General features: G+C 65.2%; 51 protein-coding genes, 1 tRNA gene and 2 pseudogenes (1 of these 54 running past the window's edge). 32 read left to right on the forward strand and 22 right to left on the reverse strand.

Annotated elements, in window-relative coordinates:
- The 7 genes from CH306_RS20400 to hisI form a co-directional block, all read left to right on the forward strand.
- On the forward strand, window positions 1–621 hold a 621-nt coding region (locus tag CH306_RS20400; protein WP_143546922.1), incomplete at its 5' end, for an MFS transporter.
- Window positions 618–1,247: an imidazole glycerol phosphate synthase subunit HisH gene (gene hisH, locus CH306_RS20405; protein ID WP_032394339.1), complete on the forward strand. Its 630-nt coding sequence runs from the start codon at window positions 618–620 to the stop codon at window positions 1,245–1,247. The genes CH306_RS20400 and hisH, both read left to right, overlap by 4 nt.
- Window positions 1,244–1,450 (forward strand): hypothetical protein, encoded by a 207-nt coding sequence (locus CH306_RS20410; RefSeq protein WP_032394338.1) that lies wholly within the window; start codon window positions 1,244–1,246, stop codon window positions 1,448–1,450. The genes hisH and CH306_RS20410 overlap by 4 nt, the downstream gene beginning before the upstream one ends.
- Window positions 1,451–1,506: 56 nt before the next feature.
- Window positions 1,507–2,241, forward strand: coding sequence for a bifunctional 1-(5-phosphoribosyl)-5-((5-phosphoribosylamino)methylideneamino)imidazole-4-carboxamide isomerase/phosphoribosylanthranilate isomerase PriA (gene priA, locus CH306_RS20415; RefSeq protein ID WP_032394337.1), 735 nt, complete (start codon window positions 1,507–1,509; stop codon window positions 2,239–2,241).
- A 7-nt stretch (window positions 2,242–2,248) separates the two neighbouring features.
- Window positions 2,249–3,079 (forward strand): inositol monophosphatase family protein, encoded by an 831-nt coding sequence (locus CH306_RS20420; RefSeq protein WP_094647830.1) that lies wholly within the window; start codon window positions 2,249–2,251, stop codon window positions 3,077–3,079.
- A complete protein-coding gene (gene hisF, locus CH306_RS20425; protein WP_032394335.1) occupies window positions 3,076–3,849 on the forward strand; it encodes an imidazole glycerol phosphate synthase subunit HisF in 774 nt (257 codons plus the stop codon). Before CH306_RS20420 ends, hisF begins: the two co-directional genes overlap by 4 nt.
- Window positions 3,850–3,864: 15 nt before the next feature.
- Window positions 3,865–4,218 (forward strand): phosphoribosyl-AMP cyclohydrolase, encoded by a 354-nt coding sequence (hisI, locus tag CH306_RS20430; RefSeq protein ID WP_032394334.1) that lies wholly within the window; start codon window positions 3,865–3,867, stop codon window positions 4,216–4,218.
- Here the strand turns inward: hisI and CH306_RS20435 are convergent.
- Together CH306_RS20435 and CH306_RS20440 are read right to left on the reverse strand one after the other, a co-directional pair.
- The gene (locus tag CH306_RS20435) at window positions 4,209–4,715 is read right to left on the reverse strand and encodes a MarR family winged helix-turn-helix transcriptional regulator (RefSeq protein WP_094629250.1); all 507 of its coding nucleotides are present in this window, start codon (window positions 4,713–4,715) and stop codon (window positions 4,209–4,211) included. The genes hisI and CH306_RS20435 overlap by 10 nt on opposite strands.
- Before the next feature lie 183 nt (window positions 4,716–4,898).
- Window positions 4,899–5,360, reverse strand: coding sequence for a peroxiredoxin (locus CH306_RS20440; protein WP_094629251.1), 462 nt, complete (start codon window positions 5,358–5,360; stop codon window positions 4,899–4,901).
- 56 nt (window positions 5,361–5,416) lie between these two features.
- Between CH306_RS20440 and CH306_RS20445 the strand changes: the two genes are divergently transcribed.
- The 13 genes and pseudogenes from CH306_RS20445 to CH306_RS20500 all read left to right on the forward strand — a co-directional run bounded on the left by CH306_RS20445 (window position 5,417) and on the right by CH306_RS20500 (window position 22,131).
- Complete coding sequence (locus CH306_RS20445) at window positions 5,417–6,985, forward strand: anthranilate synthase component I (RefSeq protein WP_094647831.1); 1,569 nt, start codon at window positions 5,417–5,419, stop codon at window positions 6,983–6,985.
- Entirely contained in the window at window positions 6,982–7,647 is a 666-nt protein-coding gene (locus CH306_RS20450; protein ID WP_094629252.1) for a TIGR02234 family membrane protein, read from the forward strand. The genes CH306_RS20445 and CH306_RS20450 overlap by 4 nt, the downstream gene beginning before the upstream one ends.
- 79 nt (window positions 7,648–7,726) lie before the next feature.
- A complete protein-coding gene (gene trpC / locus CH306_RS20455) occupies window positions 7,727–8,536 on the forward strand; it encodes an indole-3-glycerol phosphate synthase TrpC (protein ID WP_032394329.1) in 810 nt (269 codons plus the stop codon).
- Between the two features lie 134 nt (window positions 8,537–8,670).
- Window positions 8,671–9,942 (forward strand): tryptophan synthase subunit beta, encoded by a 1,272-nt coding sequence (gene trpB / locus CH306_RS20460; RefSeq protein WP_045199662.1) that lies wholly within the window; start codon window positions 8,671–8,673, stop codon window positions 9,940–9,942.
- Window positions 9,939–10,742, forward strand: coding sequence for a tryptophan synthase subunit alpha (gene trpA / locus CH306_RS20465; RefSeq protein WP_032394328.1), 804 nt, complete (start codon window positions 9,939–9,941; stop codon window positions 10,740–10,742). Before trpB ends, trpA begins: the two co-directional genes overlap by 4 nt.
- Complete coding sequence (lgt, locus tag CH306_RS20470; protein WP_094629253.1) at window positions 10,739–11,761, forward strand: prolipoprotein diacylglyceryl transferase; 1,023 nt, start codon at window positions 10,739–10,741, stop codon at window positions 11,759–11,761. The genes trpA and lgt overlap by 4 nt, the downstream gene beginning before the upstream one ends.
- Window positions 11,762–11,953: 192 nt before the next feature.
- A pseudogene (locus CH306_RS29945) lies at window positions 11,954–12,244 on the forward strand (hypothetical protein); the annotation flags it as partial.
- A gap of 142 nt (window positions 12,245–12,386) precedes the next feature.
- A complete protein-coding gene (locus tag CH306_RS29950) occupies window positions 12,387–12,650 on the forward strand; it encodes a TM2 domain-containing protein (protein WP_235387202.1) in 264 nt (87 codons plus the stop codon).
- 49 nt (window positions 12,651–12,699) lie between these two features.
- A pseudogene (locus CH306_RS29850) lies at window positions 12,700–13,311 on the forward strand (NINE protein); the annotation flags it as partial.
- Between the two features lie 267 nt (window positions 13,312–13,578).
- The gene (gltB, locus tag CH306_RS20485) at window positions 13,579–18,162 is read left to right on the forward strand and encodes a glutamate synthase large subunit (RefSeq protein ID WP_094647849.1); all 4,584 of its coding nucleotides are present in this window, start codon (window positions 13,579–13,581) and stop codon (window positions 18,160–18,162) included.
- Window positions 18,155–19,660 carry a glutamate synthase subunit beta gene (locus CH306_RS20490; protein ID WP_094647832.1) on the forward strand — a complete coding sequence of 502 codons (1,506 nt, stop codon included), beginning with the start codon at window positions 18,155–18,157 and terminating at the stop codon, window positions 19,658–19,660. The genes gltB and CH306_RS20490 overlap by 8 nt, the downstream gene beginning before the upstream one ends.
- 122 nt (window positions 19,661–19,782) lie before the next feature.
- Window positions 19,783–21,201, forward strand: a complete 1,419-nt coding sequence (pyk, locus tag CH306_RS20495; RefSeq protein ID WP_082073683.1) for a pyruvate kinase — start codon at window positions 19,783–19,785, stop codon at window positions 21,199–21,201.
- A complete protein-coding gene (locus CH306_RS20500) occupies window positions 21,202–22,131 on the forward strand; it encodes an acyl-CoA thioesterase (RefSeq protein WP_094647833.1) in 930 nt (309 codons plus the stop codon).
- On the opposite strand, the gene CH306_RS20505 is transcribed toward CH306_RS20500, so the two are convergent.
- The gene (locus tag CH306_RS20505; protein WP_045194985.1) at window positions 22,097–22,615 is read right to left on the reverse strand and encodes a DNA-deoxyinosine glycosylase; all 519 of its coding nucleotides are present in this window, start codon (window positions 22,613–22,615) and stop codon (window positions 22,097–22,099) included. The genes CH306_RS20500 and CH306_RS20505 overlap by 35 nt on opposite strands.
- Before the next feature lie 56 nt (window positions 22,616–22,671).
- Here CH306_RS20505 and CH306_RS20510 point away from each other — a divergent pair, with 56 nt between their 5' ends.
- Window positions 22,672–22,875 carry a hypothetical protein gene (locus tag CH306_RS20510; RefSeq protein ID WP_141214795.1) on the forward strand — a complete coding sequence of 68 codons (204 nt, stop codon included), beginning with the start codon at window positions 22,672–22,674 and terminating at the stop codon, window positions 22,873–22,875.
- Here CH306_RS20510 and CH306_RS20515 read toward each other — a convergent pair.
- Window positions 22,851–23,471 (reverse strand): anthrone oxygenase family protein, encoded by a 621-nt coding sequence (locus CH306_RS20515; protein ID WP_256981223.1) that lies wholly within the window; start codon window positions 23,469–23,471, stop codon window positions 22,851–22,853. The genes CH306_RS20510 and CH306_RS20515 overlap by 25 nt on opposite strands.
- Before the next feature lie 19 nt (window positions 23,472–23,490).
- On the opposite strand from CH306_RS20515, the gene CH306_RS20520 reads away from it, so the two are divergent.
- Complete coding sequence (locus CH306_RS20520) at window positions 23,491–24,480, forward strand: AraC family transcriptional regulator (protein WP_094629267.1); 990 nt, start codon at window positions 23,491–23,493, stop codon at window positions 24,478–24,480.
- On the opposite strand, the gene CH306_RS20525 is transcribed toward CH306_RS20520, so the two are convergent.
- The 3 genes from CH306_RS20525 to CH306_RS20535 form a co-directional block, all read right to left on the reverse strand.
- On the reverse strand, window positions 24,465–25,196 hold the full coding sequence (locus CH306_RS20525) for an AAA family ATPase (protein ID WP_094647834.1): 732 nt from the start codon (window positions 25,194–25,196) through the stop codon (window positions 24,465–24,467). The two genes, CH306_RS20520 and CH306_RS20525, sit on opposite strands and share 16 nt — an antisense overlap.
- A 3-nt stretch (window positions 25,197–25,199) precedes the next feature.
- Window positions 25,200–25,439 (reverse strand): hypothetical protein, encoded by a 240-nt coding sequence (locus CH306_RS20530; protein ID WP_032394318.1) that lies wholly within the window; start codon window positions 25,437–25,439, stop codon window positions 25,200–25,202.
- 1 nt (window position 25,440) lies between these two features.
- Window positions 25,441–25,517 (reverse strand) — tRNA-Leu (locus tag CH306_RS20535).
- A 120-nt stretch (window positions 25,518–25,637) separates the two neighbouring features.
- Between CH306_RS20535 and CH306_RS20540 the strand changes: the two genes are divergently transcribed.
- Together CH306_RS20540 and CH306_RS20545 are read left to right on the forward strand one after the other, a co-directional pair.
- A complete protein-coding gene (locus tag CH306_RS20540) occupies window positions 25,638–26,270 on the forward strand; it encodes an ANTAR domain-containing response regulator (RefSeq protein WP_032394317.1) in 633 nt (210 codons plus the stop codon).
- 173 nt (window positions 26,271–26,443) lie between these two features.
- Window positions 26,444–27,778, forward strand: coding sequence for an ABC transporter substrate-binding protein (locus tag CH306_RS20545; RefSeq protein ID WP_032394316.1), 1,335 nt, complete (start codon window positions 26,444–26,446; stop codon window positions 27,776–27,778).
- A 144-nt stretch (window positions 27,779–27,922) separates the two neighbouring features.
- Here the strand turns inward: CH306_RS20545 and CH306_RS20550 are convergent, their stop codons facing one another.
- Genes CH306_RS20550 through CH306_RS20565 form a run of 4 tightly spaced genes read right to left on the reverse strand, consistent with a single transcriptional unit; the run spans window position 27,923 to window position 32,147 of the window.
- Window positions 27,923–28,723: an ABC transporter ATP-binding protein gene (locus CH306_RS20550; protein ID WP_032394315.1), complete on the reverse strand. Its 801-nt coding sequence runs from the start codon at window positions 28,721–28,723 to the stop codon at window positions 27,923–27,925.
- On the reverse strand, window positions 28,720–29,817 hold the full coding sequence (locus CH306_RS20555; RefSeq protein ID WP_094629258.1) for an ABC transporter ATP-binding protein: 1,098 nt from the start codon (window positions 29,815–29,817) through the stop codon (window positions 28,720–28,722). Before CH306_RS20555 ends, CH306_RS20550 begins: the two co-directional genes overlap by 4 nt.
- On the reverse strand, window positions 29,810–30,799 hold the full coding sequence (locus CH306_RS20560; protein WP_032394313.1) for a branched-chain amino acid ABC transporter permease: 990 nt from the start codon (window positions 30,797–30,799) through the stop codon (window positions 29,810–29,812). The genes CH306_RS20555 and CH306_RS20560 overlap by 8 nt, the downstream gene beginning before the upstream one ends.
- Window positions 30,800–30,806: 7 nt before the next feature.
- A complete protein-coding gene (locus CH306_RS20565; protein ID WP_052049316.1) occupies window positions 30,807–32,147 on the reverse strand; it encodes a branched-chain amino acid ABC transporter permease in 1,341 nt (446 codons plus the stop codon).
- 261 nt (window positions 32,148–32,408) lie between these two features.
- Between CH306_RS20565 and polA the strand changes: the two genes are divergently transcribed.
- The gene (gene polA / locus CH306_RS20570) at window positions 32,409–35,150 is read left to right on the forward strand and encodes a DNA polymerase I (RefSeq protein ID WP_094647835.1); all 2,742 of its coding nucleotides are present in this window, start codon (window positions 32,409–32,411) and stop codon (window positions 35,148–35,150) included.
- Between the two features lie 77 nt (window positions 35,151–35,227).
- On the opposite strand, the gene trxA is transcribed toward polA, so the two are convergent.
- The 3 genes from trxA to CH306_RS20585 form a co-directional block, all read right to left on the reverse strand.
- Window positions 35,228–35,599: a thioredoxin gene (gene trxA / locus CH306_RS20575; RefSeq protein ID WP_032394311.1), complete on the reverse strand. Its 372-nt coding sequence runs from the start codon at window positions 35,597–35,599 to the stop codon at window positions 35,228–35,230.
- Window positions 35,600–35,686: 87 nt separating this feature from the next.
- Complete coding sequence (locus CH306_RS20580) at window positions 35,687–36,685, reverse strand: helix-turn-helix domain-containing protein (RefSeq protein ID WP_094647836.1); 999 nt, start codon at window positions 36,683–36,685, stop codon at window positions 35,687–35,689.
- A 209-nt stretch (window positions 36,686–36,894) separates the two neighbouring features.
- Window positions 36,895–37,401 carry a 2'-5' RNA ligase family protein gene (locus CH306_RS20585; RefSeq protein ID WP_094647837.1) on the reverse strand — a complete coding sequence of 169 codons (507 nt, stop codon included), beginning with the start codon at window positions 37,399–37,401 and terminating at the stop codon, window positions 36,895–36,897.
- A gap of 10 nt (window positions 37,402–37,411) precedes the next feature.
- Here CH306_RS20585 and CH306_RS20590 point away from each other — a divergent pair, with 10 nt between their 5' ends.
- The gene (locus CH306_RS20590) at window positions 37,412–38,509 is read left to right on the forward strand and encodes an isocitrate/isopropylmalate dehydrogenase family protein (protein ID WP_094647850.1); all 1,098 of its coding nucleotides are present in this window, start codon (window positions 37,412–37,414) and stop codon (window positions 38,507–38,509) included.
- 12 nt (window positions 38,510–38,521) lie between these two features.
- Here CH306_RS20590 and CH306_RS20595 read toward each other — a convergent pair whose 3' ends face one another.
- Entirely contained in the window at window positions 38,522–39,352 is an 831-nt protein-coding gene (locus tag CH306_RS20595) for a class I SAM-dependent methyltransferase (protein ID WP_094629260.1), read from the reverse strand.
- Between the two features lie 215 nt (window positions 39,353–39,567).
- Between CH306_RS20595 and rpsA the strand changes: the two genes are divergently transcribed.
- Window positions 39,568–41,046: a 30S ribosomal protein S1 gene (gene rpsA / locus CH306_RS20600; protein WP_027497255.1), complete on the forward strand. Its 1,479-nt coding sequence runs from the start codon at window positions 39,568–39,570 to the stop codon at window positions 41,044–41,046.
- A gap of 156 nt (window positions 41,047–41,202) precedes the next feature.
- Here rpsA and CH306_RS20605 read toward each other — a convergent pair whose 3' ends face one another.
- On the reverse strand, window positions 41,203–41,412 hold the full coding sequence (locus CH306_RS20605) for a hypothetical protein (RefSeq protein WP_032394307.1): 210 nt from the start codon (window positions 41,410–41,412) through the stop codon (window positions 41,203–41,205).
- Between the two features lie 129 nt (window positions 41,413–41,541).
- Here CH306_RS20605 and coaE point away from each other — a divergent pair, with 129 nt between their 5' ends.
- Window positions 41,542–42,759, forward strand: coding sequence for a dephospho-CoA kinase (gene coaE, locus CH306_RS20610; RefSeq protein WP_032394306.1), 1,218 nt, complete (start codon window positions 41,542–41,544; stop codon window positions 42,757–42,759).
- A gap of 31 nt (window positions 42,760–42,790) precedes the next feature.
- On the opposite strand, the gene CH306_RS20615 is transcribed toward coaE, so the two are convergent.
- Entirely contained in the window at window positions 42,791–43,336 is a 546-nt protein-coding gene (locus CH306_RS20615) for a DUF402 domain-containing protein (protein ID WP_032394305.1), read from the reverse strand.
- A gap of 77 nt (window positions 43,337–43,413) precedes the next feature.
- Between CH306_RS20615 and uvrB the strand changes: the two genes are divergently transcribed.
- Together uvrB and CH306_RS20625 are read left to right on the forward strand one after the other, a co-directional pair.
- Window positions 43,414–45,576, forward strand: a complete 2,163-nt coding sequence (gene uvrB / locus CH306_RS20620; protein ID WP_032394304.1) for an excinuclease ABC subunit UvrB — start codon at window positions 43,414–43,416, stop codon at window positions 45,574–45,576.
- Between the two features lie 97 nt (window positions 45,577–45,673).
- Window positions 45,674–46,540, forward strand: a complete 867-nt coding sequence (locus CH306_RS20625) for an SCO6745 family protein (RefSeq protein ID WP_094647838.1) — start codon at window positions 45,674–45,676, stop codon at window positions 46,538–46,540.
- 6 nt (window positions 46,541–46,546) lie between these two features.
- Here CH306_RS20625 and CH306_RS20630 read toward each other — a convergent pair whose 3' ends face one another.
- Window positions 46,547–47,404, reverse strand: a complete 858-nt coding sequence (locus tag CH306_RS20630; protein ID WP_032394302.1) for an ABC transporter permease — start codon at window positions 47,402–47,404, stop codon at window positions 46,547–46,549.
- Complete coding sequence (locus CH306_RS20635; RefSeq protein ID WP_094647839.1) at window positions 47,401–50,250, reverse strand: alpha/beta fold hydrolase; 2,850 nt, start codon at window positions 50,248–50,250, stop codon at window positions 47,401–47,403. Before CH306_RS20635 ends, CH306_RS20630 begins: the two co-directional genes overlap by 4 nt.
- A 182-nt stretch (window positions 50,251–50,432) precedes the next feature.
- On the opposite strand from CH306_RS20635, the gene CH306_RS20640 reads away from it, so the two are divergent.
- Window positions 50,433–50,885, forward strand: a complete 453-nt coding sequence (locus tag CH306_RS20640) for a universal stress protein (RefSeq protein ID WP_032378962.1) — start codon at window positions 50,433–50,435, stop codon at window positions 50,883–50,885.
- A gap of 69 nt (window positions 50,886–50,954) precedes the next feature.
- On the opposite strand, the gene CH306_RS20645 is transcribed toward CH306_RS20640, so the two are convergent.
- The 3 genes from CH306_RS20645 to CH306_RS20655 form a co-directional block, all read right to left on the reverse strand.
- A complete protein-coding gene (locus CH306_RS20645; protein WP_094647840.1) occupies window positions 50,955–53,276 on the reverse strand; it encodes a HelD family protein in 2,322 nt (773 codons plus the stop codon).
- A 141-nt stretch (window positions 53,277–53,417) separates the two neighbouring features.
- Window positions 53,418–54,608 (reverse strand): DoxX family protein, encoded by a 1,191-nt coding sequence (locus CH306_RS20650; RefSeq protein ID WP_094647841.1) that lies wholly within the window; start codon window positions 54,606–54,608, stop codon window positions 53,418–53,420.
- Between the two features lie 136 nt (window positions 54,609–54,744).
- Entirely contained in the window at window positions 54,745–55,434 is a 690-nt protein-coding gene (locus tag CH306_RS20655) for an MBL fold metallo-hydrolase (RefSeq protein WP_032394298.1), read from the reverse strand.
- Between the two features lie 258 nt (window positions 55,435–55,692).
- Between CH306_RS20655 and uvrA the strand changes: the two genes are divergently transcribed.
- Window positions 55,693–57,671 carry the 5' portion of an excinuclease ABC subunit UvrA gene (uvrA, locus tag CH306_RS20660; RefSeq protein ID WP_094632464.1) on the forward strand. 952 nt of this gene lie beyond the right edge of the window, so 1,979 of the gene's 2,931 nt are visible here — the first part of the coding sequence; it begins with the start codon at window positions 55,693–55,695; its stop codon lies off the right edge, out of view.

A 57,671-nucleotide genomic window follows, 5' to 3' on the forward strand; every position in this document is an offset into this window, starting at 1 on the left:
CTCCTGCCGCCCACCCGACCCGCCCCGCAGCCGCCCAGAATCGAGCGAGTTCGCCTCGACAAGCGCCGATTCCTGGTGCCCTGTCTCGTCGTGGCCTCGGTGTCGGCGGCCTACGGGGGAATCACCAGTCTGTTGCCGATCGCCGAATCGAACCGAGCTGCGATGATCGGACTCGCACTGGCCGTCGTCAGTGCCTCGATGCTCGTCGGGCGTTACGCCGCGGGGTCGGTGGCCGACCGCATCGGAATAGGACGCTCGGTGTTTCCGGCGTTGGTGTCGGCGGCAATCGGTATCGCTCTGTTCGCGATCGCCGCGCTCGGCGGCATGCCCGCTGCGCTGTTCTTCGTCGCAGCCGTCCTGTTCGGAATCGGGTACGGCGCGTGCCAGAACGACAGTCTCGTGATGGCGTTCGACGCAGCCGGTCCGGCCCGATACAGCAGCGCGAGCGCCGTCTGGAACATCAGTTTCGACGCGGGTACCGGGGCGGGCGCACTCGCCCTCGGTGTCCTGGCGACGAGTGTGGGTTACACCGCGGGATTCACCGCAGCAGCAACGGCGGTGGTCGCAGTCGCGGCGGTGGCGCTCGTCGCGAGACCACGCCCCGATAGACTTCCCGCATGACTTCTGTGGTGTTGCTCGATTACGGCTCGGGCAATCTGCACTCGGCGAAGCGGGCTCTCGCCCGAGTCGGTGCCGATGTGACCGTGACCTCGGACTTCGACGAGGCACTGAATGCAGAAGCGCTGGTCGTTCCTGGTGTCGGCGCATTCGCCGCCTGCATGGAAGGGCTGCTGGCGGTGAAAGGCGAGCGCATCATCGGGCGACGCCTGGCGGGCGGACGCCCCGTCCTCGGCATCTGTGTCGGAATGCAGATCCTCTTCGACCGCGGGGTCGAGTTCGGGGTCGAGGCCGACGGGTGCGGGGAGTGGCCGGGAACGGTCGAGCGCTTGCAGGCCGAGGTGCTGCCCCACATGGGATGGAACACCGTCGAGGCACCGGAGAAGAGCGTGCTGTTCGACGGCATCGATCCCCAGACCCGGTTCTACTTCGTGCACTCCTACGCCGCGCAACAGTGGGAGCTCGAACCCAGCGACACCATCGCCGCCCCGTTGCTCACCTGGGCCGATCACGGCGGCCGGTTCCTCGCCGCGGTCGAGAACGGCGCTCTCTCGGCCACCCAGTTCCACCCGGAGAAGTCCGGCGACGCCGGGGCCGCGCTGCTCGAGAACTGGGTCCGATCGGTGTGAGCGATCGCGAGTTCTCACTCGGGCGCTTGGCGGTTCGCGCACTCGGTGCGGCTGTGGCCGTGCTGGCCATCGCGACGGCACTGATCGCTGTGCTGCAGCCGAGTGCCGGGGTGGGCTTGGTCATCGCATTGGCCGGTGTGGTCGGCGCGATCGCGGCGATGGGTGTGGTGTCCACGCGCATGACGCGCAAGGAACTCCGGTAGGACCACAGGCGACCCGTTTTGAGTTCACGGACGCTCGGCCCGTAGCATAACCGCACGTGAGCCTGGTCTTATTGCCTGCTGTCGATGTCGCAGGCGGCGAAGCTGTCCGTCTCGTTCAAGGAGAAGCCGGAAGCGAAACGAAGTACGGGTCGCCCCGTGACGCGGCCCTCGCGTGGCAGAACGACGGTGCCGAGTGGGTCCATCTGGTGGATCTCGACGCTGCGTTCGGACGCGGATCCAACCGCGAGCTGCTGGCGTCGGTCGTCGGCGAGCTCGACGTCCAGGTGGAGCTGTCCGGCGGAATTCGCGACGACGAGTCGCTGCGCGCGGCGCTGGCGACCGGTTGTGCGCGAGTCAATCTCGGCACCGCAGCGCTCGAGGATCCGCAGTGGTGCTCCCGCGCGATCGGCGAGTTCGGTGATCGCGTCGCCGTCGGTCTGGACGTGCTGATCGTCGACGGCGCACCGCGGTTGCGCGGCCGCGGCTGGGTGAGCGACGGCGGCGATCTGTGGGAGGTTCTGGAGCGGCTCGAGCGCGACGGGTGCTCGCGCTACGTCGTCACCGACGTGACCAAGGACGGCACGTTGACCGGGCCCAACCTCGAACTGCTAGCCGACGTGTGCGCCAAGACCGACAAGCCGGTCATCGCATCGGGCGGCGTGTCCACGATTGCCGACCTGGAAGCGATCGCCGGACTGGTCGACCGCGGTGTCGAAGGTTCCATCGTCGGAAAGGCTCTGTACGCCGGACGTTTCACGCTTCCGGACGCTCTCGCTGCGGTGTCTCGGTAACGCAGGAATGACCCTTCCCGAGGAACCGACTCGTCTGCTCGAGATCGCCGGAGGTCTGCTCGACGGCATCCACGATCGGTTCGTAGCCGGCGTCGGCGCACCGAGTGCAGTGCAGAAGGGCCCCGACGACTTCGCCACCGCAGTGGATCTGGAGCTCGAGCGGCGGCTCGGTGCGGAATTGCACGAAGCCACCGGAATCGCTGTTCACGGTGAGGAGTTCGGGGGACCGGATCTGAACTCGGGACTCGTCTGGGTGCTGGACCCGATCGACGGCACCTTCAACTATTCGTCGGGATTGCCGTCGGCCGGAACGTTGTTGGCGTTGCTCGACGATGGCGAGCCGATCCTCGGGCTCACCTGGCTGCCGTTGGTGGATCAGCGTTTCGCCGCTGTGGCAGGCGGCCCCCTGTTGCTCAACGGTGCCGCACTTCCGCCGCTGCAGCCGAAAGCGTTGCGCGAGTCCATGATCGGGTTCGGTGCGTTCAACGTGGCCAGCCGCGGTTCGCTGCCGGGTCGGTTCCGATTCCGCATCCTCGAAGAGCTGTCGATGCATTCCTCGCGACTGCGGATGCACGGTGCCACCGGAGTCGATCTCGCCTACACCGCCAGCGGAGTTCTCGGCGGCGCGGTGGTCTTCGGGCACCGGGCCTGGGACAACGCAGCCGGCGCACTGCTGGTACGCGCGGCAGGCGGAATCGTCACCGACCTCGCGGGCGAAGCCTGGACGGTCGACTCGGCGTCGGTGCTCGCAGCCGGACCGGGAGTGCACGAAGAATTGCTGAAGGTGATCACCGAACTCGGTGATCCCGTCGACTACCTGAAAGGACCGGTGCGATGAGCGTCGCGGTCAGAGTGATCCCGTGCCTCGACGTCGACGCCGGACGCGTCGTCAAGGGAGTGAACTTCGAGAACCTCCGCGACGCAGGCGATCCCGTCGAGCTCGCGGCCGCCTACGACGCGCAGGGGGCCGACGAGCTGACCTTCCTCGACGTCACCGCGTCGACGTCGGACCGAGGCACGATGCTCGACGTCGTGAGCCGCACTGCCGAGCAGGTGTTCATCCCGCTCACCGTCGGCGGGGGAGTGCGCACCGTCGCCGACGTGGATCGACTGCTGCGAGCCGGGGCGGACAAGGTCAGTGTCAACACCGCAGCGATCGCGCGGCCGGAACTGCTGCGTGAACTGAGCGAACGATTCGGTTCGCAGTGCATCGTGCTCTCGGTCGATGCCCGAACCGTTCCGGACGGTCAGCAGGACACCCCGTCGGGCTGGGAGGTCACCACCCACGGCGGCAAACGCGGCACCGGCATCGATGCCGTCGAATGGGCAGTACGGGGAGCGGAATTGGGCGTCGGTGAGATCCTGCTCAATTCGATGGACGCCGACGGAACCAAAGCCGGATTCGATCTGCCGATGATCGCCGCCGTCCGGAGCGCGGTGCACGTGCCGGTGATCGCCAGTGGCGGAGCAGGCGCCGTGGAACACTTTTCGCCGGCAGTGCACGCCGGCGCGGACGCGGTTCTCGCCGCGAGCGTGTTCCATTTCGGTGATCTCACCATCGGCCAGGTCAAGGATGCGATGCGTGCCGAACGCATCGTCGTCCGATAGCGAAGAGGATTTCCGATGACACTCGACCCGAGTCTGTCCGCGCGGCTCAAGCGCAACGAGGCCGGACTGTTCAGCGCCGTCGTGCAGGAACGGTCGACCGGTCAGGTACTCATGGTGGCCTGGATGGACGACGAGGCGCTGGCACGAACCCTCGAAACCCGCAAGGGCACTTACTATTCCAGGTCCAGGCAGCAGTACTGGGTCAAGGGTGAGACGTCGGGTCACACGCAGTACGTGCACGAGGTTCGACTCGACTGCGACGGTGACACCGTGCTCCTGGTCGTCGACCAGGTCGGCGCGGCGTGCCACACCGGCACGCACACCTGCTTCGATGCCGACGTCCTGTTGGGCCCCGACCCTCAGGCGTGACCGGTTCCGGCCGCGATTCCCTTGTCCAACTGCGTCAGCAGAGTCGAGCTCAGGGTCGCGAGCTGCTCGACCTCCGCGTCGGAGAGCCCCTCGAACACCAGTGACTGCACCGTGCCGACGTGCCCCGGTGCCGATTCCACGACCTTCGCCATGCCTGCGTCGGTCAGCACCGCATAGGACCCGCGGCTACCCGGGATCGACTCGCGCCGCACCCAACCGGCCTTCTCGAGCTTGGTCACCACGTGCGAGAGGCGCGAGAGCGACGCGTTCGCGTACTCGGCGAGGTCGCGGAGCTGGATCCGTCGCTGCGGATTCTCGCTGACCGTCGCGAGGACGAAGTAGTCGAAGTGGGTCAGCTGCGAATCGCGCTGCAGCTGAGCATCCAACGCTGCTGGAAGTCGAGTGACCAGGGCGACGAGCGACCGCCAGGCCTCCTGTTGACTCTCGGTGAGCCAACGGGGATCCACCGTGTGTTGCGGTGTCGCCGACGTGTCCATCCCAGGGAACCTCTCGATCTCTCGGTCGTTGCTGCAGGCTCCGATGATCTGTCTCGGTCGTTCCTGCAGGCTCCACTCCTATCCGTGGGTCGTTGCTGCAGGCTCCACTCCTGCCCAGATAGTTGTGGTCTGCACATGATGCCTCGAGGTTCCCCCACCCGAGGCATCGCGTCGGACAGTGCTCTAGGTGCGATGTGCCCGCAGGTAGTCGAGAGCCTTGTCTGCGTGGGCCTCGAACCGGACCTCGCTCGAGAAGGTCTCGAGGACCTTCCTGTCGGTGCCGATGACGAACGTCGCACGCTTGACCGGGGAGAGCTTGGCCAGCAGACCACGCTTGACGCCGAACGCGGTGGCGACGGTGCCGTCCTCGTCGGACAGCAGCGGGTAGTCGAAGGACTTGGCGGCGGCGAACTCTGCCTGCTTCGCGACCGCATCGGCGCTGATGCCGACCCGGGTGGCACCGACCTCGGCGAACTCGGACGCCAGGTCCCGGAAATGGCACGCCTCGGCGGTGCAGCCGGGGGTGAAGGCAGCGGGGTAGAAGAACAGCACCACCGGACCGTCCGCCAGCAATTCGGTCAGCGTTCGGGTCTCTCCGGTCTGGTCCGGCAGGGAAAAATCGGGAACGAGCTCGCCTGGTTTCATGCTCGGCAGGTTACCGCGAGCGCCGACGCTCGTGCCGAACCTGGGAGGATGGTGGCATGCACGGCGAGACGACCACCGACCCCAGCCCCACTCCCGACACCGAGAACTCGGACTCGACGACCTCGCGTGGGGTGTTCCGGCATCTCGCCGCCGAGCACCGCGTGGTGCCGGTGACGCGAAAAGTGCTCGCCGACTCCGAGACCCCGCTGTCGGCGTACCGCAAGCTCGGTGCCGACCGACCCGGAACCTTCCTGCTCGAGTCCGCACAGAACGGCAGTTCGTGGTCCAGGTGGTCGTTCATCGGTGCAGGCTCTCCGGCGTCGCTCACCGTCATCGACGGTGAGGCCGCATGGCGCGGCAACGTTCCTGCAGGGGTGCCGAGCGGCGGCGATCCTCTCGAAGTGCTGGCGCGGACTCTGGAGCTGTTGCACTCGGAGCGGCTGCCAGGTCTGCCTCCGTTGACCGGCGGCATGGTCGGTTACCTCGGATACGACTCGGTGCGGCGCATCGAGAAGCTGCCCGAGCATGCGCAGGACGATCTCGGTGTTCCGGAGTTGGTCATGCTGCTCGCGACCGATCTCGCGGCCGTCGACCATCACGAGGGCGCGATCACCTTGATCGCGAACGCGGTCAACTGGAACGGCACCGACGAGCATGTGGACGAGGCGTACGACGACGCGGTGCGCAGATTGGATCGCATGTGCGCAGACCTGTCGAAGCCCGCCGCCTCCACGGTCTCCACCGTGTCCAGGCCGAAGCCGCAGTTCCGGAGGCAGCGCACGTCCGAGGGCTTCGGTGCCGACGTCGCTCGCCTGGTGGAGGAGATCGAAGCAGGTGAGGCGTTCCAGGTGGTTCTCTCCCAACGTTTCGAGATGGACACCGATGCGTCACCGCTGGACGTCTACCGGATGCTGCGGGCCTCGAATCCGAGCCCGTACATGTACCTGATGCACGTACCGGGGGAGAACGATGAGACGGCCTTCTCCATCGTCGGATCGAGCCCCGAGGCATTGGTGACGGTGGTCGACGGTCTCGCCACCACGCATCCGATCGCGGGCACGCGGTGGCGAGGCACCTCCGAGGAGGAGGATGTGCTGCTCGAGAAGGATCTGCTGGCCGACGAGAAGGAGAACGCCGAGCACCTGATGCTCGTCGATCTGGGCCGCAACGATCTCGGGCGAGTCTGCGCTCCCGGCACCGTGCGAGTGAGCGATTACCGCCACATCGAGCGATACAGCCACGTCATGCACCTGGTGTCGACGGTCACCGGACGGTTGGCCGAGGGCAAGCGTGCCCTCGACGCGGTCAAGGCCTGCTTCCCGGCAGGCACCCTGTCCGGGGCACCGAAGGTGCGCGCGATGGAACTGATCGACGAACTGGAACCGACCCGACGCGGCATCTACGGCGGCATCGTCGGCTACCTCGATTTCGCGGGAGACGCCGACACGGCGATCTCGATTCGCACCGCACTGATCAAGGACGGCACCGCCTACGTTCAGGCCGGGGCAGGCGTCGTGGCCGACTCGGTTGCGGAGTACGAGGACGACGAGGCGCGGAACAAGGCGATGGCGGTGCTGGGAGCCGTCGCCGCTGCGGAGTCGCTCCGTGAGGTCGGCGGCCGATGACCGAGCGATCCAATCGCCGCGGGTCGGCCGCTCTGCCCGTCGCCCTTCTGGTCGTTGCTGCCGTGTGCCTGTGGGGCGCGTCGAGGATGACGTGGGTTCGGGTGACGTCGTTCGACGGGCTGGGGGAGAGCCGAACCGACGACCTGCTCGGCAGCACCTGGGCCGCTGCCACGACCCCGCTGGCACTGGTGTTGGTGGCGGCGATCGCCGCGTCGTTCGCCGTGCGGGGGTGGGCATCGCGTGTGCTCGCCCTGCTGATCGCTGTGGTGGCCGTGGCGGCCGCGATTCCGGCAGTTCGATTGCTCACTGCCGGGGCGTCCGATTCGGAGTCCGCGGCGCTGGCTGAGCTTCCGGCCCGCGCCCAGGTGTCGATGACGGACGTGTCGGTTCTGCCCGCGATCGTCACCCTCGTCGGTGCACTCTGCGCCTTCGCTGCGGCTGTGGTGTCGATTCGGAAAACGTTTGCCACGCAGGTACTCTCGTCCAAGTACGACGCCCCGGCGGTGCGTCGTGACGAGGTTGCTCGTCGTGCGCGCAGCAGTGCCTCCGGTGCCGGTGTGCAGGACGAGGGCGAGGACCTCACCGAACGCATGATGTGGGACGCGCTCGACGCCGGCGAAGACCCTACCGACGAGTCCGGTACCCGGCGTTCGTCGGATTGAATCGGCCCTCTACGCTAGATCCGACCCCGATGAGATTCCTCACATCGGACGTCGACGCTCAGAAAGGACTGGGGGCACCATGACTGTTCTCGACTCGATTCTCGACGGTGTGCGAGCCGACGTGGCCGCGCGTGAATCGGTGGTCGATTTCGCCGCCGTGAAAGCAGCAGCGAAGGCAGCACCGGCCCCCCTCGACGCGGCAGCTGCCCTCCGTGAGGACGGCATCGGCGTCATCGCCGAGGTGAAACGAGCGAGCCCGTCCAAGGGGGCGTTGGCCGACATCGGTGATCCGGCCGTTCTGGCCCGCGCGTACGAGCAGGGCGGCGCGCGCATCATCAGTGTTCTCACCGAGGAACGTCGCTTCCACGGGTCTCTGGCAGACCTCGATGCCGTGCGTGCCGCGGTGTCGATTCCCGTGCTGCGCAAGGACTTCATCGTCGGCCCCTATCAGATCCACGAGGCTCGGGCCCACGGTGCCGACGTCATCCTGCTGATCGTCGCGGCGCTGGAGCAGGATGCGTTGGCGTCCTTGCTCGACCGCACCGAGTCGCTGGGCATGACGGCGCTGGTCGAGGTGCACACCGAGGCCGAGGCGGACCGCGCCCTCGAGGCCGGTGCCAGCGTGATCGGCATCAATGCCCGCAATCTGAAGACGCTCGAGATCGATCGTGACAGCTTCGGCCGTATCGCTCCCGGGTTGCCCAGCGAGGTCATTCGTATCGCGGAGTCCGGAGTGCGTGGCACGGCGGATCTGCTCGCCTACGCCGGTGCAGGTGCCGACGCGGTACTCGTCGGCGAGGGCTTGGTCACCGCAGGAGATCCGCGTACGGCCGTCTCGGACCTGGTGACGGCGGGCACGCATCCGTCGTGCCCCAAGCCCGCACGCTGACCCTGCACCGCTGACCCGGCACCCGACCCGAACGCGGCGGCGGTCCGCCGTTGGGGCACACTGGACCGGTGAGCACCAGCAATTCTTCTTCCATCACGGACGCCCCGCAGGCAGTCCGTTTCAAGGGCGCTGATCTGCCGCAGAGCAGCATCGGCCTCACCGATCGCAGCGCGCACGAGCCCGATGTGGGCGGCCATTTCGGTGTCTACGGCGGCAGATTCGTGCCCGAGGCACTGATGGGCGTGATCGAGGAAGTCACCGCCGAGTACGAGAAGGTACGCAGCGACAACGAGTTCCTCGGTGAACTCGACCGACTGCAGCGCGATTACACCGGTCGCCCCTCGCCGGTCTTCGAGGCGACGCGGTTGTCCGAGCACGCAGGCGGCGCTCGGATTCTCCTCAAGCGAGAAGACCTCAACCACACCGGTTCTCACAAGATCAACAACGTGCTCGGACAGGTGCTCCTGGCCAAGCGTATGGGCAAGACACGGATCATCGCCGAGACCGGCGCGGGCCAGCACGGAGTGGCCACCGCCACGGCGTGCGCGCTCCTCGGGCTCGAGTGTGTCGTGTACATGGGCGAGGTCGACACCGAACGGCAGGCCCTCAACGTCGCTCGGATGCGTCTGCTCGGATCCAGTGTCGTGGCCGTGAAGTCCGGATCGCGCACCCTCAAGGACGCCATCAACGAGGCGCTGCGCGACTGGGTCACCAACGCGGACAACACGTACTACTGCTTCGGCACCGTCGCCGGGCCACACCCCTTCCCGGTCATGGTGCGCGATTTCCAGCGCATCATCGGCCTCGAAGCGCGGCAGCAGGTGCTCGCGTCCACGGGCCGGTTGCCCGACGCCATCGCCGCCTGCGTCGGCGGTGGCTCCAACGCAATCGGCATCTTCCACGCCTTCATCGACGACGCCGATGTTCGGCTGATCGGCTTCGAGGCGGCGGGTGACGGTGTCGAGACCGGCCGCCACGCTGCGACGATCAGTGGTGGAACTCCGGGAGCCCTGCACGGTGCGTACTCCTACCTGCTGCAGGACGAGGACGGTCAGACCGTCGAATCTCATTCCATCTCAGCGGGATTGGACTACCCGGGCGTCGGTCCCGAGCACTCGTACCTGCACGACATCGGTCGGGCCGAGTACCGCGGCATCACCGATACCGAAGCCATGAACGCCTTCAAGCTGCTGTGCCGCACCGAAGGCATCATCCCGGCCATCGAGTCCTCGCACGCCATCGCAGGCGCGCTCACCCTCGGCAAGGAGTTGGGCAAGGACGCGATCATCCTGGTCAACCTCTCCGGTCGCGGCGACAAGGACGTCGACACCGCAGCCGAATGGTTCGGTCTGATCGACGGAGACGGCGAAGCGAACGTGGACGACGAAGCAGGTATCAAGCCATGAGCAACAACGACTCCCGCCTCTCGGGGACCTTCGCGCAGTGCCGTGCCGAAGGGCGCGCAGCACTCGTCGGATACCTCCCGGCAGGATTTCCGACGGTGCCGCGATCGGTCGAGGTGTTCAAGACGATGGTCGACGCCGGATGCGACATCGTCGAGGTGGGCATCCCGTACTCCGATCCGGTGATGGACGGCCCCACGATCCAGGCCGCGGCCGATGTCGCGCTGCGAGCCGGGGCCCGAGTCAAGGACGTCTTCGCCGTCACCGAGCAGGTCGCTGCAGCGGGTGGCCGAGCGGTCGTCATGACCTACTGGAACCTGGTCCTCAAGTACGGCATCGAGAACTTCGCGCGCGACCTCGCGAGTGCGGGTGGGCTCGGGATCATCACTCCGGATCTCATTCCCGACGAGGCGCAGGAATGGATCGAGGTCTCGAACCGGTACGAACTCGACCGAATCTTCCTCGTCGCCCCGTCGTCCACCGAGGAGCGGCTGGTCAGCACCGTCGAGGCCAGTAGCGGCTTCGTGTACGCGGCCTCGACGATGGGCGTCACCGGTGCCCGCGACGCGGTGTCCTCGATGGCCCCCGCACTCTCGGCACGCATCCGTCAACACTCCGACATTCCCATCGGCGTGGGTCTTGGAGTGCGCTCGGGTGCCCAGGCAGCCGAGATCGCCCGCTACGCCGACGCGGTGATCGTCGGTTCGGCATTGGTCAGTGCCGTCGACAAGGGACTCGACGCCGTGCGCGACCTGACGACGGAACTCGCCGAGGGTGTCCGTTCGGCTAACGTAGCGTCGTGACTTCGACCGCGATCCTGGCCTACATTCCCAGTCCGCCGCAGGGGGTGTGGCACGTCGGACCGCTGGCTCTGCGGGCCTACGCCCTGTTCATCATCATCGGCATCGTCGTTGCCGTCGTGTGGGGTGATCGCCGCTGGGTGGCCCGAGGTGGAACCAAGGGAACAGTCCTCGACGTCGCGGTCTGGGCCGTCCCGTTCGGCCTGCTGGGCGGACGTCTGTACCACGTGGCAACCGACTGGAAGACGTATTTCGGCCCCGGCGGAAACCCGGTCGAAGCGTTGTACGTCTGGAACGGCGGGCTGGGAATCTGGGGAGCGGTGTTCCTGGGCGGCGTCGGTGCCTGGATCGCGTGCCGTCGACGCGGGATTCCGCTGCCGGCGTTCGGTGATGCAGTCGGTCCTCCGATTCTGCTGGCCCAGGCGATCGGCCGCATCGGCAACTACTTCAATCAGGAACTGTACGGACGCGCCACCACCCAGCCGTGGGGCCTGGAGATCTACGAACGGGTCGACTCCGACGGACGGCTCGATCCACTCAACGGGATCTCGACCGGATTCGTGGAAAAAGTGGTGCACCCGACGTTCCTGTACGAGCTGTTGTGGAGCGTCGCGGTCGTGGTGCTTCTGGTTCTCGTCGACCGCAAGTACACGATCGGCCACGGTCGACTGTTCGCGCTGTACGTGGCCGGATACTGCGCCGGACGGTTCTGGGTGGAACTCATGCGCGACGATTTCGCCACGACGATCGCCGGTATACGCATCAACACCTTCACCTCCGCCATCATCTTCGTTCTGGCGCTCGCGTACTTCGTGATCGCCACCAAGGGCCGTGAAGATCCGGCGACGCTGAAATCGAACGACGACGTGGATCGCGAGACCTCTTCCGAGGACACCGCATCGGATGCAGAAGGTTCGCGTTCGGCACCGATCGACAGCACCACGGACGCAAGCACCGTCGACGCGCAGCCCGGTCCGGCGTCCGACAAGAAAGCCGAGGAAGAAGGCAGTACGCGTGGTTGATTTCGACAAGACCCCTCAGCCCGACCCCGAACCGGATTCCACCGCCGATTCGAGCGACAACGGGTCGAATCCGACCGCGTCGTTCGGTACGCCTTTCGATTACGACGCCACCGCCGAAGCGTCGCTCTCGGAGGCACCGGGAACGTCGGAGTCCGCGCCCTCGCACGGTCCGACCGGTCCCACGGGCCCGGGGTGGGACACGTACTCGGGTATCGGAAACGGCCCCGGTTGGTCCAGCACGCCGAGCTACCCGGCACCGAGCCCGGACGGCAGTACCGACAACCCGCTCGGTGGATTTCCGGCACCCCCCGGCTACCCGCAGCAGGGGTACGGCCAGCAGCAGAGTTACGGTCAGCAGGGCTACCAGCAGCAGAATCACGGCCATCAGGGCTATCCGCAACCGAATTACGGGCAGCAGGGTTACCCGCAGCAGGGCTATCCGCAGCCGAACTACGGGCAGCAGGGTTACCCGCAGCAGGGCTATCAACAGCCGAATTACGGGCAGCAGGGTTACCAACAGCAGGGATACGGCCAGCAGGGATATGGCGTACCCGTCGGCTATCCGGGTGGATCCGCATTCGGCGTCGGCCCAGATGCACCGTACGGGCGCGATCCGGTGACCGGCGTGCCGCTGTCGGACAAGTCGAAGATCGTCGGCGGATTGCTGCAGCTGTTTCTCGGTTGGTTGGGAGTCGGCCGCTTCTACATCGGAAGTATCGGGATCGGCGTCGCGCAGTTGCTCTTGTTCTTCTTCGGATTTCTCCTCACGGCGGTGTTCGGCCTCGGAGTGATTCTGCTTCTGGGGCTCTTCGTATGGCACGTGGTCGACGGCGTCCTGATACTGGTGGGCAATGTGACCGATGCTCAGGGGCGAAAACTGAGAGACTGATGCCCTTGCTGGTAGTGCATCGGGAGTAAGGGAGTTCGACGTGAGTGAATCGGGTACATCGTCATCGGACGGATCCCCAGGCGACGGATCCACTCCGTCGGAGCCGACCATCTCGTTCGAGAAGGGCTCTCCCGCAGGTTCGGGTCCCGTATACGGGGCTCCCGACCCGAACTACAGCGCTCCGAACTACAGCGCTCCGAGCCACGGCACTCCCGATGCCGACGATCGGGGGCAGTTCGGACCTCCCCCCGGTGCCGGTTACCCACCACCATCGGATGGTTCCGGTCAGTACGGTGCGCCGCCGCCCCCGCCGTATGAGGGCGGGCAGTACGGCGCTCCCCAATACGGCGCTCCCCAATACGGTGGTCCCCAGTACGCAGGCGGGCCCGGATACATGGACCCGATGGCTCCGTACGGTCGGCACCCGGTCACCGGTGAGCCGTTCTCCGACAAGCAGAAGCTGACGGCCGGTCTGCTCGGCATTCTGTTGGGCGCGTTCGGAGCCGGGCGCTTCTATCTCAACCAGCCGGGCATGGCGGTTGCGCAGATCGCCGTCACGTGGCTCACCTGCGGTATCGGCGGAATCTGGCCGTTGATCGACGGCATCATGATGCTCACCGGCAGCGTCCGTGATCAGCACGGTCGGCCGTTGCGCGACTGACCATCACATTCGTCGCAGCCGGCATTCGCGATTGCATCGATGCGAATGACAGCTGCTACGATTTCGCCATCCGGGAGAGATCCCGGTTTCTTTCGCGGGCCAGAGCTGTCCCGGTGAGTTCCCGACAGGCAGTTCAATTCGGCTCTTCCGACCGTTCCGGTCGACTCGAGCCGACCAGCCGGCGGGGTTGCCGAGACTTCCGGTGCAGCGTCGAACACACTGCACCGCCCTTCACGCACCCCACCGGCCTACGTGGAGGTGATCGTGGTGCTGTTTTCTCGGATGCCTGCGGAGCAAGGTCTGTACGACCCGAGCGCGGAGAAGGATTCCTGTGGCGTGGCGATGATCGCCGACATCGCCGGTCGCCGCTCCCACGCGATCGTCGCCGACGGGGTTCTGGCACTGGAGAATCTGGAACATCGCGGAGCTGCCGGTGCCGAGCCCAACAGTGGTGACGGCGCGGGCATTCTGATTCAGCTGCCGGTCGAACTCCTCGCCTCCCTTGCGCCGTTCGATCTGCCCGCGGCCGGTGCCGACGGCGACAACACGTTCGCGGCCGGAGTGTGTTTTCTGCCGCAGGGCATCCGTGAGCGAGCGATGGCCGTCGAGCGCGTCGAATCCGTTGCGGCCGAAGAAGGTCTGGACATCCTGGGCTGGGTTCCGGTCGAGGTCGATCCCGATCGAGCAGACGTCGGCCTCACCGCCCTCGGCTGCATGCCGTACATGAGCTACCTCTTCGTCACCGCCCCCGAGGTCGACGGCACGCGTCCGGCCGGTCTCGCTCTCGACCGTCTCGTCTACGGGCTCCGCAAGCGTTCCGAGCGGGTCACCCCCGAGATCGAGGCCGAAGGCTCGGGGCTGTTCTTTCCGTCGCTGTCCTCGCGCACCATCGTCTACAAGGGCATGCTCACCACGATGCAGCTGCCGCTCTACTTTCCGGAACTTCGTAATCCTTTGTGCACGAGCGCCATTGCCATCGTGCACAGTCGCTTCTCGACCAATACGTTCCCGTCGTGGCCGCTGGCACACCCGCATCGTTACGTTGCGCACAACGGCGAGATCAACACCGTCAAGGGCAACCGAAACCGGATGCGGGCTCGCGAAGCGCTGCTGTCGAGTGACCTGATCCCCGGGGACCTCGAGCGTCTGTTCCCGATCTGCAACCCCGATGCCTCGGACTCGGTGTCCCTGGACGAGGTGCTCGAACTACTGCACCTCGGCGGCCGCAGCGTGCCGCACGTGGTGATGATGATGGTGCCCGAGCCGTGGGAGAACCACCGCACGATGGATCCGCGGGTGCGAGCGTTCTACCAGTTCCACTCGTCGATGATGGAGGCCTGGGACGGTCCGGCCTGCGTGACGTTCACCGACGGCAGCTACGTCGGAGCCGTGCTGGACCGCAACGGTCTTCGCCCCGGCCGCTGGTGTCAGACGGCGGACGGCCGAGTCATCCTCGCCAGCGAGGCAGGCGTGCTCGACGTGCCGCAATCCGAGGTCGTCGCCAAGGGTCGCCTCGAGCCCGGAAAGATGTTCCTGATCGACACCGTCGCCGGACGTCTGGTGCCGGACGAGGAGATCAAACTCCAACTGGCAACCGAACATCCGTACCAGGAGTGGCTGCATGCGGGCCTGCTCGAGATCAAGAGCCTGCCCGAGCGTGCTCACATCCAGTACAACCACGACTCGGTGGTGCGCAGGCAGGTCGCCTTCGGCTACACCGAGGAGGATCTACGCGTGGTGCTGACGCCGATGGCCGCGTCCGGGGGCGAGCCGCTCGGTTCGATGGGTACCGACACCCCGGCCGCAGTGATGTCGCAGCGGTCGCGTCAGCTCTACGACTACTTCATCGAACTGTTCGCCCAGGTCACCAACCCGCCGCTGGATTCGATCCGCGAGGAGATCGTGACCTCGCTCTCGCGGGTGATGGGTCCGGAGCAGAACCTGCTCGAGCCCACGGCGGCGTCGTGCAGGCAGATCGTGTTGCCGTGGCCGGTGCTCGACAACGACGAGCTCAACAAGATCATTCACATCAACGACGACGGTGATCATCCGGGACTGTCGGCCACGGTGTTGCGTGGGCTGTACGAGGTCGAGCGCGGCGGCGAGGGTCTCGCCGAGGCCATCGAGGAGTTGCGTGCCCGGGCGTCGGAGGCGATCGCTGCGGGGTACACCACGCTGATCATCTCGGACCGCGACTCCGACCACACGCGTGCGCCGATTCCGTCGCTGCTCGCGACGTCCGCGGTGCATCATCACCTGGTGCGCACCAAGGAGCGCACCAAGGTCGCGCTCGTGGTCGAGTCCGGCGACGCACGCGAGGTGCACCACCTGGCGCTGCTCATCGGCTTCGGTGCCGCAGCGGTCAACCCGTATCTGGCGATGGAGTCGATCGAGGATCTGGTCGGCGAGGGCGAACTGACCGGAGTCGAACCGACGATCGCGGTACGGAACTATCTGTACGGGCTCGGCAAGGGCGTGCTCAAGGTGATGTCGAAGATGGGCATCTCGACCGTCGGATCCTACACCGGCGCACAGGTTTTCGAGGCCGTCGGTCTCGATCGCGAGGTGGTGCGCGAGTACTTCAAGGGCACGGTCAGCAAGCTCGGCGGCGTCGGTCTCGACGTGCTCGCCGAGGAGGTCAAGCTGCGCCATCGTCGGGCGTACCCCGAGAATCCGACCGACCGCGTCCATCGCCGGTTGGAGATCGGCGGCGAATACCAGTTCCGCCGCGAAGGCGAGCTGCACCTCTTCACCCCCGAGACGGTGTTCCTGCTGCAGCACGCAACGCGTACCGGCCGATACGACGTGTTCCAGAAGTACACCGACGAGGTGGACCGGCTCGCTCGCGAAGGGGGCGCACTGCGCGGTCTGTTCGAGTTCAAGGACGGTGTGCGGCCACCGGTTCCGCTCGACGAGGTGGAATCGGTCGAGTCGATCGTCACGCGGTTCAACACCGGAGCGATGAGCTACGGATCCATCTCTGCCGAGGCGCACGAGACGATGGCCGTCGCGATGAACAATCTCGGTGGACGGTCCAACTCCGGTGAGGGCGGCGAGGACGTCGACCGGCTCTACGACCCGACGCGGCGCAGTGCCGTCAAGCAGGTCGCCAGCGGTCGGTTCGGTGTCACCAGCGACTACCTGGTGAACGCCACCGACATTCAGATCAAGATGGCGCAGGGTGCCAAGCCGGGCGAGGGCGGTCAGCTGCCCGGCTACAAGGTGTATCCGTGGGTGGCCAAGACCCGACATTCGACCCCGGGTGTCGGCCTCATCTCGCCGCCCCCGCACCACGACATCTACTCGATCGAGGATCTCGCGCAGCTGATCCACGATCTCAAGAACGCCAACGAGAAGGCGCGCGTGCACGTCAAGCTCGTCAGTTCCGTCGGCGTCGGTACGGTGGCAACGGGCGTGAGCAAGGCGCACGCCGATGTCGTCCTCATCTCCGGATACGACGGCGGAACCGGAGCTGCGCCGTTGACCTCGCTCAAGCATGCAGGCGCTCCGTGGGAGATCGGGCTCGCCGACGCCCAGCAGACGCTGGTGCTCAACGGCCTGCGTGATCGCATCACCGTCCAGTGCGACGGCGGTATGCGCACCGGGCGCGACGTCATCGTCGCGGCACTGCTCGGCGCGGAGGAGTTCGGGTTCTCGACGGCCCCGCTGATCGTGGCGGGGTGCATCATGATGCGCGTCTGCCACCTCGACACCTGCCCGGTCGGTGTCGCTACGCAAAACCCGGAGCTGCGCAAGCGGTTCACCGGAAAGCCCGAGTTCCTTGAGGACTTCTTCAAGTTCATCGCCGAGGACGTGCGAAAGTACCTCGCGCAGCTCGGTTTCCGGAGTATCGACGAGGCCGTCGGTCGCGCCGATGTGCTCGAGACGGCACCCGGAGTGGCGCACTGGAAGAGCAAGGGACTCGATCTCGCGCCGATCTTCGCGATGCCCGTCGACCGCCACGGAGCCCCGATGACGCAGCGTCGACGCCTTCGCGCGCAGGACCACGGTCTCGATCTCGCGCTGGATCGGACTCTGATCCAGTTGGCCGAGGGAGCGCTGGAGGACGCCCACCCGGTCACGTTGGAGTTGCCGGTACGCAACGTCAATCGCACTGTGGGAACGCTTCTGGGATCCGAGGTCACCCGTCGCTACGGCGCGGTCGGGTTGCCGGACGACACCATTCGCATCGCGTTCACCGGATCGGCCGGTCAGTCTCTCGGTGCCTTCCTGCCGCCGGGCATCACCATCGACCTGGTCGGTGACGCGAACGACTATGTCGGCAAGGGATTGTCGGGCGGCCGAATAGTCGTGCGACCGGCCGAGGATGCGCCGTTCGTCGCAGAGGACAACGTGATCGCAGGAAACACGATTCTCTACGGTGCCACCTCGGGCGAGGTGTATCTGCGCGGTAAGGCAGGGGAACGGTTCGCGGTGCGCAACTCGGGAGCGATCGCGGTGAACGAGGGCGTGGGCGACCACGCGTTCGAGTACATGACCGGCGGTCGTGTCGTGGTTCTCGGGCCGACCGGTCGCAATCTGGCTGCGGGTATGTCCGGTGGCATCGCGTTCGTCCTCGGTCTCGATCCCGCGGACGTGAACCCGGCGATGGTCGAACTGCAGGCACCCGACCCGGACGATCTGGTGTGGCTACGCGAGACCGTCGAGAATCATCGGCGCTGGACCGGTTCCACCGTCGCGACCTCGTTGCTGGCCGACTGGCCCCGGCGGTCTGCGCTGTTCACCAAAGTCATGCCCGTCGACTACCAGCGAGTGCTGGAAGCGACAAGAATGGCGCGCGCCGAAGGGCGCGACGTCGATGCTGCGATCATGGAGGCTGCACGTGGCTGATCCACAGGGATTTCTGAAAGTCGTCAAGCGTGAGGCCGCCAAGCGTCCGATCGGCGAGCGCGTCAAGGACTGGAACGAGGTGTACTCGCACCAGCCGACGAGCGAGCGTGCCGCCGAGGTCTCCGATCAGGCGCGTCGCTGCATGGACTGCGGTATCCCGTTCTGCCACTCGGGAACTGCGGGTTGCCCGCTGGGAAATCTGATTCCCGAGTGGAACGACCTGGTGCGCCGTGGCCGCTGGGACGCGGCCAGTGACCGACTGCATGCGACCAACAATTTTCCGGAATTCACCGGGCGGGTGTGCCCGGCCCCGTGTGAATCGGCGTGTGTGCTGTCGATCTCCGAGGCGGCCACCGGCGGAAGCGTGACGATCAAGCGGGTCGAGCAGACCATTGCGGATCTGGCGTGGGAGGAAGGCAGCGTCGTTCCGCAGCCGCCGACGATCACCACCGGCAAGCGAGTCGCCGTCGTCGGATCCGGTCCCGCGGGACTGGCTGCGGCGCAACAGCTCACCCGCGCCGGACACGACGTCACCGTCTACGAGCGCGACGATCGTCTCGGCGGACTGCTCCGCTACGGCATCCCCGAATTCAAACTCGAGAAGTCTGTCCTCGATCAGCGCCTCATGCAGATGCGGGCCGAGGGAACGCATTTCGTCACCGAATGCGAGGTCGGCATCGACTTCACCGTCGAGCAACTACGCGAATCCTTCGACGCGGTGGTCCTCGCCGTCGGGGCTCTGCGGGCCCGAGATAACACCGAGGTGATCGGTCGTGAACTCGACGGCATCCACCTTGCGATGGAACACCTGGTGCCGTCGAACAAGGAGTGCGAGGGCGACGGTCCCACGTCGATCTCGGCCGCCGACAAGCATGTGGTGATCATCGGTGGCGGCGACACCGGAGCCGACTGCTTGGGTACGGCCCACCGACAGGGTGCTGCGTCGGTGACGCAGCTCGACTACAACCCCGCTCTGCCCGGAGCCCGCGACGACAGCCTCTCGCCCTGGCCGTCGTGGCCGCTGGTACTGCGGACCTCACCCGCACACGCCGAGGGTGGGGTCGTCCGTCATCAGGTCGCGGTCCAGCGATTCCTCGGTGACGAGCGCGGGCACGTTCGCGCGATGGTGCTCGCCGAGGTGGAGGTGCAGCGCGACGCGGACGGTCGTCGCATCGTCACGCCCATCGGTGAAGAAGTCGAACTGCCGTGCGATCTGGCGTTGTTCGCCATCGGTTTCGAGGGTGTGGAGCATGGTCCGTTGCTCGACGAGTACGGCCTGACGCTGACCAAGCGCGGTGCGCTCTCGTGTGGTCCGGATTGGCAGACCACCGCACCCGGGGTGTTCGTGTGTGGCGATGCGCACCGTGGTGCGTCGTTGGTCGTGTGGGCGATCGCGGAGGGTCGTTCGGCGGCTCACGGAGTCGACGCCTTCCTCACCGGACACTCGGAATTGCCGTCGCCGGTACACCCGACTGCACTGCCTCTCGCCGTCGTGTGACGCCCGTCTCTGAACCGGTACAGACCGTCTCAGCAGCAAGGTAGCGCGGCTACCGATCGGTAGTATTCGAGTGGACTCGTCTGCGATAGAGAACGCGACGTCCAGCGGCTAGGCTCGCCTTCGTGAGCCGACGTACGAAGATTGTCTGCACCCTTGGACCCGCAACCGCAACCACAGAGCGCATCCGCGAACTCGTCGAGAGTGGAATGGATGTCGCGCGACTGAACTTCAGCCATGGTGATCACCCCGATCATCAGGCCAACTACGAGAGGGTTCGAGCAGCATCGGACGCCACCGGCAAAGCCGTGGGCATTCTGGCCGACCTGCAGGGACCGAAGATTCGTCTCGGCCGTTTCGCCGAGGGCTCGACCACCTGGGCGGCCGGCGAGCTGATTCGCATCACCGTCGAGGAGTGCGAGGGCACTCACGACCGGGTGTCGACCACCTACAAGGAGCTGGCCCAGGACGCCAAAGAAGGCGACCGCCTGCTCGTCGACGACGGCAAGGTCGGCCTCGTGGTCACCGGTGTCGAAGGCAACGACGTGTTGTGCCGCGTCACCGAAGGTGGACCGGTCAGCAACAACAAGGGCGTGTCCCTGCCCGGCATGGATGTGTCCGTTCCCGCCATGAGCGAGAAGGACATCGCCGACCTCGAGTTCGCCCTCGCCCTCGGTGTCGATTTCATCGCCCTGTCGTTCGTGCGTTCTCCCGCCGACGTCGAACTCGTGCACGCTGTGATGGACCGCGTCGGCCGCCGAGTTCCGGTCATCGCCAAGCTCGAGAAGCCCGAAGCCGTCGACAACCTCGAAGCCATCGTGCTCGCGTTCGACGCGATCATGGTCGCCCGCGGTGACCTCGGCGTCGAGCTGCCCCTCGAGCAGGTGCCGCTGGTGCAGAAGCGCGCCATCCAGATCGCTCGCGCCAACGCCAAGCCCGTCATCGTTGCGACCCAGATGCTCGAATCGATGATCGAGAACTCCCGGCCGACGCGCGCCGAGGCGTCAGACGTCGCCAACGCAGTGCTCGACGGCACCGACGCGGTCATGCTCTCCGGTGAGACCTCGGTCGGCAAGTACGTGATGGAGACCGTGCGGACCATGGCCCGCATCGTCGAGACCGTCGAGACCGAGGGCGACAGTGTTCCTCCGTTGACACACGTCCCGCGCACCAAGCGTGGCGTCATCTCGTACGCCGCCCGTGACATCGGCGAGCGGCTCGACGCGAAGGCGCTCGTCGCGTTCACCCAGTCGGGTGACACCGTTCGACGGTTGGCTCGCCTGCACACCAAGCTGCCGTTGCTCGCCTTCACCTCGATCTCCGAGGTCCGTAGCCAGCTGTCGCTGAGCTGGGGCACCGAGACGTTCCTGGTCCCCGATGTGGGCTCGACGGACGCGATGGTGAAAGAGGTCGACAAGGCTCTGCTCGAACTCGGTCGGTACAACAAGGGCGATCAGGTCGTGATCGTGGCCGGTGCCCCTCCCGGCACAGTAGGCTCGACCAACTTGATCCATGTGCACCGAATCGGAGAAGAGGACCGGTAAGTGGTCGAAGCGGGGGGAACCGGCGTCAGCGAAAGCGCGCCGAGCACTACAGCTGTACGCAAGACCGATCTCGAGACGCTCCTCGATCTCCTCGCACTGGAGGAGATCGAGGAGGACGTGTTCGTCGGCGTTCACCCCGAGCAGGTGGGTAGCCGAACGTTCGGGGGGCAACTCGTGGCTCAGGGGTTGATCGCGGCCGGCCGCACCGTCTCGGGCACCTCGCGGGACGTGCACGCGATCAATGCGCACTTCATTCGCGGCGGCGACGTCAAGAAGCCCATCGAGTACCGGGTATCACGGCAGCGTGACGGTCGCGCCTTCGCCAACCGTCAGGTGACCGCCGTCCAGGACGGCAACGAGCTGTTCGTCATGCTCGCCGCCTTCCAGGATTTCGGCAAGGGACTCGAGCACAGCGTGGAGGTGCCCGAGGTTCCGTACCCCGATGCATTGCCTCCGCTCGGCGACCACTTCGTCGGGTACGAGGACCGGCTGCAGATGTTCGTCGACGCCCTCAAGCCGATCGACATGCGTTACGCGAACGATCCGGCGTGGATCATGCACGGCACCGGCGAGAAGCTCAACCACAATCGGGTCTGGATGAAGGCCGACGGCGATCTGCCCGACGACTCGATCTTTCACGCCGCGACCATGGGCTACGCGTCGGACACGACTGTGCTCGACTCGATCATCACCACCCACGGTCTGTCGTGGGGGCTCGATCGCATCGTCGCGGCGACGGTCAACCATTCCATCTGGTTTCACCGCCCGTTCCGGTTCGACGAGTGGGCTCTCTACGCCACCGAATCGCCGGTAGCGGCCGGGTCCCGTGGGCTGGCCACCGGACGCTTCTTCTCGATGGACGGCCAATTGTTGGCCACTGTCGTGCAGGAGGGTCTCATCCGGCACTTCCCGAAGCGGGAGCGGGCCTGAGGGCATTCGACCACTCCAGCGTTTTCGCGGCGAGATCGAGCGTGGCGAGCGCAGGGCTGGTCGACGGCAGTCGGGTGAATCTCACGTGGGGCGTCACCGTCCTCACGTGGCGACGGTAGCTCTCGGCCGCTTTCGCTCCGTTGAAGAACACCCTGTCGATGCCAGGGTTCTCGGCGAACAGATTCCCGAAATCGTTTGCCTCGATCGAGGATTCGACGATCGCCGAGTCCAGGCTTCCCTCTCGCGTGCACAGCTTCAGCACATCCCACACGGCGACGCCATGGCCGCGCAGACGCTCGGTGCGTTCGTCGTAGGGTAGCTCGGAGCCCGCACCGAACAGCGTTCCCATGATCGGCCAGAACGCATTTCGCGGATGCGCGTAATACTGCTGCGCGGCCAGCGACGCGACGCCGGGCATCGACCCCAGGATCAGGATGGTTGCGCCCGGTCCGACGATCGGCTCGAAACTGTGCACGACGTTCATTGCGCGATTACAGCAAATCCCCGCGGGGGCAGCGGACGGGGACCACAATGGAGGTCATGTTGGATCCACGCGTACTCGACAACAACGAACTCGAAGCCGAACTCGCCGCGCTGCGTCGGGGGCGTGACGCCGCGATGGACGAAGGCGCGCGGGATGTCTCCACCGCCGACACCGACCACCTCATCGCGCGGTTCGAGGAAGAAATCCGCAGGAGACATCAGGATTCGGTGTCCGATCAGCCCAGTGCCGATCTGCCCTGACCCACGATCAGGACAGCGCAGGCGGCAGTCGCCGCAATCGTCCTCACGTTGTTCCATCGCGTCCACGTGTCGGTGAAGTTCTGCCACACCTGAGCGCCGGCAGCACTGCCGGGATCCACGCCGGCCAACGTGTCGTTGAGGGGGACGTTCAGAACGGCCGTGATCGCGACGCAGCCGAGAATGTAGAGAACGGCACCGCTCACGACGAGCAGGGGTGACCCCCGACCGGCCGACACGGCGAGAATCGCTGCGAGAGTGCATGATACGGCTGTTCCGAAGAAGAGGCCGAGAAACACCGGACCGAGAATCGCCGCATTGAATCTCTGCATCGCGGCGATCGCGTCGGGTACCGGCAGTGTCGCCAGGCCGGGCAGCACGCTGACGGAGAACGCGAGCAGCACTCCTGCCATCGATCCGCATCCGACGGCGGATACGGTGGTGGCGACCGAGGACGCCCGCTCGATCACGACGGGTCTGTTCGGTGGATGTTCACGGTCGGTGGTCCTTTCGTCGAGAATTGCTCTGTCGTCCACTGTTGCTCGGAACGGCAGGATGAACAATGCTCGAAACGCCGGATTCGATGTCCGATCGTCCATGTCGTGGGACAATCGATCGATGCGTGGACTCGACCCCTGGAAATCGCCCGATCCGCTCGGTGAGGCCCTGCACTTTCTACGGATGACCGGATCGTTCTACGTACGATCGGAGATGAGCGGTTCGTGGGGTCTCGACCTGCCCGCCATGGAGGATGCGCTGTGGTTTCACACGGTGGTGGACGGTCGGTGCCTGCTGGCGGTTCCCGATGAGCCGACGCGGGAGTTGGTGCCAGGCGATTTCGCGTTGGTCCCTCATGGGCGCGGTCATGTTCTCGCCGCCGACGCGGATGCGGCGACACGAGCGGTGAGTGTGTACGACCTCCCGCACGAGTACGTCAGCGACCGCTATGCGGTGATCACTCACGGTGAAGGAGCAGGACCGCCTGCCACTCTGGTGTGCGGGGCGGTGCGGCTGGATCACCCTGCGGCGCAACAGCTCGTCCGTCTGCTTCCTGCCGTGGTGTTCGTCGATGCGGAGCCAGGACCGCAGCAAACGAGGATGCAGAACGTCCTGGCGATGGTGGCGGACGAAGCCCGAGTTCTCGAGCCCGGGGGAGAAGCGGTCATCACCCGGCTGTCCGACATTCTGGTGATCCTGGCGCTGCGGTCGTGGATCGGCGGCACTGCGCGAGCGCAGTCGGGGTGGCTCGGAGCGTTGCAGGACGATCGAATCGGCGCTGCTCTGGCCCTGATTCATCGACATCCTCACCAGCGGTGGACCGTTGCGGCTCTGGCGTCGAGCGCGAACATGTCGCGTTCGGCGTTCTCGGCGCGTTTCACCGAGCTGGTCGGTCGATCCGTGATGAGCTACCTGGCCACGTGGCGAATGCAGGTCGCATATCAGACCCTGCGTTCCGAGGACGTCGCGCTGGCCGAATTGGCCCGGCGCAGTGGGTATCTCTCGGAGGCGGCGTTCGGGAAAGCGTTCAAGCGGGCGATGGGGGTCTCGCCTGGAAGTGTGCGTCGCCGTCCCGAGGTGTCGATGGCCGCGGTTCAGTCGAGCAGATGACGGAGATAGCTGTTCGGGTCTTCGAGGTAGCGACGCCAATGCTGGACCAATTCGAGTTCGTCCCAGGTGCTTCGGCGCAGACCATGTTCGCCGACTTCGACGATGTCGGCACCGGGGGTCGACGCCAGAATCGGTGAATGGGTGGCGCAGACGATCTGCGCGCCCTCGTCGCCCAGCTCGGACATCAGTGCAACGAGCTGCAGGCTCGCGGTGAACGACAAGGCAGATTCCGGCTCGTCCAGGACGTAGAAGCCGGGTTCGGCCAACATTGCACCGAACATGGTCAGGAACCCTTCGCCGTGGCTCATCTCGGCGGTGTTCTCGTCCCAGAATCCCGGCATCCCGCTGAGGTTTTCGGCCATTTCGAACGCGGTCTCGGCGCGCAGAAAGAAGCCACGCTTCTGCTGTCGCGGACCACGAAGCATGCGAGAACCCCGCGGTGTGGTCTCGAGCTCGAGTACCTCACCGAGAGCGCTCGTCACCTCGTCGAGTCGACGCGACTGCTGCGCCGCCCGACCGCCGCGGGCATCGATTCCGAAACCCTCGGCGATCGCCTCGACCAGGGTGGATTTACCGGAACCGTTGTCGCCGACCAGAATTGTGACCGGAGCCAGGAATTCGAGTCCGTCACGGGCGAGGTCGGCGACTGCGGGCACGGTGAAGGGCCAATCCGCTCCGACGTTGTCGGTGTGGACGTACGCGCGCTCTACGAACATGGTTCAGGCAGTGACCAGGCGGTCGACGTAACCGGTCTCGTGGGCGGAGTCCGCGCTGCAGGTGTAGAAGACCCACTGCGCCGACAGGTCCGCCGAATCCCCGAACCGATGGTCGACCTTCGCTGCGCACAAACTGCCCGCACTGGTGTCGTGGCAACGAAGACTGCTGGGTATGTACATCACCCCACTGTAGGCGCGATCGACGAAGACGATCACCGACGTCGCGAACGGGGATGTATCCACGTGGTGCCCTCGGTGAGACTCGAACTCACACTGGACGGGTTTTGAATCCGTTTCCTCTGCCAATTGGGATACGAGGGCTGGCGTCTTTCAAGCAACGATTGACGAGTTTAGAAGATGCGCTTTCGGGGTCGCGCACCGGTACCCTTCAGATGCTCGACGGCCCCGATGGGCGATGACTGTCAAAGGAGACCGATACAGATGAACGCTCCTGGTGCGCACGGTACTGGCAAGCCCCCGCTTCGCGTGGTGGTGGCAGAGGACGAATCCCTGATCCGGCTCGACCTCGTGGAGATGCTCCGCGAAGAGGGCTACGACGTCGTCGGTGAAGCGGCCGACGGTCAGCAGGCGGTGGAGTTGGCCGTCGAACTGCGTCCCGATCTGGTCATCATGGACGTGAAGATGCCGCGTCGGGACGGAATCGATGCGGCGTCGGAGATCGCCGAGAAGCGCATCGCGCCCGTCGTCATTCTCACCGCGTTCAGTCAGCGCGAGCTCGTGGAGAAGGCACGCGATGCCGGAGCGATGGCGTATCTGGTCAAGCCGTTCACCAAAGCCGACCTGATGCCTGCGGTGGAGTTGGCCGCCAGTCGTTTCGGTGAGATCTCCGCGCTCGAATCCGAGATCGTGGATCTTCAGGACCGGCTCGAGACGCGCAAGCTCATCGAGAAGGCCAAGGGCATCCTGATGGAATCGCAATCTCTCACAGAACCGCAGGCGTTCAAGTGGATTCAGCGCGCCGCCATGGATCGCAGGACGACGATGAAGGCCGTCGCGGAGGTCGTGATCGACACGCTCGGTACCCCTGCGAACAAGCCTGTGGCAGAGAGCTGATCGGCCCTCGAAAGCTACGGCCACGTAAAACTTCGACTCCCTAGGTCACAGTCAGGTCACGAGCGTCGTTCTAGGCCTTGCGAATCAGCTCCGAGCATTAGCGTCTGACCCACACGTGAGCGACATGTAACTCAGGTGCGCTTCATCGACGAGCAATTTCAAGGAGAACCTAGATGGCAATTCGGACCTATGTCCGCACGGCTGCGGTGCTGAGCGTTACCTCGCTCGCACTGTTCGGCTGTTCGTCGAGCGACGACTCGGGCTCGACCGACTCCACCAGTGCCAGCGGCGGCACTGCAGCCGCGGAAACGACCGTCTCCACCGACTGCACGCCCGAGCAGGCCACTGCCGGGGCAACCCCGGATACGGCACCGCTGGTGGTGGGCACCCTTCTCCCCGAGACCGGAACCCTGGCCTTCCTCGGCCCGCCCGAAGTTGCCGGCGTCCAGTTGGCCGTCAACGACGTCAACGCCGCCGGTGGCGTCCTCGAGCAGCCCGTCACGCTCATCCCCGGTGATTCGGGCGACACGACGACCGATACCGCCAACACCACGGTCGACCGTCTGCTCGCCGGCGGTGCCGACGTCATCGTCGGTGCGGCGTCGTCCTCGGTCTCGCTCAAGGTCATCGACAAGATCGCCAGCGCAGGCGTCGTGCAGTTCTCGCCGGCCAACACGTCCGACCAGTTCGTCTGCTACCCGGACAAGGGTCAGTACTTCCGTACCGCACCCACCGACGTGCTGCAGGCACAGGCCTTGTCCCAGCTGATCGCCCAGGACGGTGCGCAGCGCGTCGCCATCCTCGCGCTCAACGACCCGTACGGTACGGGCCTGGCCGCGAACACCGCGGACAACCTCGAAGAGGCCGGCATCGCGGCGGACCAGATCCAGACCACGATCTACGACCCGAACGCACAGTCGTTCAACGCAGAGGTCGACGGCGTGAAGAACTTCAACCCGGACGCCGTGGCCATCATCGGCTTCGAGGAGTCCGCGAAGATCATCACCCGTATGCACGAGATCGGCATCGGACCGTCCGACGGCACGCTGGTCTACGGAGTCGACGGCAACATGGGTAACGCCCTCGGAGAGTCGGTGGCAGCAGGTCTGCTGGACACGATGCGTGGCACCACCCCGTTGACCGACGTCGGCACCGGATTCCAGGATCGTCTCAAGAGCGTGGATCCGGCCCTGGTGGACTTCAACTACGCAGGCGAGTCCTACGACGCGGTGGTCATCTCGGCACTCGCGGCCGAGCAGGCCAAGTCGACGGCAGGCACCGACATCGCTGCCAACATCAACAGCGTCACCAAGGACGGCACCAAGTGCACCAGCTACGCCGAGTGCCTTCCGCTCGTCAAGGCCGGAACCGACATCGACTACGACGGAATCACCGGCGCGCTGAATTTCAGTGACGCAGGAGAGCCCGCCACCGGTTCCTACGGCAACCTGGTCTTCGGACCGGACAACACCCTGACGACGGACGGTTACATCGTCGTCGGTGAGTGATCTGTAACTGTCACACAGCCTCTGGGCCCGAGTCCTCGATCAGGACTCGGGCCCAGTGGCTTGCGTATGTGCCGCACGTTCGACGGCAGCGAGAAGGCCCCGGTTCGATGCCGATCGAACCGGGGCCTTCGTCGTTGCGAGGAGCTACTTCTTCTCCTTGCTTCCTGCCAGCGTGCCGAGGTACAGCTCGATCACCTTCGGGTCGTTCATCAACGCCGGACCGGTGTCGGTGTAGGCATTACGGCCCTGATCGAGAACGTAGCCGCGGTCGCAGATCTGGAGGCAACGACGGGCGTTCTGCTCGACCATGATGATCGACACGCCCGCTGCATTGATCTTCTTGCAGCGGATGAACACCTCGTCCTGGAACATCGGTGACAGTCCGGCCGACGGTTCGTCGAGCAGCAGTACCGACGGCTCCATCATCAGTGCGCGTCCCATGGCGACCATCTGTCGCTCGCCGCCGGACAGTGCGCCCGCCTTGACCTTCTTGCGCTCACCGAGCAGCGGGAACAGTTCGCTGACGAACTCGAATCGCTCGCCGAACTTCTTGGGACGCAAATAGATTCCCATTTCGAGGTTCTCTTCGATGGTCAGCGACGGAAAGACGTTCTGTGTCTGCGGAACGTAGCCGACTCCCTTGGTGACCAGGACGTGCGCTTCGGCGGAGGTGATGTTGTCACCTCGCAGTTTGACGCTGCCCTCACGGACGGCAACCAGCCCGAACAGGGTCTTGAGGAGGGTCGACTTCCCGGCTCCGTTGGGTCCGATGATGCCGACGATCTCCCCGTCGTTGAGGAAGAAGTTGCATTCACTGAGGATGTTGACGCCCGGGATGTACCCGGCCACCAAGCCATCGGCGCGCAGCAATGCACCTTCGGCGAGGCGGGCGTGCTCCTCGGGTGTCGCGGCGAACTCTGCCGGCGTCAATGTCTGTTCGCTCATCGTTCGTCCTCCTCGGCCCGGTGCGAGCCGCCTTCGGTCACGTCGGTTACCACCGGGCGTACGAACTCCGGCTCCGAGAGGTCGCCTCCCGCTTCGAGTTCCTCGGCCTCGGCCTTCTTCAGTGCCTCTGCGAGCTCCGCAGTGGCACCGACCGGATTGCCGTCGGCATCGAATTCCAGAGCCTGATCGTGATGGCTACCGAGATACGCATCGACGACGGCTCCGTTGTTGGAGAGCTCCTCGGGGGTGGACTCGGCAATGATGCTGCCCTGTGCCATCACCACCACCCAGTCACTGATGTCGCGGATGACGTCCATGTCGTGCTCGACGAACACCACCGTCATACCGTCGTCGCGAAGCGACTTGATGTGCCCCAGAAGCGATTGCGTCAGAGCAGGATTGACCCCAGCCATCGGCTCGTCGAGCATGACCACCGACGGATCGGTCATCAGCGCGCGCGCCATCTCGAGCAGCTTGCGTTGGCCGCCGGACAACGAGCCGGCCAGGTCGTCTGCCTTGGCGTCGAGCTTGAAGCGCCCCAACAGCTCGTAGGCGCGTTCGGTGATCTGACGTTCCTGGGCCTTCCACGTCCACGGCATGAACGTGTTGATCATGCGCTCGCCGCGCTGACCGGTTGCGCCCAGCCGAACGTTGTCCAGCACAGTCAGTTTCGACAGCGCCTTGGTCAACTGGAACGTACGGACGACACCTTTGCGTGCCACCTGGTGCGGATGCATCCGACCCAGTTCCTGGCCGTCCATCGACCAGGTACCGGTGTCGGGTCGATCGAATCCCGTGAGCAGATTGAACAGGGTGGTCTTGCCTGCGCCGTTGGGCCCGATGAGTCCGGTGATGCACCCACGCTGGATCTCCAGGTGCGCCACGTCTACGGCTTTCAGGCCGCCGAAGGTGCGAGAGACGCCGTCGACCACCAGGGTGGCGTCGGGCTTGGGGGATCCGGGCTCGTTGGCGACACCGGCGAACAACGCCGACCGCTGATCACTCGACAGTGCTTTGGCAGCACGTGATTCGAGGGTGCTTGCTTTCTTGCTCGGTGCCGCTGTTGCGGCGGCATCCTTGCTCGGGTCAGGCATTGAGTTGAACCTCTCGCTTGTTGCCGAGAATGCCCTGAGGTCTGAACACCATCAAGACGGCGATCAGAATTCCCAGGAGCACGAACCGCGTGGCACCGACCTGCGCGCCGGTGAGGTTGAGCACCGGGTCGTCGCCGGAGATCAGCTGTCGCAGAATGGCATCGGGAATGGACAGCAGGAACCAGAAGAGCATCGCGCCCAGGACGGGGCCGAACACCGTTGCGGCACCACCGAGAATCAGGGCACCGAAGGCGAAGAACGTCTGCGCCGTCGAGTAGAAGTCCGGGTTGATGGACTGGGTTTGCAGTGCGTTGAACACGCCGCCCATGCCGCCGATGACACCACCGAGAACCAGCGCCTGCATCTTGTAGACGAACACGTTCTTACCCAGCGAGCGGGCCGCGTCCTCGTCTTCACGAACGGCCTTGAGCACACGTCCCCAGGGGCTGTGCGTCAGGAGGTAGACCACCCCGCACAGCAGCAGGACCAGCGTCCAGCCGACGAGCATGGCCCACAGGTCGTTACCCAGGAATCGCACGCCAATGAAGCTGTACGTCTTGCCACCCTCGAACGGACTCATGCTGGTGAACGGGCCGGCGAAGCCGGTGATGCCGTTGGTCGACTTGGTCACCGAATCCGTTGCGGTGGAACGAAACACGAGTCGCAGAATTTCCGACGCGGCGATGGTGACGATCGCGAGGTAGTCGGCTCGCAGTCGCAGAGTCGGGATGCCGAGGACCAGGGCGAGCAGTCCTGCCGCGGCGAGACCGACCAGAATGCCGAGCCAGAGCGGCTGTTCGTAGGTGATCGTGGTGATGCCGACGCCGTAGCCGCCGAGCAGTGCGAAGCCGATCTGGCCGAAGTTGAGCAGTCCGGCGTAGCCGAAGTGCAGGTTCAGGCCGATGGCGAGCAGGGCGTAGAAGATGGCGGACGGGCCGACCAGCTGAGCGAGTGAGATCTGAAGTGCGCCGATGATATCCATGTGAAGGTCACCCGATCCTTTGTCGCGAGCCGAGGATGCCCTGTGGACGGACGACGAGGATGAGAATCAAGACGAGCAACCCTCCGATGTATTTGAGATCGGGATTGATGACCAGCGTCGACCACTGCACGAGCAGACCGACGATGACGCAACCGAGGAATGCGCCGTAGGCCGTTCCCAGGCCACCCAGTGTGATGCCGGCGAACATGAGCAACAGAAGTTTGAAGCCCATCTCCCACTGGACGCGACCGCCGAGTTCGGAGAGCCCGAACAACACGCCGCCGAGGGCAGCCAGGCCGCCGCCGAGGCACCAGACGAACGTGACCACGCGCTCGACGTTGATACCGGAGGACGCGGCCAGATCCCGGTTGTCGGCCACCGCACGCATGGCCTTGCCGATCTTGGTGCGCTGCAGCATCAGCGCGACGCCGACCAGGACGACGATGCTGATGACGATGCAGGCGAGGTTGACGTTGGTGATCGACAACGGACCCCAGTCGTTCTCGGTCTGCGCCTGGTAATCGTCGAAGGGCTCGGAGCGATCCGAGAAGAAGATCAGGATGAGATAACGCAGTGCGATCGCCAGGCCGATGGTGACCACCAGCTGAGCGATGAGGCCTGTTCGCCGTTTGCGCAACGGCCGCCAGATCAGGGCATTGTTGAGCCAGCCGATCGCGACTCCGACGACTATCGCGAGCAGCGTGGCCGGGATCAGTTGTATGCCGACACTGACGTTGAAGAACCACGCCGCGACGGCACCGAGTGTGACGAGTTCTCCGTGTGCGAAGTTCGTCAGACCGGTGGTGCCGAAGATCAGACTCAGCCCGACCGCGGCGAGCGCGATGACGAGGCCGAAACGGAAGCCGTCGACGGTGGTGCGAACGAACTTCTCGTAGAACGGAATGGTGGTGGCGGTTCTGGCCTCACCGAACGAGAAGATGACGGTGTTGGAACGCCCGGCCTGCACATCGCGCTGGACCTCGCCCTGGACGCTGACGCCGTCGGGGAGCGTTTCCTGAACCACCTGGAACGTGTAGGTGCCGGGAGACAGTTCGAGGGTCCACCGGCCCCCGGTTTCACTGGTGGTACGGGCGACTTCGGAGCCGGACGCGTCGAGCGCCGCGACGTCGACGCCGACGAGTCGTTCGCCACCGTTGTTCAGGGATCCGGCGACGCTGACCGCGTCCGCCGGTGGTGCCTGTTCGGCACTGGTCCCCGGCGCTGCCGGGGGAGTGGGGGTAGGTTCCTGGGCCAATGCCGGCGCACTGAACAGCAGCGCGGCAATGGAACTCAGAACGGCGAGTAGGAGTGTTCGCTGAAGGAGCCGAACGGCAGATCTTGCGCGCAACCTCGGCGGTTGCACCTTTCTGGTCCATCGAACATTTGGAGCCACGCACGTCCTCCGGACGGTTGTCGTTGTGCCACGGGTATGTGGGTTTCCTGCAATTGTCGGACTCTATCCGCTGAAACGACGCAAAATCGGCGACTGAGATTTCCGGAAAGTATCGGTTGTGTTTCGCGGTGCGCGGCGTGCGCATCGAGTGCGATCGCGTCGTGGCGCGTGCATCCGGCTACGAGTTGTCGGACTGTCTCCCTAGACTGGTCAACCGTGAGCCCAGTAACGGAGAAAAGTGCAGCGCCCGCAGCCGAGACCGATGCGAAAGCGGGCGGAGAGCGGCCCACGTTGCTGCTCATCGACGGCCACTCGATGGCGTTCCGTGCCTTCTTCGCGTTGCCCGCGGACAACTTCAAGACCACGAGCGGTCAGTCCACCAATGCGGTGTACGGGTTCACCTCGATGTTGATCAACCTGCTGCGGGACGAGAAACCGACGCACATCGCGGCGGCGTTCGACGTCTCGCGGCAGACCTTTCGCGCCGAGCGGTACCCCGAGTACAAGGCCAACCGCAGCAAGACGCCCGACGAGTTCGCCGGTCAGGTCGACATCACCAAGGACGTACTCGGGGCCATGGGTATCCCGGTGATGGCCGAGGCGGGCTTCGAGGCCGACGACATCATCGCCACTCTGGTGACCCAGGCAGAGGCACTGGGGTACCGCGTTCTGGTGGTCACCGGCGATCGCGATGCGCTGCAGTTGGTGACGGACAACGTCACGGTGTTGTATCCGCGCAAGGGCGTGTCGGATCTGACTCGGTTCACCCCCGCCGAGGTCGCCACCAAGTACGGTTTGACGCCATCGCAGTACCCGGACTTCGCGGCCCTGCGCGGAGACCCGAGCGACAACCTCCCCGGCATTCCCGGGGTCGGCGAGAAGACGGCGACCAAGTGGATCATCGAATACGGTTCCCTCACCGCTCTTGTCGACAACGTGGACAAGGTCAAGGGCAAAGTGGGAGATGCACTGCGGGCCAACCTGTCGAGTGTGGTGCTCAACCGCGAGCTCACCGAGATGGTCCGCGATGTGCCGTTGCCCTACACCCCCGATCAGCTCGAACTGGCTCCGTGGGATCGCGAGAAGATCCACGCCTTGTTCGACGACCTGGAGTTCCGCATTCTGCGGGACCGATTGTTCGAGACGCTCGCGTCGGTCGAACCCGAAGCAGAAGAAGGTTTCGACGTCCGCGGCGGCATTGTCGCGCCCGGCGATCTGGCCGCATGGCTGGGAGAACACGCGGCCGACGGCCGACGGAGCGGGCTGTCCATCCTCGGCCCGCGTCGGCCTTTCGACAGCGACGCGACGTCGGTGGCGATCGCTGCGGCCGACGGGGAAGGCGCGTTCGTCACGACGACCGCTCTGGACGAATCCGACGAGCAGGCACTTGCTGCCTGGCTCGCCGATCCGGCGCAGCCGAAGGCTCTGCACGAGGCCAAGTGGGCTCTGCATGCAGTTCGTGGCCGCGGCTGGACCCTCGGTGGGTTGACCACCGACACAGCCCTTGCGGCGTACCTGGTGCGGCCCGGGCAGCGGTCGTTCAACCTCGACGACCTGTCGTTGCGCTACCTCAAACGCGAACTCCGGGTGGAGGATGCGGGTGAAGGCCAGATGTCGTTGCTCGATGCCGAGGACACCGCCGATGCGGCGTTCGCGGAGGGCGAGATTCTCAAGGCGCGGGCCGTCATCGACCTGGCCGATGCGTTGGACGCCGAGCTCGCCGCCATCGAGTCGACCACCCTGCTCTCCGAGATGGAGCTGCCGCTGCTGACGGTGTTGGCCGATGTCGAGGCAACGGGTATCGCCGTGAACGGTGATCACCTCCGCGCATTGCAGTCCGGATTCGCTGCGCAGGTGGACGAGGCTGCGAACTCCGCCTACGGCGTGATCGACAAGCAGATCAACCTCGGGTCACCGAAGCAGTTGCAGGTGGTGCTGTTCGAGGAACTCGACATGCCCAAGACCAAGAAGACCAAGACCGGCTACACCACCGACGCCGATGCGCTGCAAGGGTTGTTCGAGAAGACCGAGCATCCGTTCCTGAAGTTCCTGCTCGATCATCGGGACGCGACGCGGATGAAGGTGACGGTCGACGGCCTGCTGAAATCCGTCGCCGACGACGGACGCATTCACACCACGTTCAATCAGACGGTCGCGGCAACCGGGCGACTGTCGTCCACCGAGCCGAACCTGCAGAACATTCCGGTGCGCAACGAGGCGGGACGCCACATCCGTGACGGCTTCGTCGTCGGGGCCGGATACGACACGCTTCTCACCGCCGACTACAGCCAGATCGAAATGCGCATCATGGCGCACGTCTCCGGCGACGAAGGGCTGATCGAGGCATTCAACACCGGCGAGGACCTGCACAGTTTCGTCGGTGCCAGGGCCTTCGGAGTGCCGATCGAGGAGGTCACGCCCGAACTGCGTCGCCGCGTCAAGGCCATGTCGTACGGACTGGCCTACGGATTGAGCGCCTTCGGTCTCGCCGCGCAGCTCAAGATCTCCACCGACGAGGCGAAGCAGCAGATGGAGGCGTACTTCGCGCGGTTCGGAGGCGTCCGTGACTACCTGCGCAACGCCGTCGAGGAAGCGCGCAAAGTGGGATACACCTCCACGCTGTACGGCAGGCGCCGCTACTTGCCCGACCTCAACAGCGACAATCGTCAGCGCCGCGAGGTCGCCGAGCGGGCCGCTCTCAATGCGCCCATCCAGGGCACCGCCGCAGACATCATCAAGGTCGCGATGATCGACGTGCACCGATCGCTGGCGGAGTCGACGCTGAATTCGCGGATGCTCTTGCAGGTGCACGACGAATTGGTACTCGAAGTCGTCGACTCCGAGCGCGAGGAAGTCGAGGCACTGGTACGCGACAAGATGTCCTCGGCCATCGAACTGTCGGTGCCCCTGGAAGTCTCGGTCGGCACCGGTCGCAGCTGGGACGCCGCTGCACACTGATTCGACCCATGGCCAGGCGAAGGGCCGCTCACCGAATTCGGTGAGCGGCCCTTCGCTCGATGTACGGCTGGGACGAACTACTCCGCCGCGGGAGCCTGCTCGGCGATCTGCTGGCGTACGACGTCCATGTCGAGTGCCTTGATCTGACCGACAAGGTCTTCCAGCGCCGGTGCAGGCAGTGCGCCGGGCTGTGCGTAGACGAGAATTCCTTCGCGGAACGCCATGATCGTCGGGATCGACTGGATCTGCGCTGCCGCAGCAAGACCCTGCTCGGCCTCGGTGTCGACCTTGGCGTGCACGACGTCGGGGTGTGCGTCCGACGACTTCTCGAAGGTGGGCGCGAACTGGCGGCACGGTCCGCACCAGGACGCCCAGAAATCGACCAACACCACGTCGTTGCTCGTCACGATCTCGTCGAAATTCTGCTGGGTCAAAGTCTGAGTGGCCACGCGGTCCCTTTCGTTTGATTGCGCTTCTGCTGTGTCTCAACGCAGGTACTCGCCGGAATCATCCCGACTGTGTAGGAGCGCGGCGGGTCAGGCTGGTTGGTAGGCAGCGCGGAACGTGCGGCGGTAGGAGTTCGGTGTGGTGCATCGCAACCGCACGAAGTGCTGCCGCAGAGCCGCGGCATTTCCGAAGCCGACCACCTCGGCGATCGAATCCATCGGAAGATCGGAGTTCTCCAACAGTTGCTGCGCTGCCAGTACTCGCTGGTCGTTGAGCCAGCGCGCCGGCGTCGTTCCGGTTTCGGCCGCGAACCTGCGGGCGAAGGTTCGCGCAGACATGTTCACCCGCGCCGCCAGTCGACCGATGGTGAGCTCGGAGTCGAGATTCTCGGTCATCCAATCCAGCAGCGGAGCCAGTGTCTCGGTGCGAGTGGCGGGCAGCGGACTGGTGACGAATTGAGCCTGCCCGCCGTCGCGATGCGGAGGAACGACCATCCGGCGGGCGATCCCGTTGGCCACGACGCTGCCCTGGTACTTGCGCACGATGTGCAGGCACAGGTCGATGCCGGCTGCCGTGCCTGCGCTGGTGAGCACGTTGCCGGCATCCACGTAGAGGACGTTCGGATCCACCTGTGCCAGGGGATATTTCGCGGCCAGCGAGTCGGAGTGCCGCCAATGCGTCGTGCAGGGTCTGCCGTCGAGAAGACCCGCTTTGCCGAGTACGAAGGCACCGTTGCACAGGCTCGCGACCATCGCCCCTCGTTCCACCGCCGCGCGCAGTTTGGCCAGCAGGGGTTCGATGGACGCGTCGTATTCGGTGCCGCACACGAAGCTGCCGTCGACCGCCGCCTCGGTGCCTCCCGCCGGAATGATGATCAGATCGGCGGTGTCGAGGCTGTCGAGATCGTGTGGCACGTCGATGGTGTAGCCGACGCGGGTGCGGATCGGTTGTGGGACACCTGCGATCAGGGAGAAGTCGTAGGTGGGCAGTCCTTCGTCCGAGCGATCGAATCCGAACACCTCGCAGGCGACGCCCAGCTCGAACTGTTCTGTCAACGGCATCAGCGCGACGACCACTCGTTTCAGCATGCACAGAAGTATGGCAGAAAGTCGTCGATATATGGCGTTACTGCCACTCGTGCACCGTCTCCGCAGGTTGGAAGCTAGCGACATGACAATTGTATTGGTAGTTGTGCTGCTGTTCCTGGCCCTCGACGCCCTCGTGGTCGCAGGTGTCGCTCCCGATACCCACGCGGAGGTGACTCAGTTCGGCGATTACCGGTTCTAGGGTGCGTGGATCAGCCGATTCGCCACTCCCGCTTGGCCTCGCCGTCCCATCGGCGCAGCGCGACCGCAGATCCGACCAGATCGTCGACGTCTACCGAGAGCAGGCGCACCGCCGCTCCTGCCTCCTCGGGCGTCAACCGTCGGGCCACCGTGACATGCGGTGTCCATCGGCCGGGGTCGAGGTGATCGAGCGAACGTTCGCCCACGGCCTCGTGCAGCCGGGCGTGCAGATCGAGCAACTCGCTCGACGGAACCACCAGTCTCGCCAGGGTGATCGATCGACCACCGAACACAACGAGCCCGCCGAGACGCACGTCGAACGGATCGAAGCGGACCGCATCGCCGTCGTCCACCGCGTCCGGCATCGACGACGCCACCGCGACGGTGACGTGCGGGCGGTTCGACTCACCGCGGTGCCGGTTCTGGCTCGGGAGGCCGGCGTCGGACAGTGCCGCCCACTCGCGGCGAACCGCAGCGTCGAGGCCGGGGTCGAGGAGAAGTTCTGCGGACTGCACCATGGAGGCCATGATGTCGCAGACGAACGGTCGCAATGCAACGGCACTACGGATCGGGGCCATGACCGGCGACGGGATAGGCCACGAGATCGTGCCTGCAACCATCCGGGTGGTCGATGCGGCCCTCGCGGCGGCCCGTGGACCGGCTGCGGACTGGGTGCACCTGCCGCTGGGCCTCGGTGCCATGGACGAGCACGGAACGCCCATGCCCGATTCCACGCTCGCGAAGTTGGGCGAGCTCGAATGCTGGATTCTCGGTCCGCACGACAGCGCCTCCTACCCGCAGCCGTTCCGATCTCAGCTGACCCCGGGCGGACGGATTCGTAAGAACTTCGGTCTGTTCGCCAACATTCGGCCGGCGAAGGCACTGCCCGGCGTACGTGCAGTGTCCCCGCGAATGGATCTGGTGGTCGTGCGGGAGAACACCGAGGGGTTCTACGCCGATCGCAACATGTTCGTCGGCAGCGGGGAGTTCATGCCCACTCCCGATGTGGCTCTCGCGGTCGGAGTGTTCACCCGCGCGGCCTGCGAACGCATTGCACGCGAAGCGTTCTCGTTGGCCGAGCGACGCAATCGACAACTGACGATCGTGCACAAGACCAACGTGCTGTCGATGACGACGGGGTTGTTCCGCGATGCGTGCCGCGCAGTGGGAGAACAGTTTCCGCACGTCGAGGTCACCGAGGAGCACGTCGACGCCCTTGCCGCGCACCTGGTTCGACGGGGCGAGGACTACGACGTCATCGTGGCCGAGAACATGTTCGGCGACATTCTCTCGGATCTGACGGGTGAGCTGTCCGGGTCGCTGGGCACCGCGCCGTCGATCAACTCCTCGGAAACCCAGGCGATGGCGCAGGCCTCGCACGGATCGGCCCCGGACATCGCGGGCAAGAACCGAGCCAATCCGACCGCGCTCTTCCTGTCGGCCGCGATGCTGCTCGAATGGCTTGCCCCGCGGCATCGGGACGAACGGTTGGCCGCAGCCGCCGGCAGGATCCGACACGCCGTCGACGCCACGGTCGAATCCGGGGTCGCGACAGCCGACCTCGGTGGACAGGCGTCGACCAGTGCCTTCACCGAGGCCGTCGAAGCCCGGGTGCATCGGCGTTGAGCAGTGCGGTGTCTATCGGAGTGGTTTGCGGCTGCTGAAGATCGCGGTGCCGGGAAAGAGTTGCCCGCGCAATGGGCTCCACTGACCCCACTCGCGGTCGAGCCACTCCGGCCAGTCGGGTTCGACGATGTCGCGTACCTCGAGGCCTGCGGCGACCAGTTCGCGCACCCGATCGCCGATCGTGCGGTGATGCTCGACGTAGTTGGGGGTTCCGTCCGCGTCGTACTCGACGTACGGGGTTCGGTCGAAGTACGGAATCGTCGCGGTCAGCCCGGCCACGCCGGGATCGTCGGGGAACACCCAACGCATCGGATGATTGACGGCGAACACCCAGATGCCACCCGGTCGAAGAACCCGCGCCACTTCCTTCATCACATTGGCGGAGTCCGCGACGAACGGCACCGCACCGAATGCCGAGCAGACGATGTCGAAGCGCTCGTCGGCGAACGGCAAGGACTCGGCACTGGCCTGCACCAGCGGAACCGTCGAGCCGCCCGCGGCCATGGCATCGACGCCGCGCTGCAACATGCCCATCGAGATGTCGAGACCGATCGCGCGCGCACCCTGTGTCCCGAGCCAGCGGGCGCACGGTGCGCTTCCGCAGCCCACCTCGAGCACGTCCTTGCCCACGACGTCGCCCAGCAGATGCACGTCGCCCTCGTGTAGTCCCTCCGGGCACCAGACGAACTCTCCGGATTCGGTCGTCACCCCCAGGAACGCGCCATGGGTACGGTGGTAGGCCTCGGCGTCGGAATCCCACCAGAGGCGACTCGCGCGGTCGCTCGTGACCGAGTCGATTCGGCCGCGGCCGGGAGTGGACGACGGTGGGGAAAGATCGGTCACACGCCGACTCTAACCGGGTTTGTGCTGGTACTGCGGCATCGCGTACCCTGTTCAACGCGAGTGTGTTCATGCTGCGTCCAGGTCGGGTCCGCCCGGCGTCGGCGCATGCGGATCCGGCAACGGTTCCGCCGAATGTGCTCGTGTTGCACACGTTTCACCAAGTCCGACCGAACATCCATCAACCGATACCCAACCCGTCCGGAGCAACTCAACACATGCCCTCAACCACAACCTCACCGCAGGTAGCCGTCAACGATATCGGCTCCGCAGAGGATTTTCTCGCCGCCATCGACGCCACGATCAAGTACTTCAACGATGGTGACATCGTCGAGGGCACCATCGTCAAGGTCGATCGTGACGAGGTTCTACTCGACATCGGTTACAAGACCGAAGGCGTCATCCCCTCCCGCGAGCTCTCCATCAAGCACGATGTCGACCCCAACGAGGTCGTCTCCGTGGGAGATGAGATCGAAGCACTCGTCCTCACCAAGGAGGACAAGGAAGGCCGTCTGATCCTGTCCAAGAAGCGAGCTCAGTACGAGCGCGCTTGGGGCACGATCGAGGAGCTCAAGGAGAAGGACGAGGCCGTCAAGGGCACCGTCATCGAGGTCGTCAAGGGTGGACTCATCCTCGACATCGGTCTTCGTGGCTTCCTCCCCGCTTCGCTCGTCGAGATGCGTCGCGTCCGCGACCTCCAGCCGTACGTCGGCAAGGAGATCGAGGCCAAGATCATCGAGCTCGACAAGAACCGCAACAACGTGGTCCTGTCGCGCCGCGCATGGCTCGAGCAGACCCAGTCCGAGGTCCGCAGCGAGTTCCTGCACCAGCTTCAGAAGGGCCAGGTCCGTAAGGGCGTCGTGTCCTCCATCGTCAACTTCGGTGCCTTCGTGGACCTGGGTGGCGTCGACGGACTCGTGCACGTTTCCGAGCTGTCCTGGAAGCACATCGATCACCCGTCCGAGGTTGTCGAGGTCGGCACCGAGGTCACCGTCGAGGTTCTCGACGTCGACCTGGACCGCGAGCGTGTTTCCCTGTCGCTCAAGGCAACTCAGGAAGATCCGTGGCGCCAGTTCGCTCGCACCCACGCGATCGGCCAGATCGTGCCCGGCAAGGTCACCAAGCTGGTTCCCTTCGGTGCATTCGTGCGCGTCGAAGAGGGCATCGAGGGCCTCGTGCACATCTCCGAGCTGGCCGAGCGCCACGTGGAGGTTCCGGACCAGGTCGTGGGTGTCGGCGACGACGCTCTCGTCAAGGTCATCGACATCGATCTCGAGCGTCGCCGGATTTCGTTGAGCCTCAAGCAGGCCAACGAGGACTACGCAGAAGAGTTCGATCCGTCCAAGTACGGCATGGCCGACTCGTACGACGAGGGTGGCAACTACATCTTCCCCGAAGGCTTCGACTCCGAGACCAACGAATGGCTCGAAGGTTACGAGAAGCAGCGTGAAGAGTGGGAAGGTCGCTACGCCGAGGCAGAGCGTCGCCACAAGATGCACACCGCTCAGATGGAGAAGACGGCCAAGGACGAAGCTGCCGAAGCCGCCAACACCAACTACTCCTCCGAGTCGGGTCAGGCTCCCGCCGATGCAGAAGGCGACGCTCCCGCAGCGTCGGCTCCGGCCTCGACCGGTGGATCGCTGGCCAGCGATGCGCAGCTCGCTGCACTTCGCGAGAAGCTGTCGGGCAACGCCTGATAGATGTGGTCCACCCGTGAGGGTGTGACGCCGAGCCCCGGTTCTCTCCACGAGAACCGGGGCTTTCTCGTTCGAGTCGGGTGATCGAAAACTCTGCGGAAACGACGATGGACCCGGTTCGGATGAACCGGGCCCATGGTGGAGGGGGAGTGCGAACTACGCGGCGGTGGCTGGACTCCACTGGCCGACGCTCTCCGTGCGCTTGCGCATGGTCGCGAAGCTGTGGCGGGCGGGGGTCAGGAGGTTGGTGAACCAGTTGCGCCGATGGTCGGCCAACGCCGAGGCTACTTCCGGGATCAGAATGCAATGAACGCCTGCATCCATGCCAAGGCGGTGCCGACCCGGTTGGATCTGATTGCTTCGCATGGGTGTCCTTTTCAATAGCTGTGGGTCGGCACATCGAGGTCGCGCTCGTCGAAGATAACCGACGGATCTGTGAAACCGGTGCATTTGAGGCTGGTGTGCTTCGGCGTGTTCGAGTGTCAGACTGGGTGCATGCTGAGACTGGGACTGACCGGTGGAATAGGTGCCGGAAAATCGACCGTTGCGAAGGTGCTGACCGAACTCGGGGGAGTGCTCGTCGACTCCGACGTGCTTGCCCGTGAAGTCGTGGAGCCGGGAACACCTGGGCTGCAACAACTGACCGATACCTTCGGAACCGACATTCTCGCACCCGATGGCTCGCTCGACCGTCCGGCATTGGCGGCCAAGGCATTCGGCGACGAGGAGTCCCGCAAGAAGCTCAACGCCATCGTTCACCCGTTGGTCGGTGCGCGTACTGCCGAGATCATCGACGGAGCAGCGTCGGATGCCGTAGTGGTGCAGGACATTCCGCTCCTCGTCGAAGGATCGATGGGCCCGTTCTTTCACCTCGTGGTCATCGTGTGGGTCGACGCCGAGGAACGGGTGCGTCGTCTCACGGGACAGCGAGGCATGCCCGAGGCCGACGCCCGGGCGCGGATCGCAGCGCAGGCAACCGATGATGCGCGCCGAGCCGCGGCCGACGTGTGGATCGACAACACCGGTGCGCCGGGAAGCGTCGACGACGACGTCCGAGCCCTGTGGAATGACCGACTGATTCCCTTCGAGCGCAACATCAGGGAGGGGGTCATCGCGCGTGTTCATCCAGAACAGGTGACCGCCGACCCCGCGTGGGAATTGCAGGCCCGACGGATCGTCTCGCGCCTGGCTCTTGCCTGTTCCGACAAGGCGGTCCGTATCGATCACATCGGATCCACCGCAGTGCCCGGCCTCGACGCCAAGGACGTCATAGACATCCAGATCACCGTGCGCGGGCTCGACGACGCCGATTCCGTAGCCGAACAGTTGCGCGTGGCAGGGTTCCCGCGGCGAGAGGACGCCGACTTCGACCATCCCAAGCCCGCGTACGGAATCGGCGGCGAAGCCGATCCGGCCGTGTGGTCCAAGCGTTTTCACGGCAGTGCAGACCCCGGCCGACCGGCGAACGTCCACATCCGGGTGGACGGCTGGCCCAATCAGACGTTCGCCCTGCTGTTCCGGGACTGGTTGCGGGCGGACGACAGCATCAGGACCGAATATTCCGGAATCAAGCGACGCGCCTCCGAGGCCGCTGCCGGAATCACGGACTTCGCATCGGCGATCGAGGCCTACGAGAACGCAAAAGCACCGTGGTTCGATGTGGCATACCGCCGGGCATGGCAGTGGGCCGAGGAGACGAACTGGACTGCGTGAATCGGGTCGGGGTGAATCGGATCGGGCTCGATCAGGACGGTTTGCCGTTCCACTCGGTCGGCATTCCGACGGACGCGAGCCACGCGTTCAGGTCGTAATCGTGTCGCGTCAGACCTTCGATGGCCGTGATCGACCTGGCCAGTGCCAGCTCGGCCGTGGGGGTGTCGACGTGTTGCGCGACCCGAGCGTCGAACAACTCGTCGACGTCGAGCAGGTCGTAATCGCGGCCGGTACGGACACTGAGGTCGAGATAGTGGTCGACGGATGTCCAACGGGTGGTGCCGGCGGTGTACTCGCCGATGTCGACGTAGTAGTCCTGATCGCGGGCGTGTGCAGGCAGGTAGTGGAACACCGAGGCTCGGAGCCCGAGAGCGGGCAGCAACCAGGACTCCAGGTAGTCGAAATGGGCGTGATCCGACGGGCGGGCCATGTACAGCCCCCACGGCTCGACGCGGTATTCGTCGACGACACGGACGAACCCCTTGGGATCCACGTTCGTCTTGGCGACGAGGTCGAACGTCTCGTGCTTGGGGGCATGAACGACGGCGTGCGCACCGGCTGACGTGTGAGCGACCATGCCTGTAGAAGCTACCGGGAACCAGCGTGTGGGTCTGTCCGACGGAACTTGTCGGTGGTCGCGTCTACGCTTGTGAAATGGCGTTTGCATCCGAACATCCCGTTGTCGCGCACTCCGAACACCGTCCGGTGGGCGCAATAGAGCGCACCGGACCGGCGTTCGAGGTCGTCAGCGAACACGTACCGGCAGGCGATCAGCCGACCGCCATCGCCGAGCTCGAACGGCGGATCAAGGCGGACGAGAAGGACGTCGTCCTGCTCGGTGCCACCGGTACCGGCAAATCGGCCACCACCGCCTGGCTCATCGAGAAGCTGCAGCGCCCGACCCTGGTGATGGCACCGAACAAGACGCTGGCGGCGCAGTTGGCGAACGAGCTGCGAGACATGTTGCCCAACAACGCAGTCGAGTACTTCGTCTCGTACTACGACTACTACCAGCCCGAGGCGTACATCGCGCAGACCGACACCTACATCGAGAAGGACTCGTCCATCAACGACGATGTCGAACGTCTGCGGCACTCGGCGACGGCATCGCTGCTCTCGCGCCGAGACGTGGTCGTGGTGGCGTCGGTGTCGTGCATCTACGGTCTCGGCACCCCGCAGTCGTACGTCGATCGGTCGATCGAGCTGGAGGTCAACGTCGAAGTGCAGCGTGACGCGCTGCTCCGGCTGCTGGTGGACGTGCAGTACACCCGCAACGACATGGCCTTCACCCGCGGATCGTTCCGGGTCCGCGGCGACACCGTCGAGATCATTCCGTCCTACGAGGAACTCGCGATTCGAATCGAGTTCTTCGGTGACGAGATCGAAGCGCTGTACTACCTGCATCCGCTCACCGGCGACATCGTTCGGCAGGTGGATTCGGTGCGCATCTTTCCGGCCACGCACTACGTTGCCGGTCCGGAGCGAATGGAACGAGCCGTCAAGGACATCGAAGCCGAACTCGAAGATCGGCTCGCCGAGCTGGAGAGCAAAGGAAAACTGCTCGAGGCTCAGCGGCTGCGGATGCGGACGCAATACGACCTGGAGATGATCAAGCAGGTCGGGTTCTGCTCTGGTATCGAGAACTACTCGCGGCACATCGACGGCCGTGGTGCAGGCACCGCGCCCGCGACGCTGATCGACTACTTTCCCGAGGACTTCCTACTGGTCATCGACGAGTCCCACGTGACGGTGCCGCAGATCGGAGCCATGTACGAGGGCGATATGTCGCGCAAGCGCAATCTCGTCGACTTCGGGTTCCGCTTGCCGTCCGCGACCGACAACCGACCGTTGACGTGGGAGGAGTTCACCCAGCGCATCGGTCAGACGGTCTACCTCTCGGCAACTCCGGGAAAGTACGAGCTGGGCCAGACCGGGGGAGAGTTCGTCGAGCAGGTGATTCGTCCCACCGGACTCGTCGACCCCAAGGTCGTCATCAAACCGACCAAGGGGCAGATCGACGACCTGGTCCATCAGATCCGGGAACGCGCGGAGAAGGACGAGCGTGTGTTGGTGACCACGCTGACCAAGAAGATGTCGGAGGATCTGACCGACTACCTCCTCGAACTCGGCATTCGTGTCCGCTACCTGCACTCCGACATCGACACGCTGCGCCGCGTCGAACTGCTTCGGCAACTCAGGTTGGGCGAGTACGACGTACTGGTGGGCATCAACCTGCTCCGTGAGGGTCTCGACCTGCCCGAAGTCTCGTTGGTGGCGATTCTCGACGCCGACAAGGAAGGCTTCCTTCGCAGCGGCACCAGTCTCATCCAGACCATCGGCCGTGCCGCGCGAAACGTCTCCGGTGAAGTCCACATGTACGCCGACAAGATGACCGATTCGATGACCTACGCCATCGAGGAAACCGAGCGTCGACGCGAGAAGCAGATCGCGTACAACAAGGAGCGGGGCGTCGATCCGCAGCCGCTGCGCAAGAAGATCGCCGACATTCTCGACCAGGTGTACCAGGAGGCCGAGGACACCGAGTCCGTCGTCGAGGTCGGTGGATCCGGTCGCAACGCCAGCCGCGGACGGCGAGCACAGGGCGAGGCGGGAAGGTCGGTCAGCACCGGTGTGTACGAGGGTCAGGACGTGTCGTCGATGCCCCGCGCCGAGCTGGCCGATCTGATCAAGAACATGACCGATCAGATGATGAACGCGGCACGTGAGCTCAAGTTCGAGCTCGCCGGCCGGCTGCGCGACGAGATCCAGGATCTGAAGAAGGAACTGCGCGGGATGGATGCGGCCGGCCTCAAGTAGGTCGGGCGGGTAGGCGCGAGTGGAGCCAGCGGAATGAGCCAGGTGACGCGAATGGAGCCTGCGGAGTGGTTCGAGATGGTTCGGTTACGGTTCAGTGATGGACGCAACCACCGCCGGCCGCACCTCTCGCGCGCTCGAATTGATCCACTCGATGACCTATTTCCTTCCGGAGACGCAGGATGCTCTGGTCGCAACCGGGTTGGCGCCGCGGGCCTGCTATTTCGCGGGTCGAGCTGCACCACTGGGGCGCGTCGGCGCGGGCGTCGTGACCGCCACTTTCTACAACTTCAATCGGGAGCTGGTGGCACCGCTCATCCCGGCGGCCTGGGACGTCACGTCACCCGACGAGATCATGGCCATCCGTTATGCCACTCTCGATGCCGCCTTCGGTCGACTGCTGGGCCCCGAGGTACTCGAATCCGCGGACATGGCCGAGGCCGCGGACCTGGCATCGATCGCGGCCCGGGGGATTCCCGGTGACGACGGTCGACCCCTGTACGCGGCGTATGCAGAGCTCGACTGGCCGACAGCTCCGCATCTCGTGCTGTGGCACGCCCTCACTTTGATCCGTGAATACCGCGGTGACGGTCACATCGCGGCGCTGCAGACGGCGGGCCTGAGCGGTCTCGAAGCGCTGATCACCCACACGGCCACCGGATACGGGTTCGAGAAGGAGTTCGCCCGCAAGCGTCGAGGGTGGTCGACCGAGCAGTGGGACGCGGCGGTCGCGTCCCTGGCCGATCGAGAGCTGCTCTCGTCCGACGGTGCACTGACCCAGGACGGCAAGGATCTACGAACGTTGGTCGAGGACATCACCAACGACCTCGGTGTTGCGCCCTGGGCCGCCCTCGGCGAGGACGGTGCTGCTCGGCTGGTCTCGATCGCGACGCCGTGGCGCGAGTCGATCGTCGGCCAGGGCGTCATTCCCGCCGGCGTCTTCGGGCCCGCGCTCACGAAGAAGTGATCCGCCTCAGCTGGTGATGTCCTTGGTGCCGAAACGTCGCCACGCGATCAACCCGAACACTGCCGCGTACGTGATGGCGGAGAACGATCCGACCACCATGTCGTTCCAGTCGATGCTCGTTCCGAAAGCGTCGATCCACGAGTTCGCGTAGTGCCCGGGAAGGTAGTTGCGGAGCGATCCCAGCGCCGTGATCTGATCGAGGATCTGCATCAGAATCGACGTCATCACGGCACCACCGACGGCCCCGAGCGGGGCGTCGGTGAGTACCGACAGCAGCATCGCCAGGCCGGCCACCCACAGCAGGTTGATGCCGATGTACGCGACTGCGATCAGCAGCCGCACCAGCGAGGTGCCGTAGGGCAGTCCCTCACCCAGCGGGGTGATGAGTGATTCGGCTCCGTAGAGCACGGTTCCGATCAACAGCGACACCCCGACGAGCACGGCGATCGCCACGCCGGACAGCGTCGCCGACACCAGAGCCTTCTGCGTCAGCAGTCGACTCCTGGGCACGGGAATGGCCAGCAGGTACCGCAGACTCGACCACGACGCTTCGCTTGCCACCGAGTCGCCGAAGAACAGGGCCACCACCACGATCAGCAGAAATCCGACCGACATGAACAGAGCGAAGACTGTGAAGTTCATACCGCCGCGAGTGCCGAGCTCGATGAGCCCGTCGGCATCGGAATCCGCATTCGAGCTGCCGACGGTGAAGGCGATGGCCAGGATCACCGGAAGCAGGGCCAGAAAGCCGATTGCCAGCTGAGTGCGGCGACGTCCCAGTTGCCTGCGCAACTCGGTACGGAACGGCAAGGTGCTGCCGCCGGTGTACCCGGCAGCGCGCCCGTCGGCGTGTGTGGTGCTCATGCGCAATCCTTGCTGGTGTCGGACCCCGGGTTGTCTCGGTGGACGAGGTCGAGGAAGACGTCTTCCAGGCGCGTCGATTGCGAGAATCCGCGCACCGAGACCCCCGAGGTGACGAGTTCTCTGATGACTACTGCGGCATCCGCATCGGTCAGGTCGACGGTCACAGTGCCGTCGTCGACGATCACCGCGCCGTCGTGGCCGGAGGCGTCGAGCACCGACTGCGCGCGGGTGGCGTCGTCGACCCTGATCTCCGTCTGTCCGCCGGCCGCGGTCAGTTCGCGGACGGTACCGGAACTGATCACCGATCCGCGATTCATGACGACCACGTGGGTGCAGGTCTGCTCCACCTCGGCGAGCAGATGGCTCGACACCAACACGGTTCGACCGGTTTTCGCGTAGTTGATCAGCACATCGCGCATCGTCCTGATCTGTGGTGGGTCGAGTCCGTTGGTCGGTTCGTCGAGGACCATCAGATCCGGCAGCCCCAACATGGCCTGGGCGATCGCGAGCCGCTGCCGCATACCTTGGCTGTAGGACTTGACCTTGCGTTCGATCGCGGTGCCGAGGTCGGCGATCTCGAGAGCTTCCTCGAGGTGAGCGTCCTCGATCGGGCGACCTGTCGCTTCCCAGTACAGCCGCAGATTCTGTGTTCCGGTCAGGTGCGGCAGGAAGCCGGATCCCTCGACGAAGGAGCCCAACCGGGACAGCACCGGGGCTCCGGGGGTCACCTTGTGGCCGAAGACTCGAATGTCGCCGCCGGTGGGCGTGATCAGGCCCATCAGCATGCGCAGGGTGGTGGTCTTTCCTGCGCCGTTCGGCCCGAGGAGACCCAGAACCTGGCCCTGCTTCACCTCGAAGCTGACGCCGTCGACGGCGCGGAAGCCGTTGGAATACGTTTTGGCCAGATCGGTGATCACCAGGGGAGTGTCGATGAGGTCCTCGTCCACTTCGGCGACTGCGCGACGTCTGGTCCGCACGATTCCGGCGACGATCGCACCGGCGACCGCCAGCAGGACGATTCCGATGCCGATGAGTGGTGCCACCGGAACGGTGCTGTCGGCGCTCGCCTCGGCGGGGACGGTGGGCAACGCGATGGTGTCGTCGGTCAGGGCAACACTGAACTGCGCCGGCTCGAGTGGAACGGCGTAGGCCTGATCTGTGGTGGAGATGCTCAGTTCGAGGCGATGACCCTGCTGCACGGTGTAGCTGATGCCAGGAAGCGCAACCGTGACGTCGACGGGATCGATGCCCTCGGTAACGGGCAGTCGGATCGCCGAGACCGCCCCGCCCGGAAGCGTTCTCGTGCCGTTCGGCGCAACGTCGTAGAGCTTCGCGAACAGAACGGCTTGATCGGGTGACGCCAGCGACGCCACGCGCAGGTTCACCCGCGGGGCACCGGTGATTGTCACGGACGACTCGACGGGATCGCTGGTGAACGTTGCCGACTGGCCCGGCAGGTCCGCGGTCAGGGCTGCTCCGGCCCCGGTCGATCCGAGAGTCGAGAGCACCGAGCCCAAACCGGGTACCGACGAGATCGCCGACGGCGATGCTCCGGGTGGACGAATGATCGACTGGTTCTCGGCGGTGGGAGTGAACGTCACCGATCGGGTCTGCGTGGGATCGGACGCGGGGGTCAGTCCCGGGTAAGCAGGAGCCGTCATTCGGCGGTCACGATCGCCGCCGCGCTCGTCGGCTGCCCGCTGAGTGGAGTAGACGAACGGCTCGGCGTCGGTGCCGGTGCCGGTGCCCCGCAATGTCGTGTCGAAGAAGTCGGCGATGGCTCGATCGCTCGTGCCGTCGGTTCCGCCTGCATCGTGGCCACCGTCGAACCATCGCACGGTGACGTTCCCACCGGCTGCGGCGATCTGACGTGCCGTTGCGTCGGCCTGGTCGAGACCGAACAGTGTGTCCTGGGTGCCCTGAACCAGCAGCGTCGGTGCCGTGATGTTCGACGCCACCGCGACCGGCGAGTGAGCCGTCAGCAGATCGAGCAACTGCTGGCTGGGGATTCCGGTCACGGCGGATTCGGTGTAGGCGTCGCAGAATTCGGGTGCGAATCGTCCGCAGGCCGAGGTGCCCTCGGTGGTGCCGGAATCGGTGCTGTCGTTTCCGTTTCCGCCGGGTGGTGCACTCGCTGCGCCCACTCCGAAGAACACTCCGGCCCAGCCGCGCTTGAGGACGCCGGGTCCGCCGTACTCGGCAGCTGCGGGAGTGGCGATGTCGCCGAGGGCTTCTCGGCCTTCGACCGAGGTGACGCCGTAGTTGGGAAACAGGGCCTGACCCAGGTCGTTCCAGGTGATCGCTGCGGCTATCGAATCGATCCGGGGGTCGGTGCCGCCTGCGCTCAGTGCCAGTGCGCCGCCGTAGGATCCGCCGGCGACTCCGACGTGCGGGTCGCCGGGAGCGTCGAGTTCCACCTCCGGTTGTTCGGCGAGCCAGTCGATGAGTCCGCGTGCGTCGGCGACCTCGCGATCGGGGTCGTTGAGCGAGATCGAACCCGTGCTGTCGCCGAACCCGCGTGCACTGTAGGCGAGCACCGTGTACCCGCGAGCAGCGAGATCACGTGCCTCCCCGTCGACCGAGTCCTTGCTGCCGCCGAAGCCGTGGGCGAGCAGCACCGTCGGCGCGGGAGTGACGGAGGGTACGTAGAGACGAGCGTCGATGTCGACGGTGCCCGTCGACCCGGGGTTGTCCGGTAGCGTGATGCGCGCTTCACGCGTGGATGTGTCGGCGCTCGAATCCTGGGGGAGGAAGACGAATGCGAGGGCGACCAGCGCCAGAACCGCAATCACGGCCGCACCGACAGTCATGGCCCGTCTCGACAGTGGCGGGCGGGGAATCGGCATGGAAACCAATGTATGTGAGTGGCGCGGATCGTGTTGTTCCCCAAGTTCACGTGCCGATCGGCCGGTTCCGGCTAATGTCAGCGAATCAGTCCCCGGACCACGTCTTTCGGTCCTGTGACTTGCACCAATCGAGTTCGACCAGAAGTGTCACATCTGTGTGTGACCGACAAATGGAGGAATGAATGAGCGCCTACCGCACCGTCGTCGTCGGGACCGATGGCTCCGAATCGTCACTGCGGGCAGTGGAGAAGGCCGCGGCTCTCGCGGGAGACGCCGATGCCACCCTGGTGATCGCTTGCGCGTACTACCCTGCCGATCCGAAGGACACGTCCGCTGCCGCCGACGCATTGCGCGAGGACGCCTATCAGATCACCGGATCGGCACCGACGCGTGAGATTCTGCGCACGGCGCGCGAGCACGCCACCAAGGCCGGTGCGAAGAACATCGAGGAGAAGGCGATCGTCGGTGCTCCCGTCGAGTCGCTGCTGGCACTCGTGGACGAGGTGAAGGGCGACCTGCTCGTCGTCGGCAACCGCGGCCTGAACTCGTTGACCGGCCGCCTGCTGGGCTCGGTTCCGTCGGACGCCGCGCGCAAGTCCACCTGCGATGTTCTGATCGTGCACACCGTCCGCTGATCTCGCCCCGCACACACCAACGGCCCGCCCGTCGAATCGACGGAGCGGGCCGTTGGTGTGTGCGGTTCTCTACGCTTCCGGCTCGAACGGCTGCAGCGCCGAGAGTTCACTCGGCAGTGCGTTCACGTGCACCACGCCGAGTCGCTGCGTGGCTCGGGTGAGGGCAACGTACAGATCGTTCATGCCTTTGACCGAATCGTTCACTATGGCACCGGGTTCGACGATCAGCACCGAGTCGAACTCGAGTCCCTTGGCATCCCTGACAGTCGACACGGTGACCAGTTCCGAGGCCAGATGGCGGAATCGGTCTACGTGGTCTGCGGGAACCAGCACCGCGCTCAGGCCCGGGCGCGGGTGATCGGCCACTCGCTTCTCCACCGCGGTGACCAGATCTGCCGCTGCCACCCGTTGAGCCCACGGCCGGGTTCCGGTGCTGCGGATGGACCGCGGCTCGGACTGCTCGGGATCGATGGCAGCCAACACATCGTGTGCCACGGCCATGATCTCGGACGGTGTTCGGTAGTTCACCGTCAGTTCGGTCAGCTTCCAGCGCTTGGCGACATACGGTTCGAGAACCGAACCCCACGACGAGGTTCCGGCGGGATCACCGGTCTGCGCCGTATCGCCCACCAGTGTCATCCACCGATTCGGTATGCGCCGCATCACCATTCGCCACGCCATCGCAGACAGTTCCTGCGCCTCGTCGACGATCACGTGCCCGTAGGTCCACGTTCGGTCACCGGCGGCCCGTTCGGCCGTCGTGAGTCGCTGACCCGAATTCTGCCGTCGTGCAAGCTGATCGGCATCGATGAGGTCGTAAGCCATCAGGATCTCCGGATCGAGCTCGTCCTCTAGGTCCTGAGGTGCCGAACCGGTCAGGATGTCCAGGGCACCCTGAGCGTCGGCGATCTGGCCGCGCCATTGTCGTTGCGCCTGTTCACGTTCGGCTGCGTCGTCGACGCCGAGCAGTTCGGCGAGCTCGTCGAGCAGGGGAGCGTCGGCCGACGAGAAGCCGTTGCCCCGACGGACGAGTGCCTCACGCTCCGCCTCATCGAGCGCAGGCGCGGCCGACGCGATCTTCTCGGGAGATGCGTAGAGGTCGCGGAGAACCTGCTGGGGAGACAGATCCGGCCACAGTTCGTCCACGGCGGCCATGACGTCCTGATCCTCGCGCATCTCGTCGCGCATGTCCGCGATGTCGTCGGCGCTGAGCAGGCTGGATCCGTCGACGAGATTCTGCCCGAGTTTCGCTGCCAGCTGGTTGGCCAACTGGTCGATGACCGAGGACACGAACAGCGGCCGAGCCAGGTTGTGCGGTCGCCGGGACGAGCGAGCGCGACCACGAGCCCTGGTGACGATCTTGCGATCGAGCGTGATGTCGTAGGTGTCGAACTTCAGTCGACGGGGCTGCGCGGGGACTTCCTGACGGTCGCGTACCGCCTGGGTCAGCACCTCGACCATCGACAGTCTGCCCTTGACCTCGGTGGCCAGGGCCGAATCTTCCCGTTGCGCACGAACTCCCGGGTAGAGGTCACCGATCGTGGACAGCAGGACGCCCGTCTCGCCGAGCGACGGCAGCACCTGCCCGATGTAATCGAGGAACGTGGCGTTGGGTCCGATGATCAGCACACCGCTCTTACCGAGCTGCTGGCGGTAGGTGTAGAGCAGGTACGCGGCGCGGTGCAGCGCGACGGCTGTCTTACCGGTGCCCGGTCCGCCCTGAACCACCAACACGCTGCGATGCTGCGAACGGATGATCGCGTCCTGCTCGCTCTGGATCGTCTCGACGATGTCGTTCATCTGACCAGTACGTGCGGCATCGAGAGCCGAGAGCAGCGCACCTTCGCTCGCGACACCGCCTGCCACGGCGGCATCGCTCGACGATCGGGCAGAGTTCAGGTCGAGAAATTCGTCGGCGATCGACGTCACTCGACGACCACGGGTGCGAATGTGTCTGCGCCGCAACACGTTTTCGGGTGCGGCGGGTGTGGCCAGGTAGAACGGCCGGGCCATCGGTGCTCGCCAGTCCAACAGCAGAGTCTCGTAGTCGTTCTTGTCGTCGAGAATTCCGACGCGGCCGATGTAGCGCTCGGGCCGATCGTCGACCTTGGGGTCGAGGGACTCGGGATCGAGGTCGATGCGCCCGAAGCACAGTCCGTTCTCGGCCGCGTCGTACTTGGCGATGTCCTCGGTGTACATCTGGTTGAACGATTCGCGTTCGCTCCGGGCCTGCGGGGTGCCGCCGGTCTCGAGCAGCACTGCGCGCAATCGGTTCGCGGCGTATTCGCGTAACGCGTCGAGCTGCGTGTAGAGCCGCGTCAGATGCGCTTGCTCGAAGTCTTCTTCGATCGGCACATCGGGGTTCGTCGATGTGTGGCCGTCGTCCGGCAAAGGGTCTCCTCGGGAGTTCGGCCGAGGCGAAGATATCGCCTCGAAATCAGCCAGAGCAGTCTACGTCGCACAACGGCCCTGCCGCAGAACCGCTGGTTCCGGGGCAGGGCCGCATCTGTCTTTCGTGCTGTCGCGGGGGAACTACTTCGCGTACTGCTGCAGCTTCTTGTCCAAGTTCTTCTGAGCCTTGGCGACTCGCTTCTCGAGCTTGGCGCGAGCCTGCTCGGTCACCTTCTCGAGTTCCTTGCTCTGCTTCTCGGCGCGCTTGCGGGCGCGCTTGCTCAGCGTCTCGACGCGATCGGACGCCAGATCGGCCCACGTGACTCCGCGCTTCTGTGCTTCGTCGGCGAGGACGGAACCCTTCTCGGCGGCCAGATCGGCGAGCTTGGACGCGCGCTTCTGCGCGACATCGGCCAATTCACTGCGACGGTCGGCGGCGACGTCGACGAGCTTGGAGCCGCGCTTCTGCGCGAGCTCCGCCAGGTCGGTTCCGCGGTGCGCTGCCTTGTCGGCGAGCTTGGAGCCGCGCTTCTGCGCCTCGTCGGCCAAGTCGCTGCCGCGATCGGCGGCGAGCTCGGCCAGCTTGGATCCACGCTTCTGTGCTTCCTCGGCGAGCACGGATCCCTTGTCGGCGGCCAGGTGAGCCCAGCGGTTCAGTGCCGGCTGAGCGACGTCGGCCAGCTCCGAGCCCTTGTCGGTGGCGATGACGGCGAGCTTGGCCAACTTGGGCTGGGCGGCGTCGGCGAACTTGGCCAGCTTCGGCTGTGCTGCCTCGGCGAGATCGGCACTGCGGCTTGCGGCGATCGACGCGATTTCCTTGACACGCTCACCGGTCTCGTGGGTGGAGTGCCCGGGCAGTGCCGAGACGACGCTCTCTTGCGCGCGACGTGCTGCTCGCTTGCTCCGCCATGCCACGGACGGCTTGCCCTCGGTGTCGACGGCTGCGATGAGCAGTCCGCCGAGCAGGCTCAGGTTCTTGAAGAAATGGATACGCTGCGCAGCCTTCGCCTCCGGGTCGGTCTCGTTCCAGAAGGCGTGTCCGGCGAGCGTCGTCGGGACGAGACTTCCGGCGAGGGCGAGAGAGGCGATCCGCGGTGCCTTGCCGGTGGCCAGCAGAATGCCGCCGGCAACCTGGATTCCGCCGTTGATGCGGACCAGCGTCTCCGGGTCGTTCGGCACATTCGCAGTGACGTCGTTGGGGAGGGCATCCTTGCTCTGCTCGATCAGCGGAGTGGCGACCTGCGCCTTGCCGGTGGGATTACGGAGTGCGTCGACGCCCCCTGCGATGAAGATCGTAGACATCAGCGGACGGGCGATACGGCGGACCAGCATTGACAGCCTCCTGCGTAGTTTCTCGTGTCATCGGCGGTGGAACGTTGGGCGGCACGGCGATCGAAAACCTACCGCTGTGCGTCCTTTTGTCACACTATTCATACCCCGTGGTTCGCGGTCTCAAGCACGCCGATCGTCACCAACCGCGGGCGCGCCATTCGTCCAGGTGAGGGCGCTCGGCCCCGAGCGTCGTGTCCTTTCCGTGGCCCGGGTAGACGACGGTCTCGTCGTCGTAGCGGTCGAACAATTTCGCCGTCACGTCGTCGAGCAAGCGGGTGAAATCCTCGGGGCTGCCGGTCTTGCCCACGCCACCGGGAAAGAGTGAATCTCCGGTGAAGAGGTGGGTTCGAGCGCCGTCGGCATCGGTCAGTGCGAGGGCGATCGAGCCGGGGGTGTGTCCGGTCAGGTGCACAACATCGAACGTGAGCTCGCCCACCGACACGGTGTCCCGATCGGCCAGCAGTCGGTCCGGCGTGACGGGCAGCGGCTCGGCATCGAGTTCGTGGGCTGCCGTCGGGGAGTCGGTACCGCCTGCGATGTCCGCCAGCGCCTGCCAGTGGTCGGCGTGCTGGTGAGTCGTCACGATGAGCGAGAGCGTCGGCGCGTTCTCGTCGATGAGCGACGAGATGCGGTCGGCCTCGTTGGCGGCGTCGATCAGAACCGACTGACCTGTCGCGGAACAGACGACGAGGTAGGTGTTGTTGTCCATGGGGCCGACCGACATCTTGGTGATCGTCGCTCCGGGAATCGTTCGCCGCTGCGGCTGCGAACCCTGCGAGACGACGCCGGTGTAGTTGTCATCGATGACCATGAGGTGCTCGTCCATTTCGAGGACGCTACCGTCGTCGACGGCACGATGGGCGGCGGGGTCGCGGACGTGGAAAAGTCTGTCGGTGCCTGGATCTACCATTGCAACCGGGTGAGGTTCGTCCCTCACCGCAACAGGTTTTCGACGTGGGGTCCACGGTTACACGACGTGTGACCGATGCGTCGGCATCACACGTCATCACGCGACTCGAAGGTCATGCAGTGCTGCGACGCAGCAACTCGGCTGGACGTGCTCGTTCGGAAAGAAGGGAACACAGTGGCGGATCGCCTGATAGTGCGAGGTGCGCGGGAGCACAATCTGCGAGGAGTCGACATAGACCTGCCTCGGGATGCGCTGATCGTGTTCACGGGTCTGTCCGGATCGGGCAAATCCTCTCTCGCCTTCGACACGATCTTCGCCGAAGGGCAGCGTCGCTACGTGGAGTCGCTGTCCGCATACGCGCGGCAGTTCCTCGGACAGATGGACAAGCCGGACGTCGACTTCATCGAGGGCCTGTCGCCTGCGGTCTCCATCGATCAGAAGTCGACCAACCGCAACCCGCGTTCGACGGTGGGCACCATCACCGAGGTCTACGACTACCTCCGTCTGTTGTACGCGCGTGCGGGAACGGCTCACTGCCCCGTGTGTGGCGAACAGATCGCGAAGCAGACTCCCCAGCAGATCGTCGATCAGGTGCTGGACATGGAGGAGGGCCTGAAGTTCCAGGTGCTCGCCCCGGTGGTGCGCACCCGCAAGGGCGAGTTCGTCGACCTGTTCGATTCGCTGAACACTCAGGGCTACTCACGTGTTCGCGTCGACGGCGTCGTGCATCAGCTCACGAGCCCGCCGGTGCTCAAGAAGCAGGAAAAGCACGACATCGAGGTCGTCGTCGACCGCCTGACCGTCAAGTCGAGTTCGAAGCAGCGCCTGACCGACTCGGTGGAAACCGCCCTGCGATTGGCCGACGGCATCGTGGTCCTCGATTTCGTCGACCGTGACGAGAACGCATCGGACCGTGAGCGCCGGTTCTCCGAGAAGCTCGCGTGCCCCAACGGTCACCCGTTGTCCATCGACGATCTCGAACCGCGGTCGTTCTCCTTCAACTCGCCGTACGGTGCGTGCCCGGATTGCGTCGGCCTCGGCGTGCGCAAGGAGGTCGACCCGGAACTGGTCGTTCCCGACGGCGATCTCAGCCTCGCGGACGGTGCCATCGCACCGTGGTCGATGGGCCAGACGTCGGAGTACTTCGGCCGCCTGCTGTCCGGGCTCGCCGACGCCATGGGGTTCGATCTGAACGCGCCGTGGAACAAGTTGCCCGCCAAGGTCAAGCGCGCGGTCCTCGAGGGCAGCGACCACCAGGTGCACGTGAAGTACAAGAACCGCTACGGCCGCACGCGGTCGTACTACGCCGAGTTCGAGGGTGTGATGCCGTTCCTGCACCGTCGGTTGGAGCAGACCGAGTCCGAGCAGATGAAGGAACGCTACGACGGCTACATGCGCGACGTGCCGTGTCCCACGTGCAATGGCGCCAGGCTGCGGCCCGAAATCCTGTCGGTGACGATCTCCGCGGGCGACTTCGGGCCGAAGTCGATCGCCGAGGTGTGCGAGTTGTCGATCGCCGACACCGCAGATTTCCTGAACAGCCTCACCCTGGGTCGCCGCGAGGAGGCAATCGCAGGTCAGGTTCTCAAGGAGGTGCAAGCTCGTCTCGGTTTCCTGCTGGACGTCGGTCTGGAGTATCTGTCACTGGCCAGGACCGCCGGCTCGCTGTCCGGTGGCGAGGCCCAGCGCATTCGACTCGCCACCCAGATCGGATCGGGACTCGTCGGCGTTCTCTACGTCCTCGACGAGCCGTCGATCGGACTGCATCAGCGTGACAACCGCCGGCTCATCGACACGCTGACCCGGCTGCGTGACCTCGGGAACACGTTGATCGTCGTCGAGCACGACGAGGACACCATCCGCACCTCGGATTGGATAGTCGACATCGGTCCGTTGGCGGGTGAGCACGGCGGACGCGTCGTGCACAGCGGTTCGTACGAGGACCTGCTGACCAACGACGAATCGCTGACCGGTGCGTACCTGTCCGGGCGGATGGAGATTCCGCTGCCCGACACCCGCCGGGTCGTGGACAAGAAGCGTCAGGTCACCGTGGTCGGAGCCCGCGAACACAACCTCCGCGGCATAGACGTCAGCTTTCCGCTCGGCGTACTGACCTCGGTCACAGGGGTGTCGGGTTCGGGCAAGTCCACCCT

This window comes from Rhodococcus sp. 15-725-2-2b (genome assembly GCF_002259075.1).
Taxonomy (GTDB): Bacteria; Actinomycetota; Actinomycetes; order Mycobacteriales; family Mycobacteriaceae; genus Rhodococcoides.

Coding starts and splice junctions, on each gene's coding strand:
- CH306_RS20555 (WP_094629258.1), bottom strand. CDS start 29,817: ATGCCTGACCCGAGCAAGGATGCCGCCGCAACAGCGGCACCGAGCAAG.
- CH306_RS20525 (WP_094647834.1), bottom strand. CDS start 25,196: ATGTTCGTAGAGCGCGCGTACGTCCACACCGACAACGTCGGAGCGGAT.
- CH306_RS20515 (WP_256981223.1), bottom strand. CDS start 23,471: ATGGACGATCGGACATCGAATCCGGCGTTTCGAGCATTGTTCATCCTG.
- CH306_RS20435 (WP_094629250.1), bottom strand. CDS start 4,715: ATGGACACGTCGGCGACACCGCAACACACGGTGGATCCCCGTTGGCTC.
- CH306_RS20650 (WP_094647841.1), bottom strand. CDS start 54,608: ATGCTGGTCCGCCGTATCGCCCGTCCGCTGATGTCTACGATCTTCATC.
- trpA (WP_032394328.1), top strand. CDS start 9,939: ATGAGCAACAACGACTCCCGCCTCTCGGGGACCTTCGCGCAGTGCCGT.
- hisI (WP_032394334.1), top strand. CDS start 3,865: ATGACACTCGACCCGAGTCTGTCCGCGCGGCTCAAGCGCAACGAGGCC.
- CH306_RS20445 (WP_094647831.1), top strand. CDS start 5,417: ATGCACGGCGAGACGACCACCGACCCCAGCCCCACTCCCGACACCGAG.
- CH306_RS20590 (WP_094647850.1), top strand. CDS start 37,412: ATGTCGCAGACGAACGGTCGCAATGCAACGGCACTACGGATCGGGGCC.
- CH306_RS20540 (WP_032394317.1), top strand. CDS start 25,638: ATGAACGCTCCTGGTGCGCACGGTACTGGCAAGCCCCCGCTTCGCGTG.
- CH306_RS20520 (WP_094629267.1), top strand. CDS start 23,491: ATGCGTGGACTCGACCCCTGGAAATCGCCCGATCCGCTCGGTGAGGCC.
- CH306_RS20630 (WP_032394302.1), bottom strand. CDS start 47,404: ATGAGCACCACACACGCCGACGGGCGCGCTGCCGGGTACACCGGCGGC.
- hisF (WP_032394335.1), top strand. CDS start 3,076: ATGAGCGTCGCGGTCAGAGTGATCCCGTGCCTCGACGTCGACGCCGGA.
- CH306_RS20625 (WP_094647838.1), top strand. CDS start 45,674: ATGGACGCAACCACCGCCGGCCGCACCTCTCGCGCGCTCGAATTGATC.
- CH306_RS20550 (WP_032394315.1), bottom strand. CDS start 28,723: ATGAGCGAACAGACATTGACGCCGGCAGAGTTCGCCGCGACACCCGAG.
- CH306_RS20420 (WP_094647830.1), top strand. CDS start 2,249: ATGACCCTTCCCGAGGAACCGACTCGTCTGCTCGAGATCGCCGGAGGT.
- CH306_RS20640 (WP_032378962.1), top strand. CDS start 50,433: ATGAGCGCCTACCGCACCGTCGTCGTCGGGACCGATGGCTCCGAATCG.
- CH306_RS20560 (WP_032394313.1), bottom strand. CDS start 30,799: ATGGATATCATCGGCGCACTTCAGATCTCACTCGCTCAGCTGGTCGGC.
- uvrB (WP_032394304.1), top strand. CDS start 43,414: ATGGCGTTTGCATCCGAACATCCCGTTGTCGCGCACTCCGAACACCGT.
- CH306_RS20605 (WP_032394307.1), bottom strand. CDS start 41,412: ATGCGAAGCAATCAGATCCAACCGGGTCGGCACCGCCTTGGCATGGAT.
- CH306_RS20580 (WP_094647836.1), bottom strand. CDS start 36,685: ATGCTGAAACGAGTGGTCGTCGCGCTGATGCCGTTGACAGAACAGTTC.
- rpsA (WP_027497255.1), top strand. CDS start 39,568: ATGCCCTCAACCACAACCTCACCGCAGGTAGCCGTCAACGATATCGGC.
- CH306_RS20585 (WP_094647837.1), bottom strand. CDS start 37,401: ATGGTGCAGTCCGCAGAACTTCTCCTCGACCCCGGCCTCGACGCTGCG.
- CH306_RS20440 (WP_094629251.1), bottom strand. CDS start 5,360: ATGAAACCAGGCGAGCTCGTTCCCGATTTTTCCCTGCCGGACCAGACC.
- CH306_RS20450 (WP_094629252.1), top strand. CDS start 6,982: ATGACCGAGCGATCCAATCGCCGCGGGTCGGCCGCTCTGCCCGTCGCC.
- trpC (WP_032394329.1), top strand. CDS start 7,727: ATGACTGTTCTCGACTCGATTCTCGACGGTGTGCGAGCCGACGTGGCC.
- hisH (WP_032394339.1), top strand. CDS start 618: ATGACTTCTGTGGTGTTGCTCGATTACGGCTCGGGCAATCTGCACTCG.
- CH306_RS20615 (WP_032394305.1), bottom strand. CDS start 43,336: ATGGTCGCTCACACGTCAGCCGGTGCGCACGCCGTCGTTCATGCCCCC.
- CH306_RS20510 (WP_141214795.1), top strand. CDS start 22,672: ATGTTGGATCCACGCGTACTCGACAACAACGAACTCGAAGCCGAACTC.
- CH306_RS20655 (WP_032394298.1), bottom strand. CDS start 55,434: ATGGACGAGCACCTCATGGTCATCGATGACAACTACACCGGCGTCGTC.
- CH306_RS20505 (WP_045194985.1), bottom strand. CDS start 22,615: ATGAACGTCGTGCACAGTTTCGAGCCGATCGTCGGACCGGGCGCAACC.
- coaE (WP_032394306.1), top strand. CDS start 41,542: ATGCTGAGACTGGGACTGACCGGTGGAATAGGTGCCGGAAAATCGACC.
- CH306_RS20545 (WP_032394316.1), top strand. CDS start 26,444: ATGGCAATTCGGACCTATGTCCGCACGGCTGCGGTGCTGAGCGTTACC.
- CH306_RS20635 (WP_094647839.1), bottom strand. CDS start 50,250: ATGCCGATTCCCCGCCCGCCACTGTCGAGACGGGCCATGACTGTCGGT.